The organism is Schaedlerella arabinosiphila (assembly GCF_003885045.1).
GTDB lineage: Bacteria > Bacillota > Clostridia > Lachnospirales > Lachnospiraceae > Schaedlerella > Schaedlerella arabinosiphila.
On record NZ_RHJS01000002.1, the window covers coordinates 3,402,501 to 3,460,171 of the forward strand.

The window sequence follows — 57,671 nt, forward strand, 5'->3', positions numbered from 1 at the left end:
ATCTTACACCACCTCAGTTTTTACCTCTGTACCATGCGGTACTGGGGTCTTATGCGGTATTAGCAATCATTTCTAATTGTTATCCCCCTGTGTAAGGCAGGTTGCCCACGCGTTACTCACCCGTCCGCCGCTAAGTCACCCTCTCTTCCCTCCGAAGAGTTCTAAAAAAGTGCTTCGCTCGACTTGCATGTGTTAAGCACGCCGCCAGCGTTCATCCTGAGCCAGGATCAAACTCTCGTTATAAGTTCTTTCCGTCAGGATCAACCTTTCTGGCTAATCCATCCTTTTTTACTGTCTCCCGCTTCCTCATGAAGCGGAGGTGCATCCTTCGATTTCTCTCTTGATGCTCGTTCTTTGAATTTCTCTCTTTAAGAAATTTTCAAGGATCGTTGTCTATTGTTTAATTATCAAGGTTCGTTGTTTGTTCTCTGCTTAGCAGCAGCTTTGCTATTATATCACACTCGCTATCCGCTTGTCAAGAACTTTTTTCATTTTTTTCGAAGTTTTTTTGAACTTCTTTTTTGTTTGCTTTCTCTCACGAGTCAGCTTACATATATTACCATATTCCTTTTTGCTTGTCAAGAGTGTTTTTTCATTTTTTTACATTTTTTTCAAACTCTCTTGTCTTGCATGTCTTACGCCTTATTTATCACAAGAATCACTTTCTTTTGACTTGTAAGGCGAACGGAGAAGGAGGGATTTGAACCCTCGCGCCGCTATCAACGACCTACTCCCTTTCCAGGGGAGCCCCTTCGGCCAGCTTGGGTACTTCTCCAAAATGTCCGCTATTTAATATACACGATTACCGACTGCTTGTCCAGTACTTTTTTCAATTTTTTTCATTTTTTTACCCTGCTGCTGCAAAATCTGACATGCAGGCTTTTTAATGAAAACGGACATAGAAACTGCCGCATGAACACACACAGCAGTCTGAGCGGAGAGGGTGGGATTCGAACCCACGCGCCCTTGCGGACAAACGGTTTTCAAGACCGCCTCGTTATGACCACTTCGATACCTCTCCATATGTCGTTATATCCCGCTCACGGTTGAGCAATATGTATTCTAACACAGAAGTCTTTTACCGTCAACCATTATTTTCATTTTTTTTCATCTTGACAATATCGAGTATCGATAATATACTGAAGTTATAAACATCGATACTCGATATTACATTCAAGCAGGAGCATCTTTATTGCATCCTGTGGAAATGTAAAGTACAGGGTAGTGTAAAGTATTATATAAAAAAATGATACGGGTATTGCCCGCATTTAAAATCTGCTTCGCAGATGGCGGACAAGCAGGCAAGCAATTTGCTTCGCAAATTGGTTATAAAGGAGGGATTATAATATGAAGAAACGAAAAGTCGGCATCGGTTTTAACTACAGAAACTGCGATGCATTCGCCCGGTATCTGCATGAGCAGTCGCTGCGCGGGCAGCATTTTAAGGAATTTAGGCTGGGGCTGGTATTTGAGATCGGGGAGCCTGACGATATCTATTATGCGGTGGAGGTATTTCCGAAGGGGAGCGAGATGGATACCCGGCCGGAGAAAAGTACGGAAGAATATGCCGAATACTGCGAAGCGGCCGGATGGAGACTGATCGACAGCCGCCGGAAGTTCTGTGTCTTTCGCCGGACAAAGGAGGACGCGGTTCCGATCGTGGAGCCTAAAGAACGGTTTGCAAATATCCGGAAGGCAGAATGGCTTCTCTGGCTGAACAGAGCAGTTCCCTTCTTTCTACTGACCTTTCTATACGGAGCACAACTGCTGACCGGAAACTTTGGCAAATTGATTTTCAGTAACGCGATGCTTCATATCCTTCTGTTTATGATGCTCTTCTTTATAGAATATCTATTGGACGGAATCTTCCTTCTGTACTGGTCGGTCACCAGAGGAAGGATGCTCAGAGCCGGCTATGTTCCGATATACGGCGGCGGAAAACACCGGGCTTTTATTGCTGCCCTGCCGTTTATATTATTCCTGGTTTCGGCGGCATTTCTTGCACTTTCCCGGGACGGCTCCTTCCTGCCCTATGTTCTGCCGTCGGCAGCCGCAACGGTGTTTGTTTTGCTCACTGTCCTATGGATCGCATACCGCAGGCCCTCCCGGAGTGATAATCTGACCTTTCAGATTCTGGCGGGACTGGGTTTTACCTTCCTCGCCTGCTTCGGTACCATCGTCATTGTATTGAGTATTGGAATCGATTCCCGTGACGAAGCCCGTTTCAAAAATGCGGAGGACTTTCCTCTGATCCAGGAAGACTACCGGCAGATGGACGGAGAGATCACCTGGACACTCGGAGAATATATGGAAAGCATACTGGGAAGCGCCGGACATTTTTTCGTAACCTATAGTATAGAAGAATCCGGGGAGCCGCACGCATCTGGTGAATCCAGTTCGGATAATCTCTGGTACACAATCTATCAGAGCCCCCATCCCTGGATCCTGGATAAACTGTGGGAGGAGGAAATACCGGAATCGGCGGGGCATCCCGAGGACCGCTCCAAAGCCTGGGACGCCCTATCCGCAGTAAGCCGGACACTGGAAAACGGTGTCTGCATAGAAATGGTACGCTATCCGGACAGACTGTTTGTGATCAATTCCGAGGGCAGGCTGAACGACCGCCAGATCCGTATAATCCGTGAAAAGCTGATGCATGAAACCTGACGTTCACTTTGTCCTGCTGTCTTTTACATGACGCTGCAGGACGCAGACGAAACCTTTTAGCTTTTCTGCATACGACAATATTCAGAGAATGGGGAAAAATCATGGCAAGAGAAGCATTTCAGACATTAACAGAGCCTATGTATTATATTCTTCTGGCATTGACCGAGGAATGCTGCGGCGTAGATATTATGAATAAAGTAGAAAAAATGTCCCGGGGCAGAATCCGGGTCGGCCCGGGCACCCTGTATGCCATGCTGGCCCGGTTTGAAAAAAATCAGTTCATCCGCCTGACCGCCGAGGACGGACGACGCAAATCTTATGTGATCACTGATACAGGCATTGAAATGCTGACCAAGGAATATGCGCGACTTCGAACTATGGTGGAGGACGGCGAACCTTTTATGAATGCACCTTCCAAAGAGAAGGAACCCGAATAAACCCGGGGTCGGAAAATGGATAGGGCCGTCGGGAAACAAGGTTTGCAATTTCCCGGCAGCCCCGCAGGTCTCGCGCCCGAATCTTATTGTTTTATAAAAAGGAACGGATACAATACAGCGCGTATATACCCAGCAGGATCATCCCCTGTACGCGCGAAGATTTTTTTCGGATCAGAATCGGCACCAGCAGAACAGCCATGACGGCAGTAGAAAGGGGCATGTCCACCAGAATCGTCTTGCGTTCCAGCGGGATTCCCTGTACTGCGGCCGGAATGCCGATCACCAGCAGGAGATTCAGGATATTCGCGCCGATTACATTTCCAAGGCCCACATTGCCGTAGCCCTTGATCAGCGATGCCAGGGAGGTCACCAGCTCCGGCAGGGAGGTTCCCAGCGCAATAAATGTAACCGCAATGACACGCTCCGGCACTCCCAGCGCCTGGGCGATGCGGATTCCGTTATCTACCAGCAGATTTGCCCCGGCGTAGAGCAGCACGGCGCAGACGGCAAGGATCAGAAGCTGCTTTGGAACGGACACCTCTTCTGCGCCTTCTTCCTCCCCGCGCTCTTCACTGGAAGAAAGCCGGACGCTCAGGCAGGCATACACGACAAATCCGATCAGCAGCAGAATGCCGAAGGGACGGCCGTAAGCGCCTTTTTGTCCGCCGTAAATCTCCATTATACCGATCACGAGAAAGAAAAAGAGGCTTCTCCATGCAAGAGCGTCCGCTCCCACCTGCCCTGCAGGACGGATGGTCTGGCTCAGTCCGGCGATCAGCGCGGTATTGCAGATCACGGAACCGAATGCATTTCCCGCCGCAATGGCTGCGGAACCGCCAAATGACGCGGTTGTGGACACCAGGATCTCCGGCAGCGTGGTGCCCAGGCTTACAATGGTGGCCCCTACCACGATCTGAGGAATCGCCATCTTTCTCGCAATGGCCACCGCTGCGTCTACCAGGCGGTCACCCGCAATGCAGATCAAAGCCAGACCTGCCACGAATAATACTACTGTAGAAATCATCTCATTCCCCCCTGCCTCAGCTTATTTTACGATTCCTACCAGGTCGCGGATATGCTCTGCCCGGTGCTGCCTCATATACGCTTCGATTCCCTCCGCCACCTGAACGGCTGCCATGGGATTGTAAAAGCTGGCTGTCCCGACAGACACCGCCGATGCTCCCGCCAGGATAAACTCCAGCGCGTCCTCCGCGCAGGTGATTCCGCCCATCCCGATGATGGGAACTTTTACGGCATTGGCCGCTTCATATACCATGCGCACCGCAATGGGACGGATGGCAGGGCCTGACACGCCTCCGGTCTTATTTGCCACCGCAAATGTCTGCCTGTGAATGTCGATCTTCATCCCGGTCAGAGTGTTGATCAGAGAGATCACATCTGCCCCTCCGGCTTCCACGGCTTTTGCCATCTCCGCAATGCTTGTCACATTGGGGCTCAGTTTCATGATGACCGGCTGTTTCGCATGTTTCTTCACTTCTCTCGTAATATGCTCCGCAGACCTTGGATCCTGGCCGAAGGCAATGCCGCCCTCTTTGACATTTGGGCAGGAAATGTTGATCTCCAGCAGGTCCGCCGGCTCATCTGCCAGGCGTTCCACCACCTCCAGATAATCCTCGGTGGTCTTTCCGCAGACATTGACAATGATCTTTGTGTCATATTTTTTCAAAAAAGGAATGTCCCGCCTGCAAAACACATCAATCCCCGGATTCTGCAGACCGATGGCGTTCATCATCCCGCCGTAAGTCTCCGCAATGCGGGGGACGGGATTGCCGGGCCAGGGTACGTTTGCCACGCCCTTTGTGACAACGGCCCCCAGGCGGTTCAAATCCACAAACTCACTGTATTCCTCCCCGGAGCCAAAGGTGCCCGAAGCGGTCATGACCGGATTTTTCAGTTTTACTCCGGCCAGGTCAACGGTTGTATCGCATACCGCGCTGTTCTTCATATCTCCACCTCCGTGCTTAAGAATACCGGCCCGTCCTTGCAGACCCGTTTATTATGTACCTGGCTGTGCGCGTCAATCTCCGGCGTCCGGCAGACGCAGGCAAGGCATGCCCCGACTCCGCAGGCCATCCGCTCCTCCATAGATACATAGCATGGAATGTGTTTTTCTTCCGCATAGCTTTTCACGGCACGCAGCATGGGCGCCGGCCCGCAAGCGTAAATCACCTCCGGTGACAGACCCTTCTGCGCAATGGCATCCATGACATTTCCCGGAGTACCGGCGCTGCCGTCCTCTGTCGCAATATACAGTGTCCCGTTCTTTTCAAATTCTTCTGTCAGAAACAGCTCGTCCCGGTAACCCATCACAAGCTGTTTCTCGGCATACAGCTGCTTTGACAGTTCCAGCATGGGAGGCACGCCGATTCCGCCGCCGATCAGGCAGACCTTTTTGCCGGTCCCGGGCTCCATCGGAAATCCATTTCCCAAAGGTCCAAGGATCTGGATAGATTCCCCCGGCCGCAGACGGGAAAACTGCTCCGTCCCCGTCCCTTTTCCGGTCACTCGATACACCACCCGAAGCCTTTTTTTCTCCCTGTCGATCTCGCACAGGCTGATGGGCCTGGGCAGAAGCTTGCTTTGATCCTCCGTATACATAGAGATAAACTGCCCCGGCACCGCAAAATCGCTGATCTCCTCCGTCTGAATCCACATGCTGTAAATATTCTCCGCGATCTGCTCCTGAGATACGACCGCCGCCTTTTCCTTTCGCTTACAAGACATGGTTTTTCTCCTTTTTCTGATCTGAAAATCCCGGATATATACCCAAGGGCATCCCATCATGGCCATTCGGCCGTTTCATAAGGGTATCGTTCCCGGACAGCATGTCACTGGCCGCCCGGGCGTTTCCGGTGTTTCTTTCGTTCCTCCGCGTTGTTACTTCTGATCCAGAGCGCTTCGGATGTCATTCCGCATGGCCTCCACCGCCGCGCGGGATGCCTCGCCGAAATGTTCCGCGCCGAACCGGGCGTATGCCTCCTGCTTGTATGCAGCAATGATCCCCCGGGATGAATTGACGATGGCGCCCAGACCGTCCTCATTAAAGAAATGCGCCAGATCCTTGCCCTGGCCGCCCTGGGCTCCGTAGCCCGGCACCAGGATGTACGCCTTCGGCATCACCTTGCGCATCACCTTGCCGATCTCCGGATAGGTCGCGCCCACTACCGCGCCCACATAGCTGTAGTCCTCGCCCATGCACTGCGCGCCCCACTCGGCTACCTTTTCTCCCACATACTCATACAGCGGCCGCTCCAGTATCAGCCGATCCTGAAATTCCCCACTGGACGGGTTGGAGGTCTTTACAAGGACAAAGATCCCCTTCTTTTCCTCCTGGCAGACCTTGATGAAGGGATTGACCCCGTCGGAGCCCAGATAGGGATTGACCGTGGCAAAATCTTCGTCAAAGGGGACGTATTCTTTGCTTCCCACCCGGATTTTGCCCAGATGCCCGATGGCGTACGCCGCAGAGGTGGAACCGATGTCCCCCCGCTTGATATCGCCGATGACCACCAGATCCTTTGACTTGCAGTAGTCTACGGTTTTCTTGAACGCAGCAAGGCCGGGCACGCCGAACTGCTCGTACATGGCAATCTGGGGCTTCACCGCCGGAACCAGGTCGCATACATGATCCACGATCTCTTTATTGAACTGCCAGATGGCCTCTGCCGCGCCCTCCAGCGTCTCTCCAAATTCCGCAAATGCCTTCTGCTGCACGTGGTCCGGCACATATGCCAGCATGGGATCCAGCCCCACTACGATCGGCGCCCCTGTTTTTCTGATCTTTTCTACCAGTTTGTTGATCATTGTTCTTTTCCTCCATAATCATTGATGTATATTAAATGTGCAAATTTTTTCCCATCTCTTCTTTAAATTCTCTCCCTTTAAAGAGCACCAGCCCGGCGACAAACAGCAGACAGGAAACCGCCCCTAAGAGGCTGGGCAGCCTCCATGTGACCGTGCCGGTGAGAACCAGGATCAAAGGGAGCAAAAAGCCGTACACTGCTGCCATGACAAGATAAATCATGCATTCCCGGAGAGGATACTTCTGTATATAGGAAATGACCATCATGGAGCACAGCACTCCGATGCTGAGCCCGGGCAGCACAAAATCCACCGACCAGCCGTGCCATCCCGTCAATAAATCCCAGACGATGCAACCCACTGTCACCAGCACAAGCTGCCACATGGTATTTTTGAGCAGGTTGTGCCGTTTGAAAAATCCTATGGTGGACGCGATCCACATGCTGGCGATCCCCCCTGCCGTAAACAATGTCCACGGCACCTTCGGACGGTGGTTCCAGTGGAGGGAGAACATCAAAAGAACCGCCGCCAGACACAGCAGGCAAAATCCCTTATAGACCTTCATCTCCAGCTCTCCCGGCACATCCGGCTCGGGAAAATCCGGCTCTACAATTTCGGAATGAATGCCCTGCTCCCGGAGTATCCGGTAAAAATTGCGCTGGATATTTTCCGTTTCAAACCTGGATGTGAATCCCAGGGACAGCTTGTCCCCGAAGGAGCAGATGCACAGCTCCAGCTTGGGGGTGCTGGTATAGATGCCGAAGCGGTCGATGTAGCCTGCATAGGCATCCGGCATGGACACGGCGCTCATATTGGAAAATACAGCCGTTACATTTTTTTCCGCGATCTTTGCCCCGGCCTGGATGCAGAGATTCTTCAGCTCCAAAGGCGCCAGGCGCAGGATCGGGTTCATCTCCAGGGCAAGCAGCTCGCTCATGTGGGTCTCCATCTTCTCCTTCGTCAGCTCCTGCTGAAACTGCTGCCGAACCTGATCCAGCACCGCTTCAAAGGAGCCGTCCCAGTTCCGGAAATCATACCCCGGCTCGATCCAGCCGAAAAAGTTGAGCATGGAATCGGAGGGGAAAAATTTCCGCAGGTTCACCGGGACCATCAGCACCACCGGCCACTTCTCCTGCTGCCGCGTCATTTCTTCATGGATGGCGCAGAGCAGCGCCGCAGTCAAAAATACGGTCATAGACACCCCCTGCCTGCGGGAATGCTCCAGCACTTCCTTGACAGAGAGAACCCGCTCGTGCACCCGGAGCCGGCCGTTTTCCTTCTGCGTTTTTTTCAACTGGTAGGCACGGCCTTTGCGCTTCTTCGGCCTGCGCGCCTCCTCGGAATAATATTTGACAAAGCTGTCATTCTCCTGATCCTGGACGGTCATATCCTCCGGGTGCAGGGATACGTCCTCCAGACCCTCGTCCCTGTGCGCCAGGTACAGGTAATCCTTTACCAGCTCTTTGAGAAACTCGGTTGCGCCTGTGCCGTCTGTCAGGACATGGAACACTTCAAAATTGATTCTCTTCTTATAATAAGTCACCTCGAACAGCAGGGACTTTTTGTCCCGCACATAGATCCGGCTGCAGGGTTCTTTGTATTCTTCTCTCACGACCGGGCGGAGGTTGCTTTTTTCCAGGTAATGCCAGAACAGCCCCTTGCGGAGCACCGACCGAAACAGTGGATAGGTGTCCAGGGCACGTTCCAGCGCCGCTTCCAGCAGACTGGGACGCACATCCTCCTTCAGTTCACAGTAAAATCGGAATACCCGGGTATTCTGCTTATTGCTTGCCGCCGAAAAGAGCTTTGCCGCGTTGTCCAGACGCCGCCAGTGTCCCCACTTCTGCTTCACGGTCATTCCCTCCTAAAAACTCGTTTATATATCGGAAGCTCTCCCGCACATGCAGGTGCTTGATCCCCAGAGCGAAAAATCCATGCAGCGCGCCTTCGATCCGCTTCACCTGCACATGGTTTCCCGCTTCTGAAAGCCTTTTTCCGTAGGCTTCCCCTTCGTCCCGAAGGGGGTCATATTCCGCCGTCAGAATCAGCGTGTCCGGCTGGTCATGCAGATCCTCCGCCAGGTAGGGCGCTAAGTAGGGATTCTGCCTGTCTTCCTCGCTTCCGGCATAGAGATCCAGATAATCCCGCATCTTCCCCGCGGTCAAGAGATAATCTGTTCCGTTCTCCCGAACCGATGGAAAGGGGGAGTGCTCTGAATAATCGTTGTAGGTGGCCGGATAGACCAGAATCTGCCGTCTGGGCAGAAATTCTCCCCGGTCTCTTGCCATCAGCGACAATGCCGCCGCCAGATTGCCGCCTGCGCTGTCCCCGATCAGGGTGATATCCTCCGGCTCCACATTCAGGAGGAACTGCCGGGAAAATATCGCTTTTGCAGCCGCGTAGCAATCTTCCAGACCGGCCGGGAACTTGTGCTCCGGCGCCAGACGGTATTCCACCGACACTACGAAGTGATTGGTGGCATTGGCCATACGGGCGCAGATCCGCTCATAGTTGTCAATGCTCTCCGTCACCCAGCCGCCGCTGTGCAGAAAAAGCAGGATCTTTTCAGGATCGGACTGATTTTTCTCATATGCACGTTCGTTGGGGAAGAAAATCCGCACCGGAACCTGGTGGGAACCGTTGTAGATCTTCTGGTCAATGGTCCGGTAGAATATCTTCATAGGATCCAGTTTTTTCAAATCTGCCAGATGGCGGGAGGCTTCCACCTCGATCCCGTCAAAGGACAGCGCTTTTAATATTTTTTTTGCCGCGTTATTGATCACGTTATATAAGTCCCTCCATACGGTTTGTACTATACGCATACTCCGCCTGAAAATCAAGGCGGTGCGCAGGAAATTTTTTAATTACTGAAACGGCAGTACGTCAAAGTCCTCGTCTTCAGAATCTTCGTCTTCAAAGTCTTCATCGTCAAAGTCTTCGTCAAAAAAATCGCCGAACCCGTCGCCAAACGGCAGTTCTTCAAATTCTTCCATCAATTCCCGCTCTATTTCATCATCGTACTTTTCCAGTGTTTTTTTCATCTGCTCCGCGGTCTTTTCATCTCCCTTTGCCTCGTACAGGCGCACCGCGGCCCTGTAGACAAGTTCGGTATCGTCCGTGCATTTGTCCCCTTTGGAAACGTATTTTTCTACGATCTGCTCTGCTCCCGCGTAGTCTTCCGCGTTGATCCTGGCGTAGATCAGGGCAGCGGCCGAAAGCTGTGATTCCGGTTCGTCCTGATACCATTTTTCGCAGAGCGCGACAGCCTCGTCCAATCTGCCCATGGCGGACAGGGCGGATGATTTTTCAAACATAAAATCCGCCGGAGACTGCTCCTTCCAGGCAAACAGCCCGATGATTGTATCACATACCTGGCAGCGCTTTTCATGGAGACCGCCGGCTCCGAGTTCATCCAGATAATCCAGCAGCCAGTCTTCCACACCGTATTCAAAATCTGTTGTCTCGTCTACCTGGTAAAATTCTTTTCCGAAATCAGGGTTCTTATCCCGCTCCCCCTTGATGGCGCCCACCAGAGTATCGAATGCCTGGTTCCAAACGGTCCGATCCGGGTTATTGCTGATCATGTGGGTATAACAGTCTACGGATAAACGTTGAAAATCTTTCCAGAGCTTATTCATGTTATATCTCCCTTCATATCCTTTTCTTTTTCATCTTGGCTGTTCTGCTGTGAAGAGCCGCCGCTCCGCTGCGTGAACAGCAATTGCCTTCTCCATTATAACAGAAGTCGGATTAGAATCCTATCACAAGTTGAAAAAACTGTCACCGGATTTACCGATTGCGGATAAAAATCGCCGGATTGCAGACATTTGTAAAAAAGCAGGGAAAAATATGATATACTCTATATAGAGGTTTATTATGTTATCGTAAACGAACAGCACAAAGGAGGACGTGGGGATAAAAAAAATGCATTTTATTATCATATTGTCTGCAATCTTGATGTGTGCCGGCTGCCGCACTGCATCTCAGAAGGGAGGCATCGAGAAGGCTGTATCCGACTTTTTTGAAGGAGACTATGAGTACCGCCAAACAGATGTATATTTTCATAGAGATACGGAGCTTTCTTCAACAGTTGTAGAGGGAAAGATCATACAGTCTCCCTATAAAGAGTACAGAAAACTTGTAGAATCATCAGAACAATCTCTTTGGGATGAAATGTATCTCATCGGAAACGGAAAAGTCGTTGATGTAAAAATGAATTTAAACAATGAGTGGCAAGAAACAAAAATGAACAGGGAATATCCCTATGGTTATGACGAAAATCTGCAGTTTGTATTAGACAGAGAAGAAGTTTCGGATCATCGTAAGATAGAAGTGTATACCGCAGAATATACGGTAGATGTTTCTAAAAATTTCCGTTTGAAGGAGGATCTGAAAGCAACCGTAAAACAAGAATATTTTTGGGAAAAGGATTCTAATACACTGATACAGGTTGAGACGGATTTGACAGATTTAAACCAAAAATTATTTATTGCGAATCTCATTTCAGCAAATGGCGTTTCATTGAATGACGCACAGAGCCGTATAGAAGATGAGACAGGCTTATCCGAAATTGTAAAGTTGGAAATATGGAAAAGCAATGGTGAAATATTAATTGAAATTCCCTGATTGTATACCAAGGGGGGGGCTGTTATTCAGCCTCCCCCGCCTTTCTTATTCGTTCACGAGCTGTTTCACGGATACCCTGTGAATGGCTTTCACGACCGCGCATGTACCCAGGGCCATACAAAGCGGCAGCAAAACAGAGCTTACCAGCATTCCCGCCGCCGAATTTGAAAATGGAAATTTTACCAGCCCCATTCCTTTTGCAAAGGGCGTCAAAAGATCCGGTACGAGAAGCGTACCTGCCGCAAGCCCCAGGCAGCTTCCCAGGAGCGCGGCCAGGCAATTGCGCCACAGATAGATCTTTAAGATCTGCCAGGAGGTCATTCCGACGGCTTTTAATAATCCGATCAGTTTCTGCTCCCGCCTGATCAGTAAAAATGTAAGGTTTATCGTAATCAGAACCGAGGTTATAAGCAATACAGCCAAAATTGTTCCCACCGCAGGCGCCAGCACGCCCGTGATATGCTCTCCGTTGGACTTGGAGGCGATAAAGGAAAATTTCCCCTCATATCGTTCGGTCAGCTCCCTGGCATAGTTCCATTTATCGCAGCCTTTTGAGAGGACAAGCATATAATCTCCGCTGCCGCCGTCTGCTTCCACCGCCTGATCCAGGTCGTCTGTGACCATTCGTATGACATTTCCATAATTGGAAAGTGTCCGGAAAATACCTGTGATCTCAAATTGTTTCTTTTCCCCGTTCACGTACAGCTCCATTTTTTCTCCGGCTTCCAGCCCGTATTGACGGGCCAGCGTCACGCCCACGCTGATCTCGCCCTCCTTCTGCGGCCGCCTGCCGTAGAGGGATTTATCTTCTATTTTCTCATTCCAGGGCAGTTCGTAAAGCTCGGTTACAATACTTTGCCAGGTGTCCTGATGATCCGGCTTATACTTGGAATAGATTTTATTGACCCCGTAGGTATATTCCACCTCCGGCTCTTTTTCCAGCTCCTCTGTGACCGTGCTTACCGGTGTGCCGTCCAGGGACGTCACATAGATATCCGTTTTTAAAATCCCCCAGGCTTCCGGCTCCCGGTCTATATTTTTGACGGCGTTCAGGCAGCCGAAGCAGACAACGGACAGGCAGCCAAGTATCAGGGATACCGATGCGATATATACATAGCCGGCTTTTTTATTGAGCATTCCCCTGACTGCATAATACAGTTCAAAGGAGCACCGGCCATTGTAAGACCAATTTCTCTGTCTTTTCCGGGCCCGTTCCCTGGTCTGCCATGTACCGCTTCGGATCGCATGGGAGGCGTTTAATGTTCGAATCCGGAACACGGCGCAGAGGCAGACCAGCAGAACCGCCGCAGAGACTCCCGCAAATACGCCCGCCTGACAGGCGCCTGTATTGATCGTAAAATCCGTGTAGATTCCGGTATTTCCGAGAATCTGATTCAAAATCCCATGGTTCAGCCAGCCGCCCATAAGGCTGCCCAATCCGGCGCCTGCAAATCCTGCCGCACCGTAGCTGACCAGGTATATGCCGATGATCTGCATCCCGGTCATTCCCAAAGACTGGTAGATCCCTGCCGTCCTGACATCCTCATCCATATCGCTTTTGACCAGAAACAGTGTCAAAACGATGACGACAGCCGCCAGGATCACGCTGACAAGGCACAGTAAATTCCCCAGCATCTGCCAGGCGGAGGTATATCCGCTTTTGATTTTATCATATGTATAAAGCGTATCGCCTAAGGGCACATTGAAATGCGCTTCCGTGTCCCGGATAAACTTCTGCTCTGCCTGCCGGCTGTATTCCTCAAACCGGATTTCCAGATAGCTGATCAGGCGGTTTTCCGAGAGTGGAAAGTCCGAAAGCCTGCCGTATCCGCACCACATCCGGTACACATTTGTATTGCTGCTTCCGAATACCGGGTCCGCGACAATCCTGACCACCTTCACATTTACAGACTGATCCGCCAACTGCAGCGATACCTCATCCCCCACCCTCAGATTCAGAATGTTCGCGATCTTTGGGGTGATCCAGATCTCTCCCTTTTGGGGCATCTCAATCCCGGCTTCGTCCATGATCTTAGGGGAAAGCATCTCCCTGCCCAGGGTTTCGGGAAGCTCCAGCAGGATGCCGTTGCTGAGCTTGACACCGTCTTTTTCTATATATTCAATGGTTTTTGTCTGTTCTGTGATCTGGTATTCCATCTTTTCCGCAGAATCCTCCAGATACTGCCTGACACTGTCGGCGTTTACCATCCCGCGGCTCCACAGGCAGCACATCTGCGGCCCTTCCATCCCCTCATATGCCCTGTCAAATACTGTATTCAGCTCTTTTAACAGTATAAATGCATTTACAAATAATGCCGCGGTGAGCATGATGCAGATTCCCAGCAGCAGGCTCGGAACCTTTTTTCTTCTCAATTTTGCCAGACCGCATATAAAAATTGTCTTCAAGATTACCACCCTTTCTTCTGCAGGAAACGTATCAGTTTCTCTTCTCTGTCCCCTGATTCTGTAACTTTAAGCTCTCCCTCTATGCGTCCGTCTTCAATATACAGCACCCGTTTTCCTCTGACGGCTACCTGAATGTCATGGGTGACCACGATGATGGTCTGTCCGTTTTTGTTCAGTTCTTCCAGCAGATCCATCACAATCTCCGTCTGCGCCGAATTGAGGCTTCCTGTCGGTTCGTCGCAGAGCAAAATCGGCGGCCGGTTCGCAATGGAACGCAGGATTGCCGCCCGCTGCTGCTGTCCGCCCGACAACTGGGAAGGATATTTTCCGATATGGTCTTTCAGGCCGAACTGTGCGCACAGCTTTAAAATGGTATTCCTTCTGGAGTCTTTATCTTTCCTGCGCCGATCCAGCATCAGCGGCAGCATCATATTTTCATATACCGTAAGATCCGGGATCAGGCATTGCTGCTGAAACACGATCCCGATGTTGGCCCGCCGGAACATGGTTTTTTCTTTTTCATTCATACGGCTGAAATCCACAGAGTTCTCTCCTATGGGCTTTGTACTTTGCATATCCCTGTAGCGGATCGTGCCCCCGCTGCTGGTATCAATACCGGATATGAGGTGGAGTATGCTTGTTTTTCCCGAACCGGAAGCCCCCATAAGTATTACAAATTCCCCTTCTTCCACTTCCAGATTTACATGATCCACTGCTTTGCTCTCCGCCGTTCCCTCGGCGTATGTTTTTGTCAGGTCTCTGACTTCTAGTAATGTTCCCATTCTGTTTTCTGTCCTCCTTTGATTTCTTAACAGTTCCTTACATCAATCCTTACGGATTGTTTTCAGCAGCACATATTTGATTCGAAACAGCAAAATGACATAAACGGTTTCTTCCACCGCCGCATATACGAATGACAACGTGATCTGCGCAAGGGCAGGGGCGATCACTAAGCTTAACTCATCGGTATAGTTCAGAAGCGAAAATATCCCGATGGATGAGGTAAGACACCCAAGCGTCAGTGTCAGGGCGCCTGCATACTTTACGGCCTGCATCGACAATTTGATTTCGTTTTCTGACTGCGCCTTTCCCGTGACGCATATCTTCCACGCGCTGAAATATTCATGTATCCAGCCGAAGGTCGATAAGAGCAGAAATTTGATTCCTGACAGGTAGAACAAAGTCGGCATGTCAAAAATATCGGTGAGGCTCCCCATACGCAGAGAGGAACCAACCAGGTCAAAGAGTGCAAGGGCTATACATGCAATGCCGATGAGCATACCGATTCCCCCGCTCTTTCTTTTTTTGTCCATCTCGTTGATTTCTCCCACCAGGTTTACAAGATTGTCTTCTGATTTTTTGAGATATTCTTCGGAAGAAAATTCTTCGGAGGAATATTCTTCACCCGCAAGCAGTTCGTTTACATCGATCTGCAGCGCCTCGCTGAGTTTCAGAAGTATCGACGCGTCCGGCATGCGGTTTCCGGTTTCCCACTTCGAGATGGTTTTATCCGTGACGTCGATCTGCTCCGCCAACTGCTTCTGGGAGAGTCCCTGCTTCTTTCTCCTGTATGCGATAAACTTTCCTATTTTGATCTGATCCATAATCTTCGCCCCCTGATTCGGTAAATATCTGATTGACTGACGGGCCTGCCGTCTCATGAACTAGTTGTACACTCGCTGCGCAGCATCGTGCAAACGGCAATGCCTGACACACTCATAGTATGTAGCATGCGGCTTCTCAGTTCAACCCCCAAATAGGAGAATCGCTCTCCGATATGGAGATTATGCCTAATTGTGCGCTGCATTTGACTGATCAGGTCATGCATGATATGATTACTTTTAACAAAACTTCCAAAAAACAGATTGATTTCCGCACGTCTGGCAACTCCCAAAGAAAGGAGCGTATATTATAGTAACGTATGAATTGAAAAAAGACGCAAAATTAACTGACAGTGAACGAGAGGCTTTAAAAAAAGCGAAAAGCATGCCTGTCATTTATGATGATGACTCTCCGGAAATGACGCCAGAAATGGAACAGGCTTTTATTGCAGCACGCAAGAAAAAGCCTTTTAGCAAAGAGCCTCTTACACTTTACGTATCTAGAACAACCATTGAAAAGGCAAAATCATTAGTTGGAGATTATATTGCAATTTTAGGCCATTTACTTGATCAAGCTGTCACAGAATATAAAGCCATGTAAAGATACGGCTCATAGAAGGAGTGTGGATAGCATGGCAGAAAAGAAAAAGCGACTTCCGGTAGGAGTAGAAAATTTTGAGCAGATTATCAAAGATAACTTTTATTATGTAGATAAGACGGGATTGATTTCTGAACTGCTTTTAAGCGGTAGAATGGTAAATCTGTTTACCCGACCAAGACGCTTTGGAAAAACATTGACTATGAGTATGCTGGAACATTTCTTTTCCCTGGAGGGCGATCACAGTATCTTTGATGGTCTGGAAATTACAAAAGATACAAAATTGTGTGAAGAATATATGGGTAAGTATCCGGTTATTTTTGTATCCTTGAAAGGAATTAATGCGGCTGCTTATAAGGATGCATTTGAGTTTGCGGTTCAAATCATAAAAAGAGTAGCCGGTAACTTCCAGTTTCTTTTAGAAAGTGAATCTCTAAGTGACTATGATAAGTCAGAATACAGGGAACTTCTGGACAGCGGCATGAGTGAGGCTGTATTTTGCGGTGGATTAAAAACATTGTCGGCACTTCTGGAGAAGCATTGCGGAGAAAAAGTAATTCTTTTGATTGATGAGTATGACGTTCCGTTATCGAAAGCCTTTGAAAATGGATATTACGATCAGATGGTATTTCTGATCCGCAATCTGCTGGAGCAGGCATTGAAAACGAATAACAGTCTGAAATTTGCAGTGATGACCGGATGTATGCGTATTTCCAAAGAAAGTATCTTTACCGGACTTAATAATTTCACTACTTTTACGATTACAGATGTTGATTTCGATGAATATTTCGGATTTACGGATCAGGAGGTACGCGACCTTTCAGCGTATTATGAATGTACGGACAAATACCAAAATATAAAAGAATGGTATGACGGATACCATTTTGGAAATGTAGATGTATATTGTCCCTGGGATGTGGTTTCCTATCTCCGCAGCCTGCGCGCTAATAAAGAGGCAGTTCCTCAGAATTATTGGGTAAATACAAGCGGTAATGCGGAAGTAAAGGAATTTATCCGGCAATCTAAAAATGCGACCACAAAGCATGAAATTGAGCGCCTGATGGCAGGTGAAATTATTACTAAAACAATCCGACCGGAACTAACCTATAAAGATATGTACAGTTCGATTGAAAATATCTGGAGTGTGTTATTCACAGCAGGCTATTTAACCCATGCAGGTCAGGTGGATGCGGGGAGCTACAAACTTCGGATTCCAAATGCAGAAATCCATAATATCTTTGTGATGCAGATTAAGGAGCACTTTGACGAGAGTATCCTCAAAGATGGAGGAATATTGAGCAAGTTCTGTGATGCCCTTTTGGATGGTAACATGAAGTATGTGGAAGAGATTTTTGACAGTTATCTGAAAAAAACCATCCGTATTCGGGATACTTTTGTTAAGAAGGCGTTAAAAGAAAATTTTTATCATGGCATTCTGGTCGGGATACTGGGAGTGAAAGAAGGATGGCAGGTATCTTCTAATAAAGAGACAGGAGAAGGTTACGGTGATATACTCATAGAAACGGAAGATGGAAAAACAGGTATCATCATTGAAATGAAATATGCTGATGACGGAAATCTTTCTGGGGCTTGTGAGACGGCGCTGAGGCAGATAGAAGAAAAACAGTATGACGAGATTTTCCGGGAAAACGGAGTGAACAGAATCTTAAAATATGGGATTGCATGTTATAAAAAACGCTGCAGGGTCATGTTGGCAGAAAACAGATAAAATAGGTTCGTCCACCCATAACGTAATCTTTACCACGTAAATTCGTACAGCCGCTTTCACTACAGAAATACAGTGAAAGCGGCTCATATGATTTTAGATAATTTTCTGAATCCACTTGTCAAATAATAATTGTGTTATATTATAAGATCCCCATCCTATAGAAACTATTAAAAAATTTCCTATATTAATAATGGGGGCATTACCAAAAGGGCATCCAAAAAATATTATTTTGTGTTATCAAACCAACGACAATGTATATCGGATACAACAAAATCCATCCCGTGATATTATAGAAAAAGGACTTTTACAATTTGTCTAAAAGTAATGAAACCAACTTTTTGACATAACAATTCTCCTCTTCTAATTTAATATAAAATATCTGAGTAATCCAAGTAAAAATATTACCGCTATTACTATAAGCTCAATTATTTCTCCTAATTTTATAGTCATCCATTTGTTCTTTTTCGCAATCATTAAAAGCAGAATATTAATAATAGTTGATAAAAGAATAACAACATAACTCCATACAACTACTTTAGGTATATTTTCTTTGATTCCGAATAAAAATATAAGTATACAACAAGCAAATGAAACAACTTTATTTAGAGTTCTGATCATATGGATTACTGTTTTCAAGCATATTCTCCTTAACTCGTAACATGAAACACATATATATTATCAATTATTATTGCTGCTAAATATGCTGCTTAGGTTTCATATTTATATTTTCTTTTTGAAATAGTTAATTAATATAATCCATATTGGAATAGAAAAAACATATACCTTGATCAGTATATCAAGCAGTGTACTCTTCCCACAAACGCCAATTAATATGAGTAATATTATACCTATTATGATTGCAAAGCAGGTCAATGCAAAAGATATTTTATACTTTTTCATTATTACCTCCTAAATTTTTGTTATTTTAATTATGTTTGTATATGGACCATACCACTTTCTTTGCGGCCCGCAACCCCCAAATAACTTTATCTTGATTAATAAATGATGAGTTGAATTTGTAATTTAAAACATTGGAATCCCTTCTTTCACATTTTTATTTTAAGCCTCCTTGCTTATCTATGATTGTACCAAGTCGCTAGCGCGACGGCTAGCCCCAATTACATAAAGCCGCCACATTTTCCCAAAAAAAGTAGCAGTTTCCATATTTTTGTAGTATTGTTAAGATACCCCTACCAAAACAATCGCATTATACGGGAACTGCTATGCTTAGTTTATCATGGATCTTTACTCTTAACAACTACATTTTTTGCTTTTCGCGTCCACCTCCTTTGGATGAACTGTCACTTTTTACATTTTATCTTACAAAGGAGGTCCCATTATGGACAATTATCTGAATTCTTACCGGGAAATGATTTCCCTACGCGGCCTTACACACCACACAGTGACATCCTACTCCACTTATATTTCTGCTTATCTGGATTATCTTTCCGTCTTCCTATGCAAAGACCCTCAAGATGTCTCCTGGCAGGAACTCCGCGATTTTATCCGCTGGCTACAGAAAGTCCGTTCCCTTTCGGACAGAACCATGAACGCTGTCATCTCACAGCTCCGTTTTTTTACCATCTATGTGCTCCACAAAACATGGGATGATTCCCAGCTTCCCAGGCGCAGGTTTGACGAATATCTTCCCTATGTCCCCTCCCAGAAAGACACCTGGACTTTTATCTCCACCATTCCCGATCTTAAGGTCAAGGCCTTTGTCACCCTTCTGTATTCGGCTGGATTACGTTCCTGCGAAGTCCGGAATTTAAAATGCCCTGATATTGAGCATTCCAACAAGCGTATCTTTATACGGCAGGCCAAAAACCGTTCCTCCAGATATGCCATCCTTTCGGATACCGCATGGGATACCATCCTGGAATACTGGTATTCCTTCCCGGCAGGGGCTCGCCCAAGGGACTGGCTGTTCACACAGCAGCGGGATAAAACCAGGCCCCTCAACCATGAGCATATCCCACATCATATCGCTCTGCATGAAAAACGGCTGGGATGGGAACACCGGATCTCCTGCCATACCTTCCGGCACGCTTTCGGTACCCACCTCTATGAGAATGGCACGGATCTGCTTACCATCAAAGCCCTGCTTGGACATAAATCTATTACTTCTACCACGATCTACGTCCATCTGGCTTCTAATGGTACAACCTGTGCCGTAAGCCCCCTGGACAGACTGGCAGGTGAATATCGTGGCCGAGTATAAGATACAGAAGATCTTTCAGCAAAACTGGGAATCCTTTTGTGCTTCCTCGGCTCCCTTCCCTGTTCAGGAGAAGGCAGCACATGCCATCATGAACTGCAAGACCGGCAGCCTGGGATTCTCCGTCTCCCGGTGCCAGGATTGCGGACACATAGAAATCCACAATAATTCCTGCCGGAATCGGAACTGTCCCAACTGTCAGGCGGTACAAAACGAGATCTGGGTGGATCAGCGCCGGGAGGAGGTCATTGATTCCCCATATTTTCATGTGGTATTTACACTTCCTCATGAGTTGAACCCCCTGCTCTACTGTAACCAGACACTTTTATACAGCCTTTTTCACAAATGCTGCTCCCAAACACTTTTAGATCTGTCACAGAATCCGAAATACCTCGGGGCAGTCCCCGGCATCATCCAGGTCCTGCATACATGGAACCAGGAGCTTTCCTACCATGTACATATGCACTGTATTGTTTCCGGCGGCGGACTCACAAAAAACCGTCAGGTCAAAACTTCAAAGGGCACATTTTTTATCCCGGTACGTGTCCTCAGAGAGAAGTTCAAAGGGAAATACCTCTCTCTTCTGGAGGAATACTACCGCTGCGGAAAGCTTGTGTTTTCCGCTTCCTGTGAAAAGCTGCGGAATCCTTACGAATGGAAAGAATTCAAAGACCTCCTTTACGGAAAAGACTGGTGCCCTTTTATAAAAGAAACCTTTCGCGGTTTCGGCAACGCCCTTGAGTATCTTGGCCGTTACACACATAAAATCGCGATCTCAAACAGCCGGATCCTTTCTGTTACGGATTCCGAAACTACATTTTCCGCCAGGGCAAAGAACCCCGGAGGACACAGGCGGCAGATATCTCTGAAAAATGAGGAATTCATCCGGCGTTTCCTGATGCATGTGCTTCCTCATGGATTTCAAAGGATCCGATACTATGGATTTCTCAACAACCGGATGAAATCCAAAAACCTGAAACTGATCTTCAAGCTGCAAGGATATCAGAGATTTAAACGCCGGTATCAGGATCTGTCCATAGCGGAACTGCTCAAGGCAGTCTGGAATTTCGATATACGGGTCTGTCCGGAATGCGGCTGTATGAACATGAAGCACCTGGGAAGGGTTTATGCGAAACCGCGGTAAAGTGCCTTCCCATCCATACTGTTTTTTTAAGATCTTCCAAGGGAAGGTCTGCGAAGCATGCCCAAATTTATTTTGAGCCCTCAGCATCCTGTTGGATTTCATAGGTTTTCGGATTGTTTTTTCATTTTCAGGCTCTCCGGGAGGATACAATCCCCATACCTTTTTCGGCTAAACGTCCGCGACTTGCTACAATTGCGAAGAATCAGATTCCGAGCAGTTCTGTGTTTTTCCAGAGCTGCTCTTTTAATCTGCTCTGAATCTGATACTTCACTTAATAATTATAACATATTTTTTTCACTTATGTACGTTTAAGCGCAATTGTCCGCTCCGCAGACCGCATTTATTTTTACAAATCCAAAAACAGCGCAGTCAGGTTTGTACGAAGCGCGTACCGCATAAAGGAATGTTATGACTTTGATACGTTTTAAGGCTGTCACTTCAATATTTTGAATTTTTTCTCTGCTTTTTCAAATAGTTTTTCAATGTCATTATGATATTTTTCTATTATTAATCTGTCTTCTGAATAATCTGTAATAGCCTCTAATTTCTCATTTATATAAATTTCATGAGTACCTGTATCATTTTGGATTCTTACCCCATATGCAAAATCACTTTTCAATAAAGACGGCCAAATGATTAATGATAGTCCTTCTTTATCAGAAATTCCCAAATTTCCTGTAAAGCTCAAATAATCTGGCTTTTTCACATTATAAGTCACATTATCCCTTTCATCAAATTGTACATGTACCCCCATTTCTTCAGGTACGGCCTCTAAATAATCTTTGTATTTATATTGGACACTTATAAACCAAAAAACATTATACATACAAAACAGTCCGGCAAATAAAACGAATAATAATATAAATCTTTTCTTTTTACTCATAACTCGATCATCCTATCTCCTGTTTTTTTACATACTCATCATGCGTTACAGCAATAATCATTTTCCCTTTCACCAGGCTAACAGCAACTAAATATCATGCTATCTTTAGTATAGCAGTTTTTTTCACTTATGTATGTTTGACCGCAATTGTGCACTCCGCAGACCGCATTTATTTTTACAAATCCAAAATCTCCGGCAGTCCGTCATAAATCTCCCTCAGCAGCTCATAACCGATCCCTGCCGCCCCGTTCATAAATCCCGGCGCATGATATTCCTGAGCAGGAAGATCTGGTTCTTCCTTCTCCAGACCCGCGATTTTCTCATAAACCGCAGCTTCCGTCCCATCCATAATACCGCGTCCTGCATATTCCCGCAGTTTTTCTAATATCCGATTATTCTACCGCTATCAACCGACAGATTGCCAAAAACAGCGCAGTCAGGTTTGTACGAAGCGCGTACCGCATAAAGGAATGTTATGACTTTGATACGTTTTAAAGCTGTCACTATTGCAGCACGCAAGAAAAAGCCTTTTAGTAAAGAGCCTCTTACACTTTACGTATCTAGAACAACCATTGAAAAGGCAAAATCATTAGGAGGAGATTATATTGCGATTTTAGGCAATTTACTTGATCAAGCTGTCACAGAATATAAAGCCATGTAAAGATACGGCTCATAGTTTCTTTTTTACGGGGCCGCCGTAATGACGCCCCGTTTCCTTTCTTCGGTGGTATCTGATTCACTCAAATAGATGCTTTCAATCTTTATCCCCTTTACAGTAAAGGCTTGTTTGCTTTTCGATTATATTTCTCAATTCATCAGCATAGCTATTGTCAGCAATTTCTTTATAATCCGGAAGCTCTTCATCCTCTGTTTCAGCAATGATCGAAGATTCATCTACCCATAAAGAGATCTGCGCATAGAATATGTTCGCCTGCGGATCACTGATCGCTATAACTGCATCCGCAAGCTGTTCCACAAAATATACCGCGCTTTAATTTCATGCCCGCTTTCTACCCTCTTTCGGGACGGTATTCGAAAAACATTTATTCTCCGACTTATTTATTTTTTCTAAGAGTCTCAGCTCCTTTTCAAAATCCACATCTTTTCTATTTTTCACATAATTCATTCCCAGCCTGAGCAATACCGGAAACAAAATCAAACACGGAGTCAAATCATAAGAGAATACCTTAATAAATCTCCAGTACAGATCCATCTTCGCATACTCTGTGATTAGCTCCATGACCGATCTGAAAATCCAATAACCTATGAACTGTGTCAGCCAGTAAATTTCATGCAGCCTTAAATACCCGGCAGCAGAGATGCGGTTTGCGATCAGCAGAATTGCGGCAATGATCATATAGCCAAATCACAAATACACAAACCCATAAGACAGCAGTTCATTGGTCCAGCTCAGCAGCGTTTGGTTGACCGCTTTCTTCTGGTCTGCCGCTATCAGCCGATATATGGCCAAAAACAGAGCTGTCAGATGCATAAGAAGTGTAACCATTGCGTAAATGAATGTTATTATTTTGATGCGTTTTAGAGTTTTCATCTTGGCCTCCTTCCGATGCTCACCGTGCCCCATATAGTATATAGGACATTTATGAACCGAGTGAAGTAAACGAATGGTTACGAATGTTCCAATGATAAAATAATCTACGCCTATTCCAAGAATAAGGAAGTTATGTTTATTTTAACATGGCTGTGTTTTTTATACAATGACAACTGAGCGTTTTCCCTTATGAAAGCCAGAATAATTGTTGCTGCAAAATATGCATCTTAGGTTTCATATTTCCTTTTAAAATTGCAGAAACTATGGCGGCCTTAATAGCACCGCCATAGTTGCCATATCCAAATATTTTGTTCATATATACTTTATTTTTTGTAAGTCTACGCCAACTCGAGATTCCTCATTTTTAAACCCTACGCCGCCTATACTTGTGATGTCAGTTATCGTCTCCTCAAATTGATGTTTTCATTTACCCGGGTTAGGGAACTTCAATTAAAATATCCTTGTTGTTATTAAATACTTCTAACTTTACAATTTCTGACAATCCGATTTCTTTCTCCATATGGCTCTGGGCTATATCAAATGTGACATCATTTGCTGAAATATCATTTGCAATAAATAGTTTTTGATTTAAATCTGTCAGATCCGTATCAATCCGTATCAGCGTATCAGACGCTTTTTCTAAAAAAAATTCTTGTTGAATTGTTGCCGTCAGTTCTTCCTTCAATCGAAAATTTTTCGAAACATCTATCGTATATTCTGCCACATAAACATCAATCTTACGGTCATCAGTATCCTCTTCCCTGTCTAATACAAATTGAAGTGTTTCACCATAGCCATAAGGATATTCCCGATTCATTTTTGTATCTACCCACTCATCGTTAGAGCTCATTTTCGCATCAACAACTTTCCCATTTCCATAGAGATACATTTCATCCCAAGCGGAGCTTTCAGATGATTCCACTATTTTTCTGTATTCCTTATAGGGAGAACTTATGATTTTTCCCTCTGTAACTGTAGAAGAAATTTCTGTATCTCCATGAAAATATGTATCCGTTTTACGGTACTCATAGTCTCCCTCAAAAAACTCGGATACAGCATTCTCAATGCCCGCATTACGAGATGACGGATGACAGCCGACACATATCAAGGCCATAAATACAATGGTGATAAATCTTGTTTTTTTCATCCCTATCTCCTCCGAATACAATACTTTTTTAATCGCCATATAAATGAGAATAAAAATCAGGTTAAATGAACCTTACATAGTTTAAAAGAAGAAAGCATACAAGAATGCCCATAACCACATATCTGCACCTGTCGATATTTGACTAATTCCTTTCGCTTTATCATTACCTACAGCTACCCCAATATCATATAATACACCTGAACCATCATAATTCATCGAAACATTATTATAACCATAGTGTGCCGGTCCATTAGCATCTTCTGTCCATTTTACACTTTTATTTGTAGGATATAAATAAAAACCGGAGCCTGTAACGTTATCACAGCTATTTATTTTATCATAGCCAGATGTATTTATTGTATACGTAATCGTAAAAGTGTTGTAATGACCAAGGTCTCCTACTGTAAAGTTTCCTGTTTTTGTACTAGAAGCTCTGGTTATCGCAATATCTGATATTACTTCAGATATATTTGTGAATATTTGGCCATTATTCATAACAATCAAATCATATGATTTATCATCTAATTCCTTGGTGCCATAGAAGAGCATTTCAATTTTGTCAATGTCCATCTCTCGAACACCATTTTCCTGATATTCTTTGATGTAATGGTATTCATCTGGAAACAGCCGTTCATAGATTGATTCGAGATTTTCTATCTCTGAATTTGTTCTCGTTTCTTGCAATGTTATAACCGGCAAATCTTCATTCTCAGTTGCGAAAACCGAAATTGAAAATAACTGTACTACCAAAAGTATCATAACTGTCAAACGTAATATTTTCTTTTTCATCTCTAATTTTCTCCTTATCTTTATTTTTCTGCTGTCCGTTTTCGAAAACATCTTTAGCCTCTATAAAGACTATATCATATTATTTTTCACTTATGTGTGTTTGACCGCAATTGTGCACTCCGCAGACCGCATTTATTTTTTACAGCTCCAAAATCTCCGGTAATTCACTATGTATCTCCCTCAGCAGCTCATACCCGATCCCCGCCGCCCCGTTCATAAATCCCGGCGTATGATATTCCTGAGCAGGAAGATCCGGTTCTTCCTTCTCCAGACCCGCGATTTTCTCATAAACCGCAGCTTCCGTCCCATCCATAATACCGCATCCTGCATATTCCCGCAGTTTTTCTAATATCCGATAATTCCCCATTGTCCCATGGCAGATACACATTCCCTCTCTCAGAAAATGCTTTGAGATCGCCGGCATTGCCCTTTTGATATCCTTTTCCAGTCGTCCGCATAAATCGGCAGTCTCTTCCGACACCTGATCTTCCAATGCATCCATCATCAATTTTCTTGACAACGCGATCCCGCCTGAGCCGTGACACCATGCCGTTTCCTGCTCCCCACTCTGTCCCTGGCGCACGGATTCCTCGCGCAGATCCTTCCAGTCGTGGAACTCCTCCTCATACATGCTGTCCTCATAATCCAGTCCCCGCAGGCACAGATCATAATATCTCTTTTCTCCTGTGATCCGGTATAGTCTGCACAGTGCGATCATAATTCCACTGTTTCCATGAGCCATACCGCACAGCGGCGTCTTCTCCGCTCCCCGCCAGCCTGTGCCCCATGGCATTTGTTCCGTATGACTACACAATAAATCTCCCGCTTCTATTGCCGCCTGCAAGTATTCCCGGTCTCCGGTGATTCCATATAATTTCAGCAAAATGAGGATTGCCCCTGCATTTCCCCCAAGCAGGTCATAGCTTTTATCTTTCCGGAGCAATGCCCGTGACTTCTTTGCGTGCAATTCCGCCAAATGCAGATATTCCTCTTTTTTGTCGATTTCGTACAGCAGTAAATATGCGTATACGATAGAAAATTCTCCGTCAAACATCCCGGTTCTTCCTGCATTTTCCGGCACATCCTCCGGCCTGTTTTCTGAAATATCCAGAGTTTCCGTGTACTCTTTTAGCTGCATATAAAGCCTGTCCGCAATCTTTTTCTCAAGCCGGAGCTCCGCCTGCCCTTGTGTCTCCCGCCTCTGCTTCCCCGCCTTTTCCAGTGCATATAAATACACAACAATCCCTGCGATTCCTTCATAAAAATAATTGGTAACCCTGCGGATTTTGCTCCGGCATTGTTCCGACAGGTCGATGCTCAAAACCTGCAGCTTCCCTTCTTCGTCTTCATAAACATTCTCTATGATCAGTCCCGCCAGTTTTTCGCAGATGGAAAACAGCCTGTCGGCTGACATGTTCTTTTCCTGATCCGATTTACAAAACCCGCTCTTTTTTCGTTCGGAATCCATCCTCTCTTTCCCCAGCTTTCCCGCAATCGTAAGCGACAGATTGATCAGCCGCACCTGTAGTTTTTCATCCCTCCGGCCGATTTTAGAAAGTCTGTTTCGAACCGTCTGTTCGGGAGTATGAAGAAAATAGTCCGGAATACAGATCTGCTGCTCACTCATCAGATCCTTTCCCTTATTATAAAAATAGGGAATGTCCCCCCGGAGCATAGATTCCGCTTCTGATTCGACCAGCCGATGGTCACGGATCTTTCCGACAATACCGATAGTACGCACAAAAATTTCCCTGTCCCCGCCGTCTTTCATCAAATCCGGATAGTAGGAGCTGTTCAGCAGTGCGGCGTATTTCATCGTATCTGAAACCACCTGGCGGCTCTCACAGGCTGCCGCCTGACGCAGCATTTCCTCCTGAAAATCAGGGTTGCTTTTTACATATTTGTATGCCTTTTGGAAACCACTGATCAGGTCATTTTTATATTCTGATGCTTCTACAGTACGTCCTTTATATTTTATCTTGTTCTGCGTAGGATTCATGATTCCATGCCGGTACTCAATCCGCATTTTGGAGGTATAAGCATCCCGGATGACCGGGATCTGCATCCTGCTTTTTCTTCCGCCCCCGCCGCTCAGTGCGCCGACCTCATTTCCGGCCTTTGCGCTGCCCGGAAGGTAGGTCGGAAGGATTCCTGATTTCAGGACGGAATCGAAAACCTCATTGCAGGTTATGCTTTGACTCTGTAGGGGAATCAAGGTTTCCAGATCGATCAAAACCGGATACTCTCCCCTTGCGATCATATTTTCACAATGCAGGTCACCGGTGCCGAGAAAATAGGTAAGACAAATTAGAATCCCTGCCCTTTGATAGAATCTCTTTACCTCTCCTTCCGACGTACATTCCTGAAAACAGATCTTCTCCTCCCAGCCGTAATCCGGACGGCTGATGATTTTTATTCCCATTTTTTCATCCCAAAGGGCACATTCTGAGCTTATTTTTTTCAGAAATTTTTGAAAATGAAGTTCATTTTCCAAAGAACGGGGCTTGTAGATCAATTCCAGCGTTTCATTCAGGCATACGCATGCGACGCTTTTTCCGTGATTATGTGTGTCTCCGTACATACAGCGGATTCCGCTAAGCTCAGAGATCGGAGCACTGCCGGGAAACTGCTCTTCTATCTTCTGCCTGTCTCTTTCCAAATGGCTTATGATCTCACAGAAGTAATCCGCGCATTGTTCCACTTGTTCCCTCAGCATGCGGAATAAGACGGGATACTGTTCGCATAACTCATGGATATACGATACGTCACTCAAATATCTGTCAAGGAAGTCCTGATATTCTTCCGTTTCATCCTTTCCTGCAAGCTTCCCTTCTGCTTTCAGGCGATGTATTTCAAGGATCAATGTCCTGACAGAAATCTTCTGAAGGCAGTTTAACGTGTACTGCAGAAAATCCTTTTCCAGATTCACAGAATGACGGATTGCTCCCTCTTCTTTTTTCATTCTGAATTTTCGTCTTCCTTCCTGCAATGCATACGCATAAAAAGGGGCAAATACAGGATGATCTGGAATAGGTTCCGGATTTTTTATATCCATGAATATTTCATTTTGCTCAGAAACCGTATACGGCATCTCTGCCAGATGGAATCTTATTTTTTCGTGCTCTTCTGCAAGTTGTGAGATCCTGGCTTTTCCGAGAATGCCTTCCCAAAATCGTAATTTTTCGGATGCTATTACCGAATCCTTGTCCAAACTTTCTGCAGGGTAGTTTCTCTCCCTTAGGTAGGAAGCTTTTAAATTTACCATTCGTACAATCCTTTTTTCTATTTTTTACGCCTCATAGTGCTTGAAACTGATTTTATATTTTAAAAAATACCATCAGACCAGAAACTCCTTTAAACACAACTTAGCGTATTGGAAAGTTCTGTTGATGGTATTTTTATTCTAATTATTTGCAATACATTTGATGCAAATCTCAGCAACAGATGATTGTGCATAACTGAATACAGTCTCCTGTTATTGACTGTATTTCAGCTACTGCCTTTTCGTTCTCATATAGTTTATCAATCTCCTGAAATTCTATTTTCAAATCTCCAACGTATTCTTTCATTTTCTGCATGTTTTTTTCCTCTCTTTCTCCACTTCATTTTTTTGTCTTCTATTTCTTCTGACGCTTCTTTCTCCTGTATTTTAAAACTGCTTTGTTCAATGACAGAAGCTACTGCCGTAAACTGATTTTCCGTGTCATCCAATAACAATGTTCCTTGATATTTTTCCAGCGAAGATTTAACACTTTCAAGGCCAATCCCATGAACCTCTTTATCTTTTTTAATAGTTTGATATTTTTGTTTTTTCTTGATAGGCTTCCTTTCCATACTATTCACAAATTTTATTATACATAATGTTCCTGTTGATTTTATTGTAATCTTTATTTCCTTTTTTTCTTTTTTCGTATACTCACAGGCCTCGATTGCATTGTCAAAAAGATTGGATAATACTACACATAAATCATAATCTGCTAATGGAAAGTTCACCATATGATCTACTTCCATATGTACTTCTATACTTTTCTGTTCAGCCTCCAAAAGCTTGGTATTCAAAATTGTATCTACAGTTTTATTCCCTGACCAACTTCTCTGGCTGATTACTTCCAACGGGCTGGATAACTTGCTTCCATACTCGATTGCCTCATCATACTTTTCTTCTTTTAGGTATTTTATCAAAAGATTAATATGATTTTTGAAATCATGCGTAACGTACTCCAACTTCTTCTGTTCATTATATAATTTCTGATAATTTTGTTCCATCAATTTATTTGTTGTATTAATCAGCTGTTCCCTCTCTCTTCGGCTGGCTGATGAATCATAAACGTAAAAAACTATGCAAAGAATAACCCCAAGTGCTACTGTTACATAAAAACTATTTATGTATATCTGATTTATTTCCTCCAAAAACAGCTGTTGAAATAGGAGCACTCCAAGATAACTGATAATATCAACAATGACCAACACTCTTCTGGTCTGATGTAAATCAGAAAATTTTCTCTTAATTTGTGATGTCAAAATGATTACCGCAATGAGCAATATTATTCTCACTGCAAGAAAAATTCCCGATATTTTTAAGCTTTTGCTATAAAGTACTGTCCTCATAGAATAATTCACTTTATCATTATTCATGAGAAGAAAACCCATCGCATAATCTATGTATATAATCAAATGCTTTGTCAATATAGCAATACAGCCCCGCATTAAATTATGTCTTTCTTTCCTGCATTTAAACAGCAGCATCAAAAAGAGGTCTGTAGTAATCCATACACCATTATTATAATAAAGGGTCTGAAGGTTTAAAGCGTTAAAGAAAGAAATTATTCCGCATATCAATATAAGCAAAACTTTCTGTTTTACTGTACGGCTGTCCGCTCTCTCCGCTATCAAATTATAAGCCAGATATATACAAAGATATAAATTTAATGCTTCAATTCCAGTCAATAATATGATTTTAACCATAGTCCCCCTCCACGAGATCCACCACTGCTCTCTCAGCCCCTCACGGCCTTCTTATCCGATCTGCCTGCTCCAGTATCTCGTGACCTCTTCCTTCACATGTTTCAGATAAGCCCTGCTTGCAGTCACGACTTCCTGATTGGAAAGGGTAATCTCTCTTACATCCATCCCGCTGATATGCAAAATATTCACAATGATCCCCCGTTCTATAAAAACGAAATCTCCTTCCGGCAGCATTTTGTAGACATCATTGAGGGACAGCCTCTGCTTATATGTCCTCTCCTTCGTCACAAATTCGGCGTATTTCCCGTTTTTACTGATTCGGATGATATCCTTAAACCGGAATTTTTCCATCTTATTGACTGTGGTGATCGTGTAGTAATCCGCCTCTGTTTCCTCTGCCGTCCTGCGGAAGAACTTCTCCAGCGCCCGGGGCAGGCGCTCTGCCACTTTGTCTTTCAAAATATACTGGTAGGCGTCGATCTCATAGCTTTCCAGGGCGAATCTGGAATAGGAGGTTACGAAGATAATGCATACGTCCGGAAATCTTTCCCGGATTCCCCGCCCCAGCTCCATCCCGTTGATCCCGGGCATCTGGATATCCAGAACGTAGATGTCAAAATACGCGTCCCCGTCGTCCAACTCATAGATCAGTGTCTCCGCTCTGGAGAACTGCGTGCACTCGATTTCTTTTCCGGCTTTTCCGGCAACGGACTGCAGGACGGACTGCACGGTCGCCCTGTATTCCTGGCTGTCGTCTACAATTGCCGCTTTATATTTCTGCACTGTAATCACCCCATATCTTCAAACTCATAATACTTCTGCTGATTCACATGACAAAGATAGCTGCCCTCCGGTTCTACTACCAACTGGTAGATGTCCTCCTGCCGGGGATATTTCCACCTGGAATAGTAAAAATATTCTCCTTGTTCGTGGTTTTTGATTTTTTTCATAATATCTTCAATGACTTTTTGCTTTGTATCGGAATGGTCTCTCGGATTCCATCGTCCAAGTACGGAGCCGATCTTTGATTTGTTTAATCTCAGCTTCCTGGCACAACGTCGCTGAAAGGAGCGGATCTCGTCCTCCGTCAGTCCTGCCGTATGGAAGATCTGCTCAAAAAGTGCCTGGCTGCTCTCATAGGGGAATCCCAATTCAATATACGCTTCTGTTAAAAGAATGGCCTTTGCGAGTATGGCCTGTCTCTGCCTCCCTCCTTCCTGATTCTGTGATGCTTCTCCCTGCTCCGCCTGATAAAGCTCCATCAGATACCGGATACTGTGTATGATCACCTCCTTTGGAGAAACTCCGTTCAACTGCAGGTTCGCCGCCGCAAGCTTGATACTTTCCAATATGATTTTTTCCTTATCCATTGATAGCCTCATTTCTATTCTGTCTTTCCTGCCGGCTGCAGTGTACCGGCAAGAGGTAAGGGGTATAGGGGGGCTTGCCTGTACACTGAATACAGGATAACACATCCTGAAATAGAAATGGGAGATTGTCCGTAAGTTGCTGACTTTTGTCCGTGATCTGCAAAAAATCTTATTAAATATTCTCTGAACAGCTACAAAGGGGCTGTTGGAAAATGAATAACTGCCCACAATATATACTGTAACTGATTGGATATCACAGTAAGATATTGTACAGAAATGTCATTTTCCAACAACCCCTTTGAATTTATTAACACAACAAAAATTTTTCACAAAATTCTTTTGCAGTCACAATTTGAACATTTTCGTACTGCCCTATTATAAGAAGATCTTTATCTCCGCTAACAACATATAGAGCATGGGAATCATTTGCACATTCCAGAAATTTATTATCGTCAGGGTCACGGCACACTTTAACATGGGTAACAGGTTCGATAATTTTCATAGCTTTAATCAACGGACTTAAAATTGACCTATTGATATGTCCTTGCTTTCTGCTAATCATTTCCTGCACAATTTCTTCATATTCAATAATAATTTCTGCCGTGGCACAGGCAAATATCTTCTGTCCAACAACAGCACTAAGAATTTTTCTTGGAAATCCCCCAAAAAACACACCTGAAATCAAGACATTCGTGTCTATCACAATTCTCATACTCGTTTCTTCTTTCTAACTGATTTGATAATATCATCAACATCATTTTCAGTATATCCAACAGACAGTGCCCATTTTTGAGCTTCATCCAGTGAGGCTTCAAATTCTTCGGCAGAAGGAAGTTTTAAAGTTTTGAGCATGATAACATCTCCGGAAGTATATGCCACCAGTTTATCACCAGTATCAATCGACAAAAGTTTTCGGATGCTAACCGGCAGTGAAATCTGACCTTTGGAAGAAACAGTTAGTATTTGCGTACTCATTTGCATATGCTCCTTTCTTGTAAGAATTTCTTACTTTTATTATGCCATAGTATCAAAATATATGCAAGATAAATCAAATTTACCACTTGACAATACAGCAAAGTTCCAAACGATTTTACTGCTTTTTCCAATCACCAATTTCCTTTTTTCGCAATCATTAAGATCATATGCATTGCCTTTTTCATACACACACCCCTCAGATCAAATTCATCGCATCACTCACATTTTTCACCCCAATCACTTTGATCCCGGTAATGTCCTTCACCATATGCATGGAAACCTCCGGGATGATGCAGGTCTCGAAGCCCAGCTTCCTGGCCTCGGCCACGCGCTGCTCGGGCATATTCACGGCCCGTACCTCGCCGCTTAAGCCCACCTCCCCGAATACCAGCAGCTTTTCATCAATGGGCCGGTTCTTGTAACTGGACACCAGGGCCATCACGATGCCAAGGTCGATGGCCGGTTCGTTCATGCGGATTCCCCCGGCGATGTTGACGTAAGCGTCGCAGTTGGACATGTGCAGCCCGATCCGTTTTTCCAGAACGGCCATAAGCAGGTTGACCCGGTTGTAGTCGGTGCCGGTGGCGGTCCTTCTTGGCATTCCGAAATTGGTCTGGCAGACCAGCGCCTGGATCTCGATCAGGAGCGGGCGGGTTCCCTCGAGAGAGCAGGCAACCACAGAGCCGGAGGCATGCTCCGGGCGGCCGCTGAGCATATATTCGGACGGGTTTTCGACCTCCACAAGGCCATTTTGGCGCATCTCGAAGACGCCGATCTCATTGGTGGAACCGAACCGGTTCTTCACCCCCCGCAGGATGCGGTAGGAGGCGTGCCGATCCCCTTCGAAATAGAGCACCGTGTCCACCATGTGTTCCAATACGCGGGGACCGGCTACCGTGCCTTCCTTTGTCACATGGCCCACGATGAAGATGGTCACCCCAAGCCCTTTGGCAAGCTGCATAAATACATTGGTGGACTCCCGAACCTGGGACACGCTTCCGGGTGCTGAGGAAACCTCCTCATTGTACATGGTCTGGATGGAGTCAATGATCACCAGATCCGGGCGGCGGTTCTCAATGATATTTCGAATGGTGTCCAGGTTGGTCTCGCACAGAAGCTTTAAGTTGTCGCTGAACGTTCCCATGCGGTTTGCCCGAAGCTTGATCTGGGCCAGGGATTCTTCCCCGGATACATACAGCACCTGTTTGTCCCCGGACAGACGCTGGCATACCTGGAGAAGGAGGGTGGATTTTCCGATTCCCGGGTCCCCCCCTACCAGCACCAAGGAGCCGGGCACAATCCCTCCGCCAAGCACCCGGTCCAGCTCATCCAGGCCGGTCATAAGCCTGACCTGGTCATCTGTACGGACTTCCGACAGAGCGAGCACCTGGGCCTCCTTCTGGGACTTTACGGCGGCAGTCTTTGCCGTGGTGATCTTTTCCTCTACAAATGTATTCCATTCTCTGCATGCCGGGCACTGGCCCAGCCATTTTGTCTCTTCATGCCCGCAGTTCTGGCAGAAATATACGGTTTTCTTTCCTTTTGCCATTCTCTTAATCCTCGTTCTTTATGCCCAATTCAAATACCCCGCGGCACGCGCTGACAGAACATCAAAATTTCAGCGCAGCAGGCTGCGGGGTATTTGGTCTGCATTCCGCTGCGTTTGCTGCTTTGCGGGTATACACAGAAATAGCCATGAGATCATCTGCCTGAATCCCGCTGCAGATTGTCTCACGGCTGTTCTTTCCTACACTAAAATATTAATATTGTCTCCCAGTCCAGGCGTAACCGCGGCAGCATCCATCATCTGCATCATAGCCTCGCTTGTGGCCTCCGCCGTATCAAGAACCTTGGACATCATGGCAAAGCTTATATTCGTACTCAGCCTTTCCATCGACATCATCGTTGACAATGCAGGAATATCCATAGGGCACCTCTCCTCTCTTATGATTGTATAACACACGGTTATAGACATATATCGGCTGTTTTCCCCTGATTCTTAACATAACACGCACAGTTGCTGCATCTATACATTCTCCCCCGCATCATACCGCCCCGCACCCCGGATACAGTTCCCGTACCACCTTCACCAGGTTTTCTGCCTGTCTGGAGAGGGCGTAGCTGTTATTGTATACCAGATACAATTTTCTTGTACTCCTGTTCTTTCCCATTGAAAATGCCAGCACACTTCCCGCCGCAATCTCCTCCCGGACCGCCAGGCTGGAAATGATGGTGATGCCGATACCGTTTTTCACAGAGCGCTTGATCGTCTCTGTGCTCTCCACGCTGGCGGCTATGGAAAGCCCTCCCACATCAATGCCTGAGAGCTTGAGCTGCTTCTCCGCCTCTTTTCTGGTGCCGGAGCCTTCCTCGCGCATGAGCAGCGGTTCCCGGCATATCCACTCCAGCCCCTTCTCCTGTTCTAAGATGGCGCGGTATCGGTCCGTATTGGGCATGATCACCACCAGCTCATCCTCATAGAAGGGAAGATACCTGCAGGACTTATTTTCTATAAGTGTTCCTGTAAAACCCACATCCACCACGTGGTTTGCCACATCCTCGATCACCCTGGCGCTGTCCGATTCCCGGAGTTCCAACTGCCCGGAGGGGTATTTTTCCTTATATCCGGCCAGAATGTCCGGCAGAAGATAGCGGGACGGAACCGTGGACGCCGCAACCACCAGCCGGGGTTTTGCCTTCCCCGAATCGGACGCAAACAGTTCCGTGATCCGATTCTGCAGGATCAGCATTTCCCGGGCATACTGGTACAGCTTCATCCCCTGCTCGGTCACATCAATCTCTTTGGTATTCCTGACAAACAGCTTCGCATTGAGTTCTTTTTCCAGTGAGGAAATGTATACGCTGACGGTAGGCTGCGTCAGATACAGCGCCTCCGCCGCCCTGGAAAAACTCTTATGGTCAGCCACCGCTACAAATACTTCCAGTTGTTTTAGTTTCATATCACATAAATCTCAGTCTCTTCTTTTTCGATGATCTCCCCGGTGATCCCTGCCGGAAGCCCTTCCTCCCGAAGCTTCTTTTGCAGTTCTTCTGCCTGCCCCGCCGGAACCGCGATCAGCAGCCCGCCGGAGGTCTGGGGATCAAAGAAGACTTCCTCCATGGCGAAGGAGATCCCTTCAAACCGGACATGGTCTTTCAGATGATTCCGGTTCTTCTGGGCCGCGGCAGTGAGATAAAATTCTTCCGCATAGTGCAGCGCTTCGGACATCACCGGAACCTCTCCGGCACGGATTCGGCAGGAATGCCTGCCGTCCATCATCTCGTGGAGGTGTCCGAGAAAACCAAAGCCGGTCACGTCCGTGCAGGCATGGATCTCGTATTCCCTGCAGATCTCCGATGCCCGCCTGTTCAGCGTCGTCATGGATCGGACCGCTTCATCCATGGCTTCTCTGGATGCCTCCTGAATCCGGTTGGCCGTACAGATGATCCCCACGCCCAGCTTTTTCGTCAGGATCAGAACGTCTCCCGGCTGCCCCTGGTTGTTGGGGTATATCTTTTTCGGATGAACCACCCCGGTCACAGACAGGCCGTATTTTACGCTGTCGTCCGCAATGGAATGCCCTCCTGCCAGGCTTCCGCCTGCCTCTGTGACCTTCTCGGAACCGCCCCGCATGATCTCACCCAGGATATTCAGATCCATGTCCTCCGGAAAGCAGACGATGTTCAGCGCGGTTCGGACATCCCCGCCCATGGCGTACACGTCGCTGAGCGCATTCGTCGCCGCGATCTGCCCGAACAGATAAGGATCTTCCACCATAGGAGGGAAAAAATCCAGCGTCTGTACAATGGCTGTATCCTCCGAGATCCGGTAGACGGCCGCGTCGTCCCGGCTGTCATATCCGATGAGCAGGTTTTCATCCCGAATGCCTTTGGGGAGGCGTTCCAGTACATGGCTCAGCACCCCGGCCCCAAGCTTGGCGGTACATCCGCCGCCCTTACAAAATACGATCTGATCACTCATTGCGTTCCCTTCCTTTCTCCGTACCGCATCCGATACAGGCTGAACCAGCCCTCTTCTCAGCCTGTCAAAAACAAAAGCCGGCGTTCCGGAAGCTCCAAATAATCCGGCAGCCCTTTTTCGCGCAGCAATTCCCACTTGTCCTTCTGCAAAAACCAGCACAGGTTTTCCCGGGCGTGTTCATTTTCCGGCAGGATATAAAAATTTTTCTCAAAGGGCAGCTCCGCGCTGCCGGCCAGCCGAAACCGGATGCAGTTCTCTTTTTTCTCTCCCCATACAGGGACAAATTCATGGGCCCGGAAGCCCACATATGCAATGTTCCCGGGAATCTCTCTTTTGCACTGCAGCCCGATCCCCCAGTCCAGCGCTTCCATCCGGTGCACTCCCGTCCTCTGCACCCGGGAAAAATTCTTGCACCCGGTGAGCCGGGCCGCTTCCAGATATCCGGGATCGGCAAACAGTTCCCTGGTTTTTCCTCCGGTGATCACCCTTCCCCGGTCCATGACCAGCAGTTCCTCACTGAACCGGTAGATCTCATCCCGGTCATGGGATACGAGGAGCACGGTTCCTGCGTATGCCTCCAGCATTTCGTACAATTCCTGCTGCAGCCGGTCTTTCAGAAACTGATCTAGAGCGGAAAAGGGTTCGTCCAGCAGGATCACTTCCGGCTCATAGGCCATGATCCTGGCCAGCGCCACCCTCTGCTGCTGCCCCCCGGACAGTTCCCCGGGGAGACGCTCTTCCAGCCCTTCCAACTGAAATGTATGCAGCATCTCCCGAACCCGTTCCTCTTTCTGCCGTCTGCTGCCTTTGAGCCCCGCACCGACATTTTTTGCAACCGTCATTGTGGGAAAGAGGGCGTAATTCTGAAACAGATAACCGATATTGCGTTTCTGGGGCTTCACGCAGGTTCTGTCCGCAGAACGGTACATCACCCTCGGGCCAAGCAGGATTTCCCCCTGGTCGGGCGTCTCGATCCCGGCAATGCATTTCAGCGTCATGCTTTTTCCGCAGCCTGACGCCCCCAGAATCCCGATCCTGGACGCACTGCTTTCAAACCGGACATCCAGCGAAAAGTCGGGAAACCGTTTCTTCACATTGACACTCAGACTCATCCTTTACCACCTTTTCACCGTTTTCATCCGTTTTCCTGAGATCAGGTTCATCAGGATGATGATCGCCAGGGCGATCACGATCACCACCCCGACCCAGATTCCGGCCGTCAGATAGTCCCCGTCCTGGATCACCATGGCGATCTTCTGGGAAATGGTTCCCGTCTTGCCCGGAATATTTCCGGCCAGCATGGAGGTGGCCCCGTATTCTCCCAGCGCCCTGGCAAAGGTCAGCACCGTGCCCGACGCGATCCCCGGCCCTGCGGAGGGAACCACCACCCGCCAGAAAATCTCTGTTTCCGACATGCCGAGGGTCCGCCCTGCATAGACCAGGTTGACGTCGATCTGCTCAAAAGCAGCCCGGGCATTCCGGTACATCAGGGGAAACGCAATGACCGTCGCCGCGATGACGCACCCGAGCCAGGTCTGCACCACCTTGAAGTCAAATTGTTCGTACAGGAAGCTGCCTAACGGACGCCGCCTGCTGAACAAAAGCAATAGGAAAAACCCTGCCGCCGTGGGAGGCAGCACCATGGGCAGGGTGAGTATCCCGTCCAGGACGGCCTTTTTGCCGCCAGATGCCCTGACTGCCTTCCTTGCCGCGAAAATCCCCAGGAAAAACGAGACAAACGTAGCGGCAGCCCCGGTCTTCAGAGATATAAACAGAGGACTCCAGTCCAGTTCCTTGAATAGTTCCATTACCGTTTCCATATCAAACATCCGTATCAAAATAATATGCTTCAAACACGGCCTTGGCTTCGTCCGACAAAATGAACTCCACAAATTCGGCGGCCGCGGCCGTCTGCGCTTCATCCGCCTCCTCGTTGACCACCTGTGCAATGGGATAGATGACATTTCCGGTCAGGTCATAGCCGACTGTCTCCAGGATGTCCAGTTCTTCCTCATATCCGTATGTGTCGGAGTAATACGTGGTTCCTACCTCGCAGGAGCCTTCGGTCACCGCCGTGAGCACCTTGCTCACATTGTCCTGCTCGCTGATCTCCACGCCGCCCAGGGCTTCGGACACCGTCCGGGTGCTGATCCTGGCCGCATCCTCCGTCTCTTCCAGCTTTCCCAGGTTCACCAGCGCCTGCCTGGTATATCTTCCCACGGGAACGCTTCCGCCTGCCAGTGCAATGCTCCCGGCCTCCTCCAGATTGCCGAGCCCCGTCACCGCCGTTTTGCTGTCCTTTAAGGCGACTACCACCACCTGGTTGTTGACCACGTCCGCCCTGGTTCCTTCTACCGCAAGTCCGTCCTTCTCCAACTGATCCATCTGCTTCTGGGCCGCGGAAAAAAAGACGTCGCAGGCATATCCCTCCTGGATCTGCGTCAGGAGCGTACCGGAGCTGTCCGCATTATAGGTGATCTTTACCTCCGGATGGGCCTGGCTGTATTGTTCTGCCAGCTCTGTCATAACGTTGTTCAGACTGGCCGCTATAAATACCTGGATCTCCGTCTCAGGATCGTTCTTCCCGGTGTCCTTTTCTGTCTCAGGATCGGTTTTCCCGATATTCTGATCGGTTCCCTGCGCTTCCGGCTTTTTTTCCGTCCCTTTGGATACATCCGCGGCACATCCCGTCAGCAGGCTTCCCGTCAGCACTGCCGCAAGGAGGCCGCAAACCGTTCTTTTCCACATGTTTTCTTTCCTTCCTCATTTGCAGCCAGCTTGCAAAGCTAATGGATTGCCTGCTCCGGCCGCATTCATGCCTTGACACCGTACTCCGCCCCGTCTCCGGCCGCATTCATACCCTGCCGCCGCACTCCGCTTCCTCCCCGGTCAGAATCCCGATCCCGTGTTCCAGGTGGGGCAGGATATATTCCAGGCTTTCCTTCACCGCCTTTTTGCTTCCCGGCAGGTTGACGATGAGCGTCTTGCCGCGGATCACCGACGCGCCTCTTCCCAGCATGGCCCTTCCGGTGATGGACAGGGAGTGCATACGGATGGCCTCCGCGATCCCCGGCGCATTTCGCTCGGCCACTGCCATGGTGGCTTCCGGCGTACGGTCCCGCTGAGAGAATCCGGTTCCCCCTGTGGTCAGAACCAGGTTGACCTGCCTGCCGTCCGAAAGACGGATCAGCTCCTGTTCGATCTTCTTCTGCTCGTCCGGCAGCAAAAGCCGCTCCACCACACGGTAGCCTGCCTCCTCCAGCATCCCGCAGATACAGGGGCCGCTGGTGTCCTCCCGTTCCCCTCTTGCGCCTTTGTCGCTGAGCGTCACCACCGCAGCGGTATAGCGGGTATCCGCCTTCTCAATGATCTGCATCTCGTCTCCCACGGAAATGGTGCCCCCATGAATCACCTGTGCGAACACGCCCTGGGTGGGCATGATGCATTCCCCCATCTTCTGATAGATCCGGCAGTGGGTGTGGCATTCCTTTCCGATCTGCGTCATTTCCAGCACCACGTCATTGCACCGGAACGTGGTTCCGGCCGGAAGGGATCTGAAATCAAAACCCTCTACCACCAGATTTTCCCCGAAGGCGCCGTAAACCACATCTGCCCCTTTCCTGTTAAATGCTTCGATCCGCTCTGCCGACAAGAGGCTGACCTGCCTGTGCCAGTTCCCGCCGTGGGCGTCCCCTCGGATTCCGAAGCCCTCCGCAAATTCCGCAGAGCCCACATTTTTCTTTTCGATCCCCCTGCGTTCACTGATGCAGACTGCCTTTACCACTCCCATGCTTAACCTCCGATCTGAGCCATATTGTGTGTTTCCTGCAGGATTCCCTTTACCCGCTCCTCGGGTGAATTTCCGTTTCCAAAGATCCCGGGCACGCCGTTCTCCGCCGTGGGCCATGCCCTGCTTGGAAAATCATGGCATTTCGGTTTCATGTAGATGCAGTCCTGCAGAAGCTGCTGCAGCTCCCTGTCATCAATCCCGTTTCTCATCTCCTGCTTCAGATTGATATGCCCTTCATAATTCAGGCACAGCTTCAAGGTGCCGTCCGCTTTCACCCGGATTCGGTTGCAGGAGCGGCAGAACTTCCGGCTCAGCGCACTGATGAACCCGATCTTCCCGCGAAATTCAGGCAGCTGGTAATAGACTGCCGGGCCGTTTCCCACAGACTCCTTCACCAGTTCCATATAACCAAACTGCGCTTCCAGCAGTTTTTTGATCTCGTCCTGGGTCACCGCCGTATATCCTGACCCCAGCCCGATGGGCATCATTTCAATAAAACGAACCGTGATCGGGTATTTCCATGCCAGCGCCGCCATGTCCACAAGCTCATCCTCATTGATCCCCACCATGGGTACGCAGTTTACCTTCACCGGGATTCCTGCCAGGATCGTCTGCCGGATGCCCTCCCAGACCTCAGAAAATTCTCCCCGCCGGGTCAGACGGTGGAATTTGTCTTTGTCCAGGGTATCCAGGCTGATGTTGATGCCGGACACTCCGGCCGCCGCCAGCTCCGGCAGAAACCTGCACAGCAGCGCTCCGTTGGTAGTCACTGTAACAGACTCAATTCCCGGAACCAGCCGGATATTGCGAATCAGCCCGCACACGCCTTTTCGCACCAGGGGTTCCCCTCCGGTGATCTTCACCTTTGTGATCCCCGCGCCGGCCGCCGCCTTGACGAGACGGAGGATCTCGTCATAGGTCATGACCTCGCTGTGGGGCATGGGCTCCACCCCTTCCCGGGGCATGCAGTACTGGCACCGGTAATTGCACCGGTCTGTCACGGATATTCTGATATAATCAACAACTCTCTGATATTGGTCTTTCATTGCTTGCCTCTTATTCTTCTGTTTTTTTCTTCGGGGCCGCACACATGCTTCTGATTACGCAAAGGCCCCGGTCTGTTTTTACTTTCCAAATCCGCAGTTGGGAAACGTGCACACCGGGCAGGACAGGCACAGCCCGCCTTCTCCCAGCCGGTCCAGGTCCTGTTTCTCCAGCACTTCCCCGGCCATGATCCTGGGGAGTACCAGGTCAAAGACGGTCCGCCTTGCGTACATGACGCACCCCGGAAGCCCCATGACCGGAATATGCCTGTCCCCGTAATAGGCCAGAAGGAACATGGCTCCCGGCAGCACCGGCGCGCCGTATGTCACGATCCTGGCTCCGGTATTGCGGATCGCAAGAGGGGTCCTGTCGTCCGGGTCCACGCTCATTCCTCCTGTGCAGAGGATCAGATCCGCCCCTGCATCCAACAGCTTCCGGATGGCCGCCGTGATCTGCTCGTGGTCGTCGCTGCAGACCTCATGGCCGATGACCTCCACATCATATTCCGACAGCTTTTCCCGGATCACCGGGGTAAAGGTATCCTCAATCCGCCCGTAAAACACCTCGTTTCCGGTGGTCACAATCCCCGCCTTTTTTTTCAGATACGGCATCAGCTCAAAGATCGGCTTCTCTCCCGCCGTCTCCTTTGCCCGCTCCATCTTCTCCTTCTCGATCACCAGCGGTATGATCCTGGTTCCTGCCAGCTTGTCCCCCGCCTTCACAGGAACATCCCCGTGCCGCGCCGCAATCATCATCTCTCCCAGGGAGTTGACCGCTTTCAGCCTTTCGGAATCCACTTTAAACAGCCCGGCGCATTCCGCGCTCAGCTCAATCTTGCCTTCCTTCACCTCTGACGGACGCATATGGTCATTTCTGCATATATCGCACAGAATCTGAGCAGCCTCGTTTTCATGAAGCATATTCTCGTGATTCTCCCAGATATAAATGTGGTCCTTCCCTACACTCAGGAGCACCGGGATATCCTCCTCGCGGATCACGTGTCCCTTGCGGAATACCGCGTCCTTCGTCACGCCCCGGATGATCTGGGTGATGTCGTGGCAGAGGATCTGCCCCACCGCCTCCTCCGTTTTCATCAGTTTCATCGTCCATTCCTCCAATTTGTAACCAATTTGCGGAGCAAATTGATTGCCTGCTCATGCGCCATCGCAAAGCGATTTTCATGCGCATGATACCTTATTTGTAACCAATTTGCGAAGCAAATTGATTGCCTGCTCATGCGCCATCGCAAAGCGATTTAATATGCGCATGATACCTTATTATGTAGCCAATTATCTGTTGGACCATACCGATTATTTTTTCAAAATAATTCGCTGTCAAAAAAAATATTGTGATAGATCTGATCTGCCGCTTTTTCCACCTGCTTCTCAAACTCCTCGAACAGTCCCAAAAGATCCCTTCCCCTGTCTGTCAGATAGGCTCCTCCGCCGTTCTTTCCGCCGGGCCTGCGTCCTACGATCTGGTACCCCAGCTCCTCCTCCGCCGCATGGATGATCTTCCATCCTTTGCTGTAGGAAATGCTGGTTCTCTCGCAGGCTTCCTTCACGGAACCCAGACTGTCGATCTGCTTGAGCAGTGTGACTGTCCCCGGCCCGAAAAAGGGCTTCCGGCCGGCCAGCCTTACCTTCACCGTGGGCCGCATCCGCTTTTTGTCACGGAGCCTGGCAAGCTGGGTGCAGTCCTGCTGTCCGTATGCGCCCGCAAGCACTCCTTCGTCAGAGACCTCCAACCGGATTGTCTCCCTCTCCAGCGCTTCCAGAGCGCCCTTCCAGCCCTGGTTCCCCTGGTACTCCAGTATAGCGGGAATCCGGGTGCTGTCGATGCAGACCGGATATCCCGGCTGACCCTGGCAGACCGGCAGCACAACACTGCCCGGTTCATCCAGCAGAAGCTTTACCGTATCCTCCATGAAAAAGGAAACATCCACCGGACAGAACAGTACTTTGCCGCACCGTTCCCTGAGATAGCGAAGCCCCAGCCTGGCGGAATCCAGCATCTGCGGGGAACCGCCGTGTTCATTTCTGAGAAATGTGATCCCAAAGCGGCGGAGCGTCTTCTCCACCTGCTCTGCCCGATATCCGGTTACCATAACGATGTCCTTGATGCCTGCCCGCTGAAAGTTCACAGCCGTCCGTTCTGCCGCGGACAGGATGTCTGTCTCCGTAAGCCGGCTCAAATCCCCTGTCTCTGCAGGTCTGCCGGCGGCATCGATCACTGCGCCGACATGCATAATCAGTCTTTTAATGCAACAACTTCGATCTCTACCAGCGCATCCTGGGGAAGTGCGGCTACCTGGAACGCAGATCTTGCCGGATAGTTGCCTTCACTGAAAAATCCCTTGTATACTTCGTTCATCTTTCCAAAGTCCGCGATGTTTTTCAAAAATACGGTTGTCTTTACTACATTGTCCATGGTGCATCCGGCAGATTCCAGAATGGACTTTACATTCTCCAGAGACTGCTTTGTCTGGCCTTCGATGTCCTGCGCAACGATCTTGCCTTCGGAGGGAAGGATCGGAAGCTGTCCGGAGAGAAACATCAGATTCCCTGTATTGATTCCCTGTGAATAGGGTCCGATTGCCTTAGGTGCCTTGTCTGTGTTTAAGATTGTTTTCATGGTCATATCTCCTTCTACAAATTTCTTTTCTCGTAATAATAATATTTTATCACCGGCATCTATATCTGTCAAGCTGAAACGCCGTTTGCCTAACAAAAATTTTTTTGTACGTTGACTTTTTTATTGAATTTAAAAAGAGAACGTGTAATAATAGAAGAAACGTTATAAAAGAAATGGGGAACGCTTATGCAATCAGATATCCTTCAGCATTATACCATACTTGTAGACTTTCTCGGAAAGGCGCTCGGCCCGGATTTTGAAGTGGTCCTGCATGACCTGAGTTCCAAGGACATTGCAATTGCCGCAATCGCAAACGGACACATCAGCGGCAGAAAAGTGGGAGGCCCCCTGACGGATGCCGCCCTCCGCATGATCTCTTCCAGGGCCTATGAATCGGAAGACTTTCTGAGCAATTATAAAGGGATTGCGCCCAATGGACATGTCCTCCGTTCCTCCACCATGTTCATCCGGGATGAGGACCGCAGGCCCATCGGGCTCCTATGCATCAATTTCGACGACTGGCGGTACAAGGAACTGACAGAACAATTGCTTTCCGTGATCCACCCGGAATCCTTTCTGGAGCAGCACCCCGCAAACACCCAGCCTCTGCTGGACAGGAGCGCTCCGTCTGCCGCTCCCCCGAAAACCGCAGCGACGCCGATCACGGAGAATTTCTCCATGGATATCCCGGCGCTGATGCAGAAGATCTTTGACGAAGCCACGGCTTCTCTGGAGACGCCCATTGACCGGCTGAACCAGTTCGAACGGAGGGAGATTGTGGAGCAGCTCAATGAGCAGGGATTGTTTCAGCTCAAAGGGGCGGTCTCCTTTGTCGCCAGGAAGTTCTCCTGCTCCAATGCCACCATTTACCGGTATCTCAGCGAGATCAGCGCCTGATACACTTTGTCAGCGGCGCACACTGAAAACCTGCCTCCGGCAGCTTTTCTACATACGATGGTATAAAAAAGCCCTGTCAAATAGACACCTATTTGACAGGACTTTTTTTGTACAGCCTGCGGTCCGCACGTTTTTATATGACGCAGACACAGGCTTTGCCGTCCACTTCTCTATTATACCGTTACGCCAGGATTCCCCGCAGATCCGCGATGGCATGTCGGGGGCACTTGACCGCGCACATGCCGCAGCTTAAACAAAGGGATTCATCGATCACCGCATGGCTGTCGATCACATGGATCGCCTCCGCCGTACAGGTCTTTTCGCAGATCCCGCAGCCGATACAGCTTACCGGGCAGGCTTCCCTCGCTTCTTTTCCTTTGTCTTCATTGGCGCACCGCACCACAATATAGTTGGCGCATTCGTGCAGACGGATGATATCCTGGGGACAGGCGCGCACGCACATACCGCAGGCGATACACTTCTCCTCATCCACCTCTGCCACGCCGTTTTCATTCAGGGAAACGGCGCCGAACCTGCAGACCGCAGCACAGTTTCCGCAGCCCACACAGCCATATTTACATCTGGATACCGCACTTGCGGCACATGTTCCGTTGCATGCCACCACCGCCGCGCGGCAGGGGAATTTTTTCTTCACTGCCATGATCCGTCATCCCTCCCTCTTATATGGTGTACCGGAGATCGGCAGGCTGTACCTGCGCTCTCCATCCAGCCGGTAGTACGCGTCCGTGATCGCCGGCGCGGTCGGAATGGATGTGATCTCCCCGATGCCGATTGCGCCGCAGGCCACATTGAGCCCCGGTTTGTCGATGACAAGGGCCTCGATCTCCGGGATCTCATGGGCACGGAACAGCCCAAGCGCACCGAACTTCTCCACCGGTTTACAGTTCTCGTCGATGGGATATTTTTCCCGCAGGGCGAATCCCATGGACATGACCACGCCGCCCTCAATCTGCCCTTCGCAGGACAGCGGGTTCACTGCCTTTCCTACGTCGTGGGCCGCAACAATCTTCTCGATCTTCCCGGTTTGGGAATCCAGGATGCATACCTGGGTAGCGTATCCGTAGGCCACATGGGAAACCGGATTCGGCACGTCCGCGCCAAGGGGATCTGTCTTGGCAAGGTATTCTCCGTAAAATTCCTGTCCCGTCAGATCCGCCAGCGTCTTTCCTCCTGCCTTTGCTTCCATCAGCTTTCTACACGCCCGCAGACATGCTTCCCCGGTGATCATGGTCTGTCTGGAGCCGGAAGTGGTTCCGGAATCCGGTGCGATCCATGTATTGCTGCGCTCGTAGACAATGTCCTCCCGCTTTAAGTCCGTATTGCTGACAACCATCTGTACCAGCACGGTTCCCAGGCCCTGGCCGATGCAGGAAGCCCCTGCGTAGATATGAAGCTTATGGTCATCCTCTACGATCAGTTTTACCCGGCCCGTATCCGGGATTCCCACGCCCACTCCGGCGTTCTTCATGGCACAGGCAAGCCCCACCGGTTTTCCGGCCGCCCTTGCACTATCGTACTGCTCCTTCACTGCCTCCAGCGTCTCCACCAGCCCGGTGGATTCATCCACGATCTGTCCGTTGGGCAGAACGCCTCCCGGACGGATGGCATTGCGGTAGCGGATCTCCCATGGCGTGATCCCGATCTCGTCCGCCATCATGTTCAGCAAGGTCTCCGTCGCAAAACAGGTCTGGGTCACGCCAAACCCACGGAATGCCCCTGCCGGCGGATTGTTTGTATAATAAGCGGTTCCTTCGATCTCAAAATTCTCATAGGCATAAGGGCCTGCCGCATGGGTGCAGGCACGCTCCAGCACGGGGCCTCCCAGGGAGGCAAACGCTCCTGTATCCGAAGCCACCTTTGCCTTTACCCCCAGAATCCGGCCGTTTTCGTCACAGCCCATGGTAAAGTCCATCACAAAATGATGCCGCTTGGGGTGGATCAGAAGGGACTCCGCCCTGGTCAGCCGGACTTTCACCGGACGCCTGGTATGGTGGGCAAGCAGCGCCGCGTGATGCTGCACCGTCATGTCCTCCTTGCCGCCGAAGCCGCCGCCTACCAGCGCGTTCTCCGCCTTCACCTTATCTGTTCCCAGCATCAGGCTGCATTCCCGGTAAGTACAGTAGGCATCCTGGTCTGTGGAAATGACCATCACATCGCCGTCCTCGTCGATATAAGACACGGCGCACTCAGGCTCCAGAAATGCGTGCTCCGTCCAGGGGGTCTCGAAGCGATGGGAAATGACATGCTTCGCATGTTTGATCGCTTCCTGTGCATTCCCCCGGCTTACGTGCTTGTATGCCTGGACATTGGACTCTTCCTCGTCAAATACCCTGGGCGCGTCCGCTGCCGCCGCCTCTTCAATATTATGTACCATGGGAAGAACCTCGTACTCCACCTTGATCAGCTTTTTCGCTTTTTCTACGGTTTCCATATCCTCCGCAGCTACCAGGGCCACGGCGTCTCCCAGGTAATGGGTCAGCCCTCCCACCGGGATCAGGGTATACTGGTCATGCTTGAGATGCCCGATCTTGTTCTCCCCCGGAATGTCCTCCGCCGTCAGGACCGCCGCCACGCCCGGCAGTGCTTTCGCCTTGGAGGTATCAATGGAGAGCACCCTTGCCCTTGGGTATTTGCTCCGAAGGGCCGAGCCGTAACACATATTTTCCATATAGAAATCGTCAGGATACTTGCCGTAGCCCATCACCTTCTCTTCCACGTCCAGGCGGTGTACCCTGGAGCCGATCTTCCAGTCGTCGGCGCTCTTTCCCGGAACCACGCCTTCCCGCAGGATCTTCGCGGAAAGCTTCACCGCGGCGATGATCTTCACATACCCGGTACAGCGGCAGTAATTGTTCCGCAGAGCGTATTTGATCTCTTCCTCCGTGGGATCCGGATTTACATCCAAAAGCGCCTTGGTGCACATCACCATACCCGGGATGCAGAAGCCGCACTGTACCGCTCCCGCCTCCCCGTAAGCATAGGTAAAGACTTGGGATTCCCATTCGCTTAATCCTTCCACGGTCAGCACGTGCCTGCCCTCGAGCCGGTCCGTCATGGGGACGCATGCCTTGCACACCGCGCCGTCTATGATTACGGTACAGGCGCCGCATGCGCCCTGGCTGCAGCCGTCCTTCACCGAGGTCAGGTGCAGTTCGTCCCGGAGAAACCGAAGCAGGGACTGCTTTTTATCCGTTTTCACCGTTTTTCCATTCACTACAAATGTATACATTTTCAATTCTCACCTTCTTTTTTTGAACCTGGGGCTGCCGGAAAACGCCGCCTCCAAAGCGCCTTTTCCGATCCGCCTCGCCTTATCTGATATGGTCACGCAGTATGTCCTGTCCTCCCGTGCGTCAATGTCCCCGATCTTGAGCCCTTTTTCCACCTGCACGCCTTCTTGGAGCATGCCCCGGACAATGCCGGACATCTGCGCGCAGACCGGAACGCCCCCGGTCATAGCCACTGTCTGCCCTTTCTTTACCAGATCCCCGATCTGTGCGATCGGCTCCATCGTCCCGGAGGCCGAAGCCCTGACCAGGCGTTCTATGGTGTATCCCGCAATCTCCCCCGGAATCCCCGTATTGGGAATGGCGCTGCCCTCGGAGATCACCTGTCCGAGGGAAGGGCCCCGCTGGGTCTCTATCACAAAATGGCAGTCCGCCCCCGCCGTAAAACCGGGGCCGATCCCGATCACCACCGGCGCGTCGCCGATACGTGTGCCCAGATTTTTCTTGGCCATGATACCGTCGATCAGGACATCCGGGCAGTATGTCTCACGGATCTTTGCCTGAGGGTCTACAATCACCGCGATATTGCCTGCCTTCGTCACCCCAAGAGCTTCCTCCAGGTTTTGAACCAGGATTCCTTTTGCCTGTTCTACCTGTGCCTCGCCCTCATACACCGCACGCGAGAAAGATACCGTCCTTCTCACCGCCAATGGGACTTCTATATCCGTCATCAGGATCTGATGGCCCGCAAGCCAAAATTCATACGCGATCCCTGTAGCCAGATCCCCGGCTCCCTTGATCAAAATCTTCATGTTTGTTCCCGCCTCTCTTTGTGTGCTGAGTTCCATCATACTGCTGCCTTCAAAGCCTGTAAACAGACTTTTTTTACCATATTTGCCGACAGCCATACCCGGAAGCCCCTTCAAGGCTCCCGTGCATGGCTTCTTCCATTCAAAACGCTTATAACATATAACTATAATCCGCGCATACCGCTTCGATCAGCCTCTGCAGCTCTTCCGGAACTTTCGTCTCCTGTCCCTTCTTCCAGGTGTACTCTGTACCCAGGAACCGAACCCTGCATTCCAGTTCTTCCCGGTTCAGTACGGCAAAACCATCGTTCTTGCTGTCCGCCATATCCTTTTCATTTGCGAATAATGTAAATTTGTCAAGATACGGCGCGCTTGCGTATGGGCAGAATACCTTACAGTTGCCGCATTCGTTGCACATATAATCCACATGGATCACCTGCGCCTTTTCCATTCCCGGTACTTTGACGGAGATATTGGCGCGGTTCGGACATACGTCCACGCAGTTTTCGCATACTGTAGAGCAGCCCAGGCAGCGGTCTGCCTCTTTGCCGCATCCCGGCTCCGCCAGGATTCCCTTCTTCTGGTAAATGGCTTCTGCATCTGCCGGTGTGCTCAGATCCCCGGTCACCGGAACTCCTGCGATGGCTTCCGCCGCAGTCATAGCCTCTCCCATTCCCTTCACCACCAGGGATGGTCCGAACAGGCCGTCGCCGACCACATAGACGCCTTCCACGCTGCTTTCCAGAGTACTGCTCACCTTCACACGTCCCCGATCGTCCACGTTCAGGCCGTTTGCCTCATAATAATCTGTGGGCACCTTTTCACCTACTGCCGCGATCACGGTATCTGCCGGGATGGAAAGGGTCTCGTCTGTCTCCACAACCCCTGCCCGTCCGGACGCGTCCCGTTCGCCAAGCTGTGTTACCTTGCAGACCAGATTGCCGCCTTCTAATTTTACAGGCGCCAGAAGCTCTCTGAACTCAACGCCGTCCTCAATGGCCAGAAGCAGTTCGTGCTCATCCGCCGGCATATAGCGCTTGGTCCTGCGGTATACCAGATACACATGCTCCACGCCGTCGCAGCGCTTCGCCGCCCTTGCGGTATCCATAGCCGTATTTCCGCCGCCGATCACGACTACGTTCTTTCCAAGGTCTACTTTTCCCTGTTTTGCGTTAAAATCTTCCAGGAATGCCAGGGCATTCAGGGCTTCGCCGCCTTCCAGCTTCAGTTCGCCCCGCTTGTAAGCGCCCACTGCCAGGACTACGCCGTCGTATTCCTTCTTCAGTTCTGCTACGGATGGCGCCTCCGTATTGGTCAGAATCTTCACACCCAGCTTCCGAAGCAGGGATACGTCCTTATCGATTACGCTGTCGTCAATCCGGAAATCCGGGATGATGGCGCTGACTACACCGCCCAGCTTGTCGCGCTTCTCATAGATCGTCACGTCCGCGCCTGCCTTTGCCAGATAGTATGCCGCCGCCATACCGGAGGGGCCGCCTCCTACCACCGCGGCTTTCTTACCGCAGCTTCCGGCGGGCGCAACCGTACCGATCACTGCGTCAAATGCCTTCTGTGCGCATTCCAGCTTGGTATCCCGGATCTGAACCGGGGTCTCATAGAAATTCCGGTTGCAGTGGCTCTGGCAGCCGTGTGCGCAGATGGTTCCCGTGATGAACGGCAGCGCGTTCTTGTTCAGGATCACTTTCAGGGCTTCTTCGTATTTTCCTTCTCCCGCAAGCCGCACATAGGTTGTGATCTCCTGATGGATGGGACAGGCATCCTCGCAGGGGGCCGTATAGCAGTCCAGAAGCGGCACTCTCTCTTTGGACTTCCTGGATACCGGAAGCTTCGCCGGTTTTACATGGTGAGGGTCATTCACCGCGTCTTCCGCCAGACGGTTCAGCGCGTTCACGTCGATTCCCTCAAACGGCTTCATGCCCATGGCGTCCAATCCCTCTGCCATCTGTTTGAGCCTCTGGTATCCGCCAGGCTTCAAAATCGTCGTCGCCACAGTGACAGGCCAGATGCCTGTTCCCACGATCTTCTCAATGTTAAATGCGTCTGCACCGCCGGAGTAGGCAATCCTGAGCTTCCCATCGAAGTCTCTGGAAAGCTTTGCCGCTACGGAAAGAGACAGAGGATACAGGGATTTTCCGGACATATACATCTCTTCGCTGGGCAGTTCGTTGGCCTTTACATCCACCGGGAAGGTGTTGGTGATCTTCACGCCAAATTCCAGGTTCTGTTCGCCGGACAGGCGGATCAGCCTCTGGAGCATGGGAACCGCGTCGGCATACTGCAGGTCGTCGTCGAAATGGAACCTTCCGAACGCCACATAGTCATATCCCATTTTATCCATGGTCTCCCGGGCAAACTCATAGCCCAGAAGGGTGGGATTGCACTTGATAAAGGTGTTGATCTTCTTTTCCGTCAGAAGATAGGTGGCAATGCTCTCGATCTCCTGGGGAGGACATCCGTGAAGCGTGGAGATGGTCGCTGAATTGCAGATCAGCGGGGAGATCGCCTCGATGTCTTCCTTTGTGACATTCTGAAATTCCCCTGCATGGGCGAGGAGCACTTCCCTGCATGTTTTGAAGGCGTCTGTCTGCTCCGCGTTCATCATGTTGTTGATAAATGTGTCGATCTTCTCCGACTTGATGCCCTTCAGGTCATAGCCTACGCTGATGTTGAACTGGTAGCCCTCCGTACTTCCCAGGCCGTATTCCTTTGCAATGAAGGCAAGCAAAAACCACGCCTTGATATATTCGTCCTGAGCCTGGGGCACATAGAGCTCCGTTGACCACTCACAGTTGTAGCACTCATCCTCCGCCAGGATACAGGGCTTATTGACGCATGCCGCAAGTTCCGCGCCGTCCATGATCTGTACGGTCTTCAGCTCGAAGAAACGGCTTCCCGCGTAATAAGATGCCACGATATTCTGGGCAAGCTGGCTGTTGGGGCCTGCCGCAGGGCCGATGGGGGTCTCCAGCTTCCGGCCGAAGATGGTCTGCGCCCTGCCCGGGTCTGCCACGTAGGGACTGTGTACTCCAAATACGGTTCCTTTTTCGTCATGCTCTGTCCGAACCCAGTTCAACAACTGTTCGAAAGGCATACAGCTCATAATATCACTCATTTTCATTTCCTCCTGTTATTTTTCATTTCCTCCGGACAGCGGCCGCCTTTTTTTGTACCGCTGTCCGGAGTTCACTCTTTTTTCTCCTGGTCCCCTTTATCCATTGATGCTCTTCCACAGCTTTGCAGAGGATTCCCTGCATTTTGCCATAGCTTCTTCCACATCAATCACTTTTACTTCCCTGTCCTTCATCAGAACCTTTCCGTTTCCGACTGTGGTCACCACGTCCCGTCCGGTCATGCCGAAGAGGATGTGTCCGTTGATGTTGTTCTCATCCAGATGTGTAGGCGGGTTGTAATCCACTACGATCACATCCGCTGCCGCCCCTTCCTTCAAAACGCCCAGAGGAGCCTTGAAGTAACGGTTTGCAATGGCCGCGTTGTTCTCGAACAGCATCTTGGGCACCTCGCCCCATGCCGCGTTGGCGTCGCACAGGTGATGCTTGTGGAGTACGTTCGCCACCTTGTAGGACTCGGTCATATCGTGGGTGTAGCCGTCGGTTCCCAGACCTGCCAGGATTCCCCTGTGCACCAGTTCCATGGTGGGCGGGCATCCGCAGGCATTGCCCATGTTGGATTCCGGATTATGTACGACCATGGTGTTGGTATCCTTCACCAGGTCCATCTCATGGGAATTGATGTAAATGCAGTGTCCCAGCAGCGTCTTCTCTCCCAGGATATTCCAGTCCATGAGCCGGTCCACGATCCGCTTGCCGTACTTCTTCAGGCAGTCATGAAGATCCTCGATTCCCTCTGCCACGTGGATATGATAGCCCACCTCGTCCGGCTTGTTGGCCGCCGCCAGCTCCATAGTCTCGTCTGAGATCGTAAACTGGGCATGCATTCCCATCATACCGGCCAGCATATCCGAATCATCCTTCAGCGCGTAGCGGATAAATTCCGCATTCTCCATCACCGCTTCTCTTGCCTTATCCATGCCGTCCCTGTCCGATACTTCGTAGCACAGGCAGGAGCGCACGCCCAGTTCCTTCGCCGCATCGGCGATGGTGAACAGGCTGTCTTTGATGTGGCCGAAGCTTGCATGGTGGTCGAAGATGGTGGTCACACCGTTGCGGATACAGGAGATCATGGTATCAATCGCGCTGTATTTTGTCTGTTCCAGCGTCAGGTGCCGGTCAATGGTCCACCACTGTCCGTCCAGGATATCCAGAAATCCTTTCGGATTGTAGCCTTTGATACTGAATCCCCTTGCCATGGCGCTGTAAATGTGCTCGTGGGTGTTGATAAACGCAGGCATGATCAGCCCCTTCTTCGCATCGATATACTCTGCATCCGGATAAGCCTCTTTCAGCTCCTTCTCCGTTCCTACCCTGGCAATCTTTGTGCCTTCGATTGCAACCGCTCCATGTTCAATATATGGAAGATTGCTGTCTCTGGTAATGACTTTACCGTTTCCTATGATCAGCATAATGCCGCCTCCTTTATAAAAAATTTTTTTTGCTTTTGCATTTCTTCTATAAAATGTATTCTCAGTCCAACTTTTTCTCTGCTTCCGTCAGATCCATATTCTTCGGAAGTACCAAGTTCAGCAGAATGGCCACGATAGTTGCCAGCACCACCGGAGATTTTCCGAAGATGGTGGTCACCCATGCGGGGAAGGATGCCAGCGCCGCATTGGCCTGGGTGATCCCCATTCCAAGGGCAATGGCCAGGCCCACGATGGTGGTATTCCTGTAATTCATGGGGGACGCCGTGATCAGCTTCACACCGGTCATTGCGATGGACGCGAATACCGATACGGTGGCACCGCCAAGCACACAGGACGGGATCGTCGTCAGCAGGGAAGAAAACTTCGGGATCAGCCCTGCAACAAGAAGGATGCCTGCCGCCATGGCGAATACTCTCTTAGCCACCACCTTTGTGGATGCCACGATCCCCACATTCTGGCTGTATGTAGCTGTGGGAAGCCCTCCGAAGAACGCACAGAAGATATTGCTGATACCGTATGCCACGATACCGCCGTTTAGTTCTTCATCCGTAGGCATTCTGTCCAGTCCGCCTGTTGTGGTGGCGGAAAAATCTCCGATGGCCTGTATGGAATTGATGGCGAATAACACGCCGATGGCCACACATGAGGAAGGTTCAAATGTGATCCCAAAGTGGAGCGGCCGCGGAAGCTGGAACATGGATGCGGATGCCACGGAAGAAAAATTCACCATTCCGAATGCCAGCGCCGCGATATATCCCACGACAATTCCGATTAATATGGAAGAAAGCTTCCAGATCCCCTTTCCATAATGGTTCAACGCAGTCACCACGATCAGCGTAATGATGGCAATCAGCCAGTTCTGCCAGGAACCGTATCCATCGCTTCCCACGCCTCCTGCCATATAGTTGATGGCTGTCGGATACAGGGAAAGTCCGATTGCAAATACCACCGTACCGGTGATCAGCGGCGGGAAAAACCTGCGGATCTGCTTGATGAAGATTCCTACTATAATCGCTACGATACCGCCGATGATCTGTGCGCCCAGGATCGTTGCCACATCATAATCGCCTGCGATGGCCTGCATGGTGGGCACATAGGCGAAGCTGATGCCCATGATGACCGGAAGTCCCGACCCCAGGGATATGGGACCGTTCTTGATCAGCGGAAATAACTGGATGAACGTTGTCAGCGCCGACATCACCAGCGCCGCCTGGATCAGTATGACAGAATCTGCCGGGGAAAGTCCGGCCACGCCTGCTACAATGATGGCCGGTGTCACGCACCCTACAATCATAGCTACAACGTGCTGCAATGCCAGCGGGAGGGCCTGCGGTACGGAAGGCTTTCCGTCAATTCTGAACAGTTCCTGTGAGATGGAACCCGTCTCTTCTTTACTCATATCTGTTTTCCTTTCTCTCCTTCTTTCCAGAAAAAATCTGCCTGTCTTTTCTTTAATAATATAAGAAGCAGATTGTCGTCCGCATGACAGAGAGACCAGCCTGCATGGAGCAAAAGCGCCGAAACAGCGTTTTGATGCAAAAGTAATAACATTCGGATTTTTGACTCCATTTCGGTTCATGCACATTAAACAATTTTCGCTTCTGTTGATTTTATAATAACATCAATCTGCTCAAAATACAAGCAAAATAAAAATTTTTTTGTTTCTTAAAAATTTTTTGTTTTTTCTATTGATTTTTTCAAAATTTGTGATATGATGTTTTGTAGAGAGACCAATAGAGCTCGAATAAAAAGCCCGGTATTTCCATTTCATATAATATAAGGAAGGAGGAATTGAAGATGAATATTTCCAGGTTAGATATGTTGAAGCAGATCGCAGCCGGGCTTTCGGCACAATTTGGAAAGGACTGCGAGATCGTGGTTCATGATCTGACGGATGATTCCCTTGAGCACACCATCGTACATATTGAGAACGGCGGGCTCACCGGACGCAAGATCGGCGACGGACCTTCCGGAGCCGTCCTGAATGCCATCCGACATCAGGGCGAACCTTTGAAAGATAAGCTTGCTTATCTGACCCGGACGGAAAACGGACGGATTCTCAAGTCCAGCACCATCTACATCCACAACGATGAAGGGCGGCCCTGTTACATATTTTCCATCAACTATGATATCACCGCCCTTCTCGCACTGGAGAACAGCGTCCACGCTCTCATCACCTGTGAAGAGCCCCAGACGGAAGCTTCACCCAACGTCATTACCCATGATGTGAGCAGGCTTCTGGATGAGCTGATCGAACAGTCCGTTGCACTGGTCGGGGTTCCCGTACCTCTTATGACGAAGGAAGACAAGATCAAGGCGATCAATTTCCTGAATGATGCCGGAGCCTTCCTGATCACCAAGTCAGGAGACAAAGTAGCCAAGTACTTTGACATCTCCAAGTATACGCTCTACAGCTATGTAGATATCAACAAGTAATGTGAAAGACCTGCCCTTAGCAGTCTTTCCGAATCCAAAAATGAATAAAGGAGAATTTGAAACATGAGCAGCACAGAGAAACATTTAAAATGGACTCTGAATCATATTGCCAAGAGCGATGATACACAGGTCCGGAACATGTCTATGGAAGAAATGTCAAAAGCGAACAACTTCCATAAAAGTTTTCCGCAGTACGAAGTCACACCGCTGACCCGTTTATCCAGGCTGGCTGAGTACCTGGGTCTGAAGCGTCTTTATGTCAAGGACGAATCCTACCGCTTCGGCCTGAACGCGTTCAAGGTGCTCGGCGGTTCTTATGCCATCGCCAGATACATCGCGCAGCAGACCGGCAAGGATGTCAGCGAGATTCCTTACGATGTACTGACCTCCGAGAAGCTCAGAGAAGAATTTGGGCAGGCAGCCTTCTTTACTGCGACGGACGGCAATCATGGACGCGGAGTTGCCTGGGCTGCGAACAAGCTTGGACAGAAGTGTACCGTCCGGATGCCGAAGGGTTCCACACAGACCCGTCTGAACAACATTGCCAAAGAGAATGCCACGGTTACCATCGAAGACCTGAACTATGACGAATGTGTCCGCATGGCCGCGAAGGAAGCGGAGAACACGGAACACGGCGTAATCATTCAGGATACCGCATGGGAGGGCTATGAGGAGATTCCGACCTGGATCATGCAGGGTTACGGAACACTTGCCCTGGAAGCAGACCGGCAGCTCGCAGACGACGGATGCCGCCCCACCCACATCTTTATCCAGGCCGGGGTTGGTTCCCTTGCAGGCGCGGTGATCGGCTTCTTCGCCAACCGTTTCAAAGAAAATCCTCCGGTCATGGTGGTTTGTGAAGCCAATGCGGCTGACTGCCTCTACCGTTCTGCAATGCAGAAGGACGGAAGCCGTGTGGATGTAACCGGCGACATGTTCACCATCATGGCAGGCCTGGCATGCGGCGAAGCCAACACCGTATCCTGGGATATCTTAAGAAACCATGCGGATGCATTTGTTTCCTGCCCGGACTGGGTGAGCGCAAACGGCACACGCATTTACGCGGCTCCGTTAAAGGGCGATCCGCAGGTCATCTCCGGAGAATCCGGTTCCGTCACCATGGGCCTGGTGCACGCGCTGATGACCAATCCGGAATACAAGGATCTGAAAGAAGCCTTAAAGCTGGATGAAAATTCAGAGGTTTTACTTGTATCATCCGAAGGCGACACAGATCCGGACCGTTTCCGTGAGATCACATGGGAAGGTTTATGCGGATCAGATAAAGAAGTATTTGCAGATTTATAATAAAAACATTCAATA

General features: G+C 49.2%; 54 protein-coding genes, 2 tRNA genes and 1 rRNA gene (1 of these 57 only partly in view). 11 read left to right on the forward strand and 46 right to left on the reverse strand.

The window, feature by feature from the left end; all coding sequences use genetic code 11:
* The 3 genes from EBB54_RS16310 to EBB54_RS16320 form a co-directional block, all read right to left on the reverse strand.
* A 16S ribosomal RNA gene (locus EBB54_RS16310) occupies positions 1 to 243 on the reverse strand; it reaches 1,290 nt to the left of the window's first position.
* Between the two features lie 442 nt (positions 244 to 685).
* A tRNA-Ser gene (locus EBB54_RS16315) sits at positions 686 to 775 on the reverse strand.
* Between the two features lie 160 nt (positions 776 to 935).
* Positions 936 to 1,021 (reverse strand) — tRNA-Ser (locus EBB54_RS16320).
* A 326-nt stretch (positions 1,022 to 1,347) separates the two neighbouring features.
* On the opposite strand from EBB54_RS16320, the gene EBB54_RS16325 reads away from it, so the two are divergent.
* Both EBB54_RS16325 and EBB54_RS16330 read left to right on the forward strand, forming a co-directional pair.
* Complete coding sequence (locus EBB54_RS16325) at positions 1,348 to 2,667, forward strand: DUF2812 domain-containing protein (protein WP_125128219.1); 1,320 nt, start codon at positions 1,348 to 1,350, stop codon at positions 2,665 to 2,667.
* A gap of 101 nt (positions 2,668 to 2,768) precedes the next feature.
* On the forward strand, positions 2,769 to 3,104 hold the full coding sequence (locus EBB54_RS16330) for a PadR family transcriptional regulator (RefSeq protein ID WP_125128220.1): 336 nt from the start codon (positions 2,769 to 2,771) through the stop codon (positions 3,102 to 3,104).
* Between the two features lie 91 nt (positions 3,105 to 3,195).
* Here EBB54_RS16330 and EBB54_RS16335 read toward each other — a convergent pair whose 3' ends face one another.
* The 7 genes from EBB54_RS16335 to EBB54_RS16365 all read right to left on the reverse strand — a co-directional run bounded on the left by EBB54_RS16335 (position 3,196) and on the right by EBB54_RS16365 (position 10,564).
* Positions 3,196 to 4,128, reverse strand: coding sequence for a calcium/sodium antiporter (locus tag EBB54_RS16335; RefSeq protein WP_125128221.1), 933 nt, complete (start codon positions 4,126 to 4,128; stop codon positions 3,196 to 3,198).
* A 21-nt stretch (positions 4,129 to 4,149) separates the two neighbouring features.
* Entirely contained in the window at positions 4,150 to 5,070 is a 921-nt protein-coding gene (locus EBB54_RS16340; protein ID WP_125128222.1) for a dihydroorotate dehydrogenase, read from the reverse strand.
* Complete coding sequence (locus EBB54_RS16345; protein WP_125128223.1) at positions 5,067 to 5,849, reverse strand: dihydroorotate dehydrogenase electron transfer subunit; 783 nt, start codon at positions 5,847 to 5,849, stop codon at positions 5,067 to 5,069. The genes EBB54_RS16340 and EBB54_RS16345 overlap by 4 nt, the downstream gene beginning before the upstream one ends.
* Before the next feature lie 153 nt (positions 5,850 to 6,002).
* Positions 6,003 to 6,929: an orotidine-5'-phosphate decarboxylase gene (gene pyrF / locus EBB54_RS16350; RefSeq protein WP_125128224.1), complete on the reverse strand. Its 927-nt coding sequence runs from the start codon at positions 6,927 to 6,929 to the stop codon at positions 6,003 to 6,005.
* A 31-nt stretch (positions 6,930 to 6,960) separates the two neighbouring features.
* A complete protein-coding gene (locus EBB54_RS16355; RefSeq protein WP_243127696.1) occupies positions 6,961 to 8,778 on the reverse strand; it encodes a DUF6320 domain-containing protein in 1,818 nt (605 codons plus the stop codon).
* Entirely contained in the window at positions 8,708 to 9,748 is a 1,041-nt protein-coding gene (locus EBB54_RS16360; RefSeq protein WP_125128226.1) for an alpha/beta hydrolase, read from the reverse strand. The genes EBB54_RS16355 and EBB54_RS16360 overlap by 71 nt, the downstream gene beginning before the upstream one ends.
* A 42-nt stretch (positions 9,749 to 9,790) precedes the next feature.
* Entirely contained in the window at positions 9,791 to 10,564 is a 774-nt protein-coding gene (locus EBB54_RS16365; RefSeq protein WP_125128227.1) for a tetratricopeptide repeat protein, read from the reverse strand.
* Between the two features lie 271 nt (positions 10,565 to 10,835).
* Between EBB54_RS16365 and EBB54_RS16370 the strand changes: the two genes are divergently transcribed.
* A complete protein-coding gene (locus EBB54_RS16370; RefSeq protein ID WP_125128228.1) occupies positions 10,836 to 11,552 on the forward strand; it encodes a hypothetical protein in 717 nt (238 codons plus the stop codon).
* Between the two features lie 45 nt (positions 11,553 to 11,597).
* Here the strand turns inward: EBB54_RS16370 and EBB54_RS16375 are convergent, their stop codons facing one another.
* The 3 genes from EBB54_RS16375 to EBB54_RS16385 are packed head-to-tail and all read right to left on the reverse strand — an operon-like array spanning position 11,598 to position 15,562.
* A complete protein-coding gene (locus EBB54_RS16375; RefSeq protein WP_243127697.1) occupies positions 11,598 to 13,967 on the reverse strand; it encodes an ABC transporter permease in 2,370 nt (789 codons plus the stop codon).
* Positions 13,961 to 14,740 (reverse strand): ABC transporter ATP-binding protein, encoded by a 780-nt coding sequence (locus EBB54_RS16380; RefSeq protein ID WP_125128230.1) that lies wholly within the window; start codon positions 14,738 to 14,740, stop codon positions 13,961 to 13,963. The genes EBB54_RS16375 and EBB54_RS16380 overlap by 7 nt, the downstream gene beginning before the upstream one ends.
* A 42-nt stretch (positions 14,741 to 14,782) precedes the next feature.
* Positions 14,783 to 15,562 carry a helix-turn-helix domain-containing protein gene (locus tag EBB54_RS16385; RefSeq protein ID WP_125128231.1) on the reverse strand — a complete coding sequence of 260 codons (780 nt, stop codon included), beginning with the start codon at positions 15,560 to 15,562 and terminating at the stop codon, positions 14,783 to 14,785.
* Positions 15,563 to 15,884: 322 nt separating this feature from the next.
* Between EBB54_RS16385 and EBB54_RS16395 the strand changes: the two genes are divergently transcribed.
* Both EBB54_RS16395 and EBB54_RS16400 read left to right on the forward strand, forming a co-directional pair.
* Entirely contained in the window at positions 15,885 to 16,160 is a 276-nt protein-coding gene (locus EBB54_RS16395; protein WP_125128232.1) for a hypothetical protein, read from the forward strand.
* 31 nt (positions 16,161 to 16,191) lie between these two features.
* A complete protein-coding gene (locus EBB54_RS16400) occupies positions 16,192 to 17,886 on the forward strand; it encodes an AAA family ATPase (RefSeq protein ID WP_125128233.1) in 1,695 nt (564 codons plus the stop codon).
* Between the two features lie 360 nt (positions 17,887 to 18,246).
* Here EBB54_RS16400 and EBB54_RS16405 read toward each other — a convergent pair whose 3' ends face one another.
* Positions 18,247 to 18,522 carry a hypothetical protein gene (locus EBB54_RS16405; RefSeq protein WP_125128234.1) on the reverse strand — a complete coding sequence of 92 codons (276 nt, stop codon included), beginning with the start codon at positions 18,520 to 18,522 and terminating at the stop codon, positions 18,247 to 18,249.
* A gap of 703 nt (positions 18,523 to 19,225) precedes the next feature.
* Between EBB54_RS16405 and EBB54_RS16410 the strand changes: the two genes are divergently transcribed.
* Together EBB54_RS16410 and EBB54_RS16415 are read left to right on the forward strand one after the other, a co-directional pair.
* Positions 19,226 to 20,107, forward strand: coding sequence for a tyrosine-type recombinase/integrase (locus EBB54_RS16410; protein ID WP_125126748.1), 882 nt, complete (start codon positions 19,226 to 19,228; stop codon positions 20,105 to 20,107).
* Positions 20,094 to 21,248, forward strand: coding sequence for an IS91 family transposase (locus tag EBB54_RS16415; RefSeq protein WP_125128235.1), 1,155 nt, complete (start codon positions 20,094 to 20,096; stop codon positions 21,246 to 21,248). The genes EBB54_RS16410 and EBB54_RS16415 overlap by 14 nt, the downstream gene beginning before the upstream one ends.
* Before the next feature lie 433 nt (positions 21,249 to 21,681).
* On the opposite strand, the gene EBB54_RS16420 is transcribed toward EBB54_RS16415, so the two are convergent.
* On the reverse strand, positions 21,682 to 22,131 hold the full coding sequence (locus EBB54_RS16420; RefSeq protein WP_125128236.1) for a hypothetical protein: 450 nt from the start codon (positions 22,129 to 22,131) through the stop codon (positions 21,682 to 21,684).
* Positions 22,132 to 22,306: 175 nt separating this feature from the next.
* Positions 22,307 to 22,480: a hypothetical protein gene (locus EBB54_RS30210; RefSeq protein ID WP_154677799.1), complete on the reverse strand. Its 174-nt coding sequence runs from the start codon at positions 22,478 to 22,480 to the stop codon at positions 22,307 to 22,309.
* Positions 22,481 to 22,606: 126 nt separating this feature from the next.
* Here EBB54_RS30210 and EBB54_RS16425 point away from each other — a divergent pair, with 126 nt between their 5' ends.
* Positions 22,607 to 22,792, forward strand: a complete 186-nt coding sequence (locus EBB54_RS16425) for a hypothetical protein (protein WP_148099376.1) — start codon at positions 22,607 to 22,609, stop codon at positions 22,790 to 22,792.
* A gap of 93 nt (positions 22,793 to 22,885) precedes the next feature.
* Here the strand turns inward: EBB54_RS16425 and EBB54_RS16430 are convergent, their stop codons facing one another.
* The 24 genes from EBB54_RS16430 to EBB54_RS16540 form a co-directional block, all read right to left on the reverse strand.
* Positions 22,886 to 23,107 carry a hypothetical protein gene (locus EBB54_RS16430; protein ID WP_125128238.1) on the reverse strand — a complete coding sequence of 74 codons (222 nt, stop codon included), beginning with the start codon at positions 23,105 to 23,107 and terminating at the stop codon, positions 22,886 to 22,888.
* 21 nt (positions 23,108 to 23,128) lie between these two features.
* The gene (locus tag EBB54_RS16435) at positions 23,129 to 23,488 is read right to left on the reverse strand and encodes a hypothetical protein (protein ID WP_125128239.1); all 360 of its coding nucleotides are present in this window, start codon (positions 23,486 to 23,488) and stop codon (positions 23,129 to 23,131) included.
* A gap of 9 nt (positions 23,489 to 23,497) precedes the next feature.
* Positions 23,498 to 23,683 carry a hypothetical protein gene (locus EBB54_RS16440; protein WP_125128240.1) on the reverse strand — a complete coding sequence of 62 codons (186 nt, stop codon included), beginning with the start codon at positions 23,681 to 23,683 and terminating at the stop codon, positions 23,498 to 23,500.
* Between the two features lie 187 nt (positions 23,684 to 23,870).
* On the reverse strand, positions 23,871 to 23,999 hold the full coding sequence (locus EBB54_RS31620) for a hypothetical protein (RefSeq protein WP_279229971.1): 129 nt from the start codon (positions 23,997 to 23,999) through the stop codon (positions 23,871 to 23,873).
* Positions 24,000 to 24,119: 120 nt separating this feature from the next.
* Positions 24,120 to 24,830: a hypothetical protein gene (locus EBB54_RS16445; RefSeq protein ID WP_125128241.1), complete on the reverse strand. Its 711-nt coding sequence runs from the start codon at positions 24,828 to 24,830 to the stop codon at positions 24,120 to 24,122.
* Between the two features lie 81 nt (positions 24,831 to 24,911).
* Positions 24,912 to 25,619, reverse strand: a complete 708-nt coding sequence (locus EBB54_RS16450) for a hypothetical protein (RefSeq protein WP_125128242.1) — start codon at positions 25,617 to 25,619, stop codon at positions 24,912 to 24,914.
* Between the two features lie 139 nt (positions 25,620 to 25,758).
* Positions 25,759 to 28,884, reverse strand: a complete 3,126-nt coding sequence (lanM, locus tag EBB54_RS16455) for a type 2 lanthipeptide synthetase LanM (protein WP_125128243.1) — start codon at positions 28,882 to 28,884, stop codon at positions 25,759 to 25,761.
* 257 nt (positions 28,885 to 29,141) lie between these two features.
* On the reverse strand, positions 29,142 to 30,584 hold the full coding sequence (locus EBB54_RS16460; RefSeq protein WP_125128244.1) for a GHKL domain-containing protein: 1,443 nt from the start codon (positions 30,582 to 30,584) through the stop codon (positions 29,142 to 29,144).
* Positions 30,585 to 30,635: 51 nt separating this feature from the next.
* Positions 30,636 to 31,367 (reverse strand): LytR/AlgR family response regulator transcription factor, encoded by a 732-nt coding sequence (locus tag EBB54_RS16465; protein WP_243127699.1) that lies wholly within the window; start codon positions 31,365 to 31,367, stop codon positions 30,636 to 30,638.
* A 5-nt stretch (positions 31,368 to 31,372) separates the two neighbouring features.
* The gene (locus EBB54_RS16470; RefSeq protein ID WP_004077660.1) at positions 31,373 to 31,954 is read right to left on the reverse strand and encodes a hypothetical protein; all 582 of its coding nucleotides are present in this window, start codon (positions 31,952 to 31,954) and stop codon (positions 31,373 to 31,375) included.
* A gap of 307 nt (positions 31,955 to 32,261) precedes the next feature.
* Positions 32,262 to 32,666, reverse strand: coding sequence for a putative toxin-antitoxin system toxin component, PIN family (locus EBB54_RS16475; RefSeq protein WP_125128246.1), 405 nt, complete (start codon positions 32,664 to 32,666; stop codon positions 32,262 to 32,264).
* Positions 32,663 to 32,929, reverse strand: a complete 267-nt coding sequence (locus tag EBB54_RS16480; protein ID WP_162307164.1) for an AbrB/MazE/SpoVT family DNA-binding domain-containing protein — start codon at positions 32,927 to 32,929, stop codon at positions 32,663 to 32,665. Before EBB54_RS16480 ends, EBB54_RS16475 begins: the two co-directional genes overlap by 4 nt.
* 196 nt (positions 32,930 to 33,125) lie before the next feature.
* On the reverse strand, positions 33,126 to 34,478 hold the full coding sequence (radA, locus tag EBB54_RS16485; RefSeq protein ID WP_004077661.1) for a DNA repair protein RadA: 1,353 nt from the start codon (positions 34,476 to 34,478) through the stop codon (positions 33,126 to 33,128).
* Between the two features lie 198 nt (positions 34,479 to 34,676).
* Entirely contained in the window at positions 34,677 to 34,856 is a 180-nt protein-coding gene (locus EBB54_RS16490) for a YjfB family protein (protein ID WP_004077662.1), read from the reverse strand.
* A gap of 118 nt (positions 34,857 to 34,974) precedes the next feature.
* A complete protein-coding gene (locus EBB54_RS16495) occupies positions 34,975 to 35,889 on the reverse strand; it encodes a selenium metabolism-associated LysR family transcriptional regulator (protein ID WP_004077664.1) in 915 nt (304 codons plus the stop codon).
* Positions 35,886 to 36,911, reverse strand: coding sequence for a selenide, water dikinase SelD (selD, locus tag EBB54_RS16500; protein WP_125128248.1), 1,026 nt, complete (start codon positions 36,909 to 36,911; stop codon positions 35,886 to 35,888). Before selD ends, EBB54_RS16495 begins: the two co-directional genes overlap by 4 nt.
* 56 nt (positions 36,912 to 36,967) lie before the next feature.
* Positions 36,968 to 38,023, reverse strand: a complete 1,056-nt coding sequence (locus EBB54_RS16505) for a sulfate/molybdate ABC transporter ATP-binding protein (protein ID WP_125128249.1) — start codon at positions 38,021 to 38,023, stop codon at positions 36,968 to 36,970.
* Between the two features lie 3 nt (positions 38,024 to 38,026).
* Positions 38,027 to 38,731 (reverse strand): molybdate ABC transporter permease subunit, encoded by a 705-nt coding sequence (modB, locus tag EBB54_RS16510; RefSeq protein ID WP_004077669.1) that lies wholly within the window; start codon positions 38,729 to 38,731, stop codon positions 38,027 to 38,029.
* 1 nt (position 38,732) lies between these two features.
* The gene (gene modA / locus EBB54_RS16515) at positions 38,733 to 39,659 is read right to left on the reverse strand and encodes a molybdate ABC transporter substrate-binding protein (protein WP_125128250.1); all 927 of its coding nucleotides are present in this window, start codon (positions 39,657 to 39,659) and stop codon (positions 38,733 to 38,735) included.
* 106 nt (positions 39,660 to 39,765) lie between these two features.
* Complete coding sequence (locus tag EBB54_RS16520) at positions 39,766 to 40,701, reverse strand: MOSC domain-containing protein (RefSeq protein ID WP_004077673.1); 936 nt, start codon at positions 40,699 to 40,701, stop codon at positions 39,766 to 39,768.
* A 2-nt stretch (positions 40,702 to 40,703) separates the two neighbouring features.
* On the reverse strand, positions 40,704 to 41,747 hold the full coding sequence (moaA, locus tag EBB54_RS16525) for a GTP 3',8-cyclase MoaA (RefSeq protein ID WP_004077676.1): 1,044 nt from the start codon (positions 41,745 to 41,747) through the stop codon (positions 40,704 to 40,706).
* Positions 41,748 to 41,825: 78 nt separating this feature from the next.
* Entirely contained in the window at positions 41,826 to 42,848 is a 1,023-nt protein-coding gene (locus tag EBB54_RS16530) for a molybdopterin-binding protein (protein WP_125128251.1), read from the reverse strand.
* 215 nt (positions 42,849 to 43,063) lie between these two features.
* Positions 43,064 to 43,993 (reverse strand): NTP transferase domain-containing protein, encoded by a 930-nt coding sequence (locus EBB54_RS16535; protein WP_243127700.1) that lies wholly within the window; start codon positions 43,991 to 43,993, stop codon positions 43,064 to 43,066.
* Between the two features lie 2 nt (positions 43,994 to 43,995).
* Positions 43,996 to 44,379, reverse strand: a complete 384-nt coding sequence (locus EBB54_RS16540; protein WP_004077681.1) for a RidA family protein — start codon at positions 44,377 to 44,379, stop codon at positions 43,996 to 43,998.
* A 186-nt stretch (positions 44,380 to 44,565) separates the two neighbouring features.
* On the opposite strand from EBB54_RS16540, the gene EBB54_RS16545 reads away from it, so the two are divergent.
* Positions 44,566 to 45,276: a helix-turn-helix transcriptional regulator gene (locus tag EBB54_RS16545; RefSeq protein ID WP_125128253.1), complete on the forward strand. Its 711-nt coding sequence runs from the start codon at positions 44,566 to 44,568 to the stop codon at positions 45,274 to 45,276.
* Positions 45,277 to 45,457: 181 nt separating this feature from the next.
* On the opposite strand, the gene EBB54_RS16550 is transcribed toward EBB54_RS16545, so the two are convergent.
* The 6 genes from EBB54_RS16550 to EBB54_RS16575 form a co-directional block, all read right to left on the reverse strand.
* Entirely contained in the window at positions 45,458 to 45,937 is a 480-nt protein-coding gene (locus EBB54_RS16550; RefSeq protein WP_125128254.1) for a 4Fe-4S binding protein, read from the reverse strand.
* A 6-nt stretch (positions 45,938 to 45,943) separates the two neighbouring features.
* Positions 45,944 to 48,526, reverse strand: a complete 2,583-nt coding sequence (gene xdh, locus EBB54_RS16555) for a selenium-dependent xanthine dehydrogenase (protein ID WP_125128255.1) — start codon at positions 48,524 to 48,526, stop codon at positions 45,944 to 45,946.
* A 9-nt stretch (positions 48,527 to 48,535) separates the two neighbouring features.
* Entirely contained in the window at positions 48,536 to 49,432 is an 897-nt protein-coding gene (gene yqeB / locus EBB54_RS16560; protein WP_125128256.1) for a selenium-dependent molybdenum cofactor biosynthesis protein YqeB, read from the reverse strand.
* Positions 49,433 to 49,484: 52 nt separating this feature from the next.
* Positions 49,485 to 52,466: a putative selenate reductase subunit YgfK gene (gene ygfK / locus EBB54_RS16565; protein WP_125128257.1), complete on the reverse strand. Its 2,982-nt coding sequence runs from the start codon at positions 52,464 to 52,466 to the stop codon at positions 49,485 to 49,487.
* A 96-nt stretch (positions 52,467 to 52,562) separates the two neighbouring features.
* Complete coding sequence (gene ssnA, locus EBB54_RS16570; protein WP_125128258.1) at positions 52,563 to 53,894, reverse strand: putative aminohydrolase SsnA; 1,332 nt, start codon at positions 53,892 to 53,894, stop codon at positions 52,563 to 52,565.
* A 61-nt stretch (positions 53,895 to 53,955) separates the two neighbouring features.
* Entirely contained in the window at positions 53,956 to 55,314 is a 1,359-nt protein-coding gene (locus EBB54_RS16575; protein WP_004077692.1) for a uracil-xanthine permease family protein, read from the reverse strand.
* Positions 55,315 to 55,712: 398 nt separating this feature from the next.
* Here EBB54_RS16575 and EBB54_RS16580 point away from each other — a divergent pair, with 398 nt between their 5' ends.
* Both EBB54_RS16580 and dpaL read left to right on the forward strand, forming a co-directional pair.
* Positions 55,713 to 56,351 carry a helix-turn-helix transcriptional regulator gene (locus EBB54_RS16580; protein ID WP_004077694.1) on the forward strand — a complete coding sequence of 213 codons (639 nt, stop codon included), beginning with the start codon at positions 55,713 to 55,715 and terminating at the stop codon, positions 56,349 to 56,351.
* Positions 56,352 to 56,414: 63 nt separating this feature from the next.
* Positions 56,415 to 57,656, forward strand: a complete 1,242-nt coding sequence (dpaL, locus tag EBB54_RS16585; RefSeq protein ID WP_004077696.1) for a diaminopropionate ammonia-lyase — start codon at positions 56,415 to 56,417, stop codon at positions 57,654 to 57,656.
* Positions 57,657 to 57,671: the final 15 nt, after the last annotated feature.

What these genes read in the sequence shown, in the direction of transcription:
- EBB54_RS16520 (WP_004077673.1), bottom strand. Translation starts at nt 40,701, where the DNA reads ATGGGAGTGGTAAAGGCAGTCTGCATCAGTGAACGCAGGGGGATCGAA.
- ssnA (WP_125128258.1), bottom strand. Translation starts at nt 53,894, where the DNA reads ATGCTGATCATAGGAAACGGTAAAGTCATTACCAGAGACAGCAATCTT.
- EBB54_RS16365 (WP_125128227.1), bottom strand. Translation starts at nt 10,564, where the DNA reads ATGAATAAGCTCTGGAAAGATTTTCAACGTTTATCCGTAGACTGTTAT.
- EBB54_RS31620 (WP_279229971.1), bottom strand. Translation starts at nt 23,999, where the DNA reads ATGAACAAAATATTTGGATATGGCAACTATGGCGGTGCTATTAAGGCC.
- EBB54_RS16400 (WP_125128233.1), top strand. Translation starts at nt 16,192, where the DNA reads ATGGCAGAAAAGAAAAAGCGACTTCCGGTAGGAGTAGAAAATTTTGAG.
- EBB54_RS16580 (WP_004077694.1), top strand. Translation starts at nt 55,713, where the DNA reads ATGAATATTTCCAGGTTAGATATGTTGAAGCAGATCGCAGCCGGGCTT.
- dpaL (WP_004077696.1), top strand. Translation starts at nt 56,415, where the DNA reads ATGAGCAGCACAGAGAAACATTTAAAATGGACTCTGAATCATATTGCC.
- EBB54_RS16505 (WP_125128249.1), bottom strand. Translation starts at nt 38,023, where the DNA reads ATGAGTCTGAGTGTCAATGTGAAGAAACGGTTTCCCGACTTTTCGCTG.
- EBB54_RS16575 (WP_004077692.1), bottom strand. Translation starts at nt 55,314, where the DNA reads ATGAGTAAAGAAGAGACGGGTTCCATCTCACAGGAACTGTTCAGAATT.
- EBB54_RS16360 (WP_125128226.1), bottom strand. Translation starts at nt 9,748, where the DNA reads ATGCGTATAGTACAAACCGTATGGAGGGACTTATATAACGTGATCAAT.
- EBB54_RS16490 (WP_004077662.1), bottom strand. Translation starts at nt 34,856, where the DNA reads ATGGATATTCCTGCATTGTCAACGATGATGTCGATGGAAAGGCTGAGT.
- EBB54_RS16540 (WP_004077681.1), bottom strand. Translation starts at nt 44,379, where the DNA reads ATGAAAACAATCTTAAACACAGACAAGGCACCTAAGGCAATCGGACCC.
- yqeB (WP_125128256.1), bottom strand. Translation starts at nt 49,432, where the DNA reads ATGGCTGTCGGCAAATATGGTAAAAAAAGTCTGTTTACAGGCTTTGAA.
- EBB54_RS16480 (WP_162307164.1), bottom strand. Translation starts at nt 32,929, where the DNA reads ATGAGTACGCAAATACTAACTGTTTCTTCCAAAGGTCAGATTTCACTG.
- EBB54_RS16435 (WP_125128239.1), bottom strand. Translation starts at nt 23,488, where the DNA reads ATGATCATTGCCGCAATTCTGCTGATCGCAAACCGCATCTCTGCTGCC.
- EBB54_RS16410 (WP_125126748.1), top strand. Translation starts at nt 19,226, where the DNA reads ATGGACAATTATCTGAATTCTTACCGGGAAATGATTTCCCTACGCGGC.
- ygfK (WP_125128257.1), bottom strand. Translation starts at nt 52,466, where the DNA reads ATGAGTGATATTATGAGCTGTATGCCTTTCGAACAGTTGTTGAACTGG.
- EBB54_RS16445 (WP_125128241.1), bottom strand. Translation starts at nt 24,830, where the DNA reads ATGAAAAAAACAAGATTTATCACCATTGTATTTATGGCCTTGATATGT.
- radA (WP_004077661.1), bottom strand. Translation starts at nt 34,478, where the DNA reads ATGGCAAAAGGAAAGAAAACCGTATATTTCTGCCAGAACTGCGGGCAT.
- EBB54_RS16550 (WP_125128254.1), bottom strand. Translation starts at nt 45,937, where the DNA reads ATGGCAGTGAAGAAAAAATTCCCCTGCCGCGCGGCGGTGGTGGCATGC.
- xdh (WP_125128255.1), bottom strand. Translation starts at nt 48,526, where the DNA reads ATGTATACATTTGTAGTGAATGGAAAAACGGTGAAAACGGATAAAAAG.
- EBB54_RS16475 (WP_125128246.1), bottom strand. Translation starts at nt 32,666, where the DNA reads ATGAGAATTGTGATAGACACGAATGTCTTGATTTCAGGTGTGTTTTTT.
- EBB54_RS16345 (WP_125128223.1), bottom strand. Translation starts at nt 5,849, where the DNA reads ATGTCTTGTAAGCGAAAGGAAAAGGCGGCGGTCGTATCTCAGGAGCAG.
- EBB54_RS16440 (WP_125128240.1), bottom strand. Translation starts at nt 23,683, where the DNA reads ATGAAAACTCTAAAACGCATCAAAATAATAACATTCATTTACGCAATG.
- selD (WP_125128248.1), bottom strand. Translation starts at nt 36,911, where the DNA reads ATGAGTGATCAGATCGTATTTTGTAAGGGCGGCGGATGTACCGCCAAG.
- modA (WP_125128250.1), bottom strand. Translation starts at nt 39,659, where the DNA reads ATGTGGAAAAGAACGGTTTGCGGCCTCCTTGCGGCAGTGCTGACGGGA.
- EBB54_RS16530 (WP_125128251.1), bottom strand. Translation starts at nt 42,848, where the DNA reads ATGAAACTGATGAAAACGGAGGAGGCGGTGGGGCAGATCCTCTGCCAC.
- EBB54_RS16460 (WP_125128244.1), bottom strand. Translation starts at nt 30,584, where the DNA reads ATGGTTAAAATCATATTATTGACTGGAATTGAAGCATTAAATTTATAT.
- EBB54_RS30210 (WP_154677799.1), bottom strand. Translation starts at nt 22,480, where the DNA reads ATGGATGGGACGGAAGCTGCGGTTTATGAGAAAATCGCGGGTCTGGAG.
- EBB54_RS16495 (WP_004077664.1), bottom strand. Translation starts at nt 35,889, where the DNA reads ATGAAACTAAAACAACTGGAAGTATTTGTAGCGGTGGCTGACCATAAG.
- moaA (WP_004077676.1), bottom strand. Translation starts at nt 41,747, where the DNA reads ATGAAAGACCAATATCAGAGAGTTGTTGATTATATCAGAATATCCGTG.
- EBB54_RS16470 (WP_004077660.1), bottom strand. Translation starts at nt 31,954, where the DNA reads ATGGATAAGGAAAAAATCATATTGGAAAGTATCAAGCTTGCGGCGGCG.
- EBB54_RS16380 (WP_125128230.1), bottom strand. Translation starts at nt 14,740, where the DNA reads ATGGGAACATTACTAGAAGTCAGAGACCTGACAAAAACATACGCCGAG.
- modB (WP_004077669.1), bottom strand. Translation starts at nt 38,731, where the DNA reads ATGGAAACGGTAATGGAACTATTCAAGGAACTGGACTGGAGTCCTCTG.
- EBB54_RS16335 (WP_125128221.1), bottom strand. Translation starts at nt 4,128, where the DNA reads ATGATTTCTACAGTAGTATTATTCGTGGCAGGTCTGGCTTTGATCTGC.
- EBB54_RS16545 (WP_125128253.1), top strand. Translation starts at nt 44,566, where the DNA reads ATGCAATCAGATATCCTTCAGCATTATACCATACTTGTAGACTTTCTC.
- EBB54_RS16325 (WP_125128219.1), top strand. Translation starts at nt 1,348, where the DNA reads ATGAAGAAACGAAAAGTCGGCATCGGTTTTAACTACAGAAACTGCGAT.
- EBB54_RS16535 (WP_243127700.1), bottom strand. Translation starts at nt 43,993, where the DNA reads ATGCATGTCGGCGCAGTGATCGATGCCGCCGGCAGACCTGCAGAGACA.
- pyrF (WP_125128224.1), bottom strand. Translation starts at nt 6,929, where the DNA reads ATGATCAACAAACTGGTAGAAAAGATCAGAAAAACAGGGGCGCCGATC.
- EBB54_RS16420 (WP_125128236.1), bottom strand. Translation starts at nt 22,131, where the DNA reads ATGAGTAAAAAGAAAAGATTTATATTATTATTCGTTTTATTTGCCGGA.
- EBB54_RS16450 (WP_125128242.1), bottom strand. Translation starts at nt 25,619, where the DNA reads ATGAAAAAGAAAATATTACGTTTGACAGTTATGATACTTTTGGTAGTA.
- EBB54_RS16385 (WP_125128231.1), bottom strand. Translation starts at nt 15,562, where the DNA reads ATGGATCAGATCAAAATAGGAAAGTTTATCGCATACAGGAGAAAGAAG.
- EBB54_RS16330 (WP_125128220.1), top strand. Translation starts at nt 2,769, where the DNA reads ATGGCAAGAGAAGCATTTCAGACATTAACAGAGCCTATGTATTATATT.
- lanM (WP_125128243.1), bottom strand. Translation starts at nt 28,884, where the DNA reads ATGGTAAATTTAAAAGCTTCCTACCTAAGGGAGAGAAACTACCCTGCA.
- EBB54_RS16425 (WP_148099376.1), top strand. Translation starts at nt 22,607, where the DNA reads ATGACTTTGATACGTTTTAAAGCTGTCACTATTGCAGCACGCAAGAAA.
- EBB54_RS16340 (WP_125128222.1), bottom strand. Translation starts at nt 5,070, where the DNA reads ATGAAGAACAGCGCGGTATGCGATACAACCGTTGACCTGGCCGGAGTA.